Below are 57671 nucleotides of genomic sequence, written 5' to 3'. Positions count from 1 at the left end.
AAAAGCCGCTCGACCCGGACATGCTGACCGAACTGGTGGCGGCGCTAGCCGAGCCGGACCCCGTGTAAGCGACCTTCACACCCAGCACAGACACAGTACAGATAGCGCTCGACGCGGCGAACCGATAGCCGCGCCAGGACAGGAACTTTCGCGGTGAACCAGGCATGACACTCGATATCACACAGTTCTATCAAACGTTTTTCGACGAAGCGGATGAACTGCTCGCGCAGATGGAGCAGTTGCTGCTCAATCTCGACGTGGCCCACCCGGACCCCGAAGACCTCGCGGCGATCTTCCGCGCCGCGCACTCGATCAAGGGCGGCGCGGCGACCTTCGGCTTTACCGCGCTGACCGAGACGACGCACATTCTCGAGTCGCTGCTCGATCGCGCGCGCAACAACGAACTCGTGCTGCGCAAGGACATGATCGACACGTTCCTTGAAACCAAGGACGTGCTGTCGGGCCAGCTGACCGACTATCGCGCGAGCGCCGAACCCGACGCGGAAGTGGCGCGCGCGATCTGCGCGAAGCTCGAACAGCTGCATGCGGAAAGCCGCATGGGCGGCATGGCGCCGGCACCCGCTGCCGAAGCAGCGCCGGCCGCGAGCGCCGCGGAGGTGGAAGCCGCGGAGCTGGAGGCGGCATTCGCCGCGCACTCACAGCAGCCAGGCGGTACCCCGCCCGAGCACGTCGTCGAACAGGCGGTGCAGGTGGCGGGTGAATGGACGGGCGGCGAACCGGCACAGACCGGGCAAGCCGCGGGGAGCGCCGACGGCAACGCCGGCGGTCCTCATCTGAAAATTACGCTACGGGGCGTTGGGGAGAAAGACCAGGAACTGCTTGCCGAAGAGCTGGGCAACCTGGGCAATATCGTCGGGCAGGTCAAGAGCGGCAGCGATCTAACGCTGTGGCTTTCGACCGACGTAACTTCTGACGACATCATCGCCGTGTGCTGCTTCGTGATCGACGAAAGTCAGATCACGATCGGCCGCGGCACCGCGCCGGCGGATGACGAGCAGCAGGGCGAACCTGGAACGCCCGACGCTGCCGCCCAACCGCCGGCGCAAGCAGTACACGCCGCACCCGCCGCCGCAGCGGCGGGTGCGCATCCGGCCACGCCGGCGGCATCTGTGGCATCGTCGGCCCCGGTGGCCAACACCGCCGCACCCGCCAGTGTGGCCAATGCGGCGAGCACTGCGGACACTGCGCTGCCGGTCCCGCCGACAGCGCTCGCGCAACCGCCGGTAGCGAAGCCGCCCGCGGCCGAGCAGGACCGCAAGGCGGCCCGTCCGGCCGCCGCGGCGGCCGGCGCCGAAGGCAGCTCGATTCGCGTCGGCGTCGAGAAGGTCGATCAGTTGATCAACCTGGTCGGCGAACTGGTGATCACCCAGGCGATGCTCGCGGAGACCACCAGCACGTTCGATCCGGCGCTGCACGACCGGCTCTTCAACGGCATGGCGCAGCTCGAGCGCAACGCGCGCGATCTGCAGGAAGCGGTGATGTCGATCCGCATGATGCCGATGGATTACGTGTTCAGCCGCTTCCCGCGGCTGGTGCGCGATCTGGCGGCGAAGCTCGGCAAGGAAGTCGAACTCGTCACCTTCGGTCAGGCGACCGAACTCGACAAGAGCCTCATCGAGCGGATCATCGACCCGTTGACTCACCTCGTGCGCAATTCGCTCGACCACGGCATCGAAACCGTGGAAGCGCGCCGCGCGGCGGGCAAGGATTCGACCGGCCAACTGGTGCTGTCGGCGGCTCACCATGGCGGCAACATCGTCATCGAAGTGAGCGACGACGGCGCGGGCCTGCGCCGCGACAAGATTCTCGCGAAGGCGGCCAAGCAGGGCATGCAGGTCAGCGAAACGATGACCGACGAGGAAGTCTGGAACCTGATCTTCCTGCCGGGCTTCTCGACGGCCGAGCAGGTGACGGACGTGTCGGGCCGCGGCGTCGGCATGGATGTGGTGAAGCGCAACATCCAGTCGATGGGCGGTCACGTCGAGATCACGTCGCACGCGGGCAAGGGCAGCACCACGCGGATCGTGTTGCCGCTGACGCTAGCGATTCTCGACGGCATGTCGGTGAAGGTCGGCGCCGAGATCTTCATCCTGCCGCTGAACTTCGTGATGGAGTCGCTGCAGCCACGCGCCGAAGACATCTACACGGTTGCCAACGGCGAGCGCGTGGTAAGGGTACGCGGCGAATATCTGCCGCTCGTTGCGCTGCACGAGATATTCAACGTGCACGACGCGAAGCAGGAGCCCACGCAAGGCATCGTCACGATCATGCAGACCGAAGGCCGCCGCTTCGCGATGCTGATCGACGAACTGGTCGGTCAGCAGCAGGTGGTCGTGAAGAATCTGGAAACGAACTACCGCAAGGTGCACGGCATTTCCGCGGCGACCATTCTCGGCGACGGCAGCGTCGCGCTGATCGTGGACGTGGCGGCGCTGAACCGCGAGTCGCGCCATGCGCATGGGCACGGCGCGATGAGTCTGGCGTGACGGGCCTCGCGTGACAACACACATTCAACTCAATTCATCCCAACCGTTTGGGGGCTAACGTGGCAGAAGTCCAAACCATCAATTCGAGCGTCGTGAGTGGAGCGAACGGCCGCCGCGACGCACAGCAGGCGGACGCCGGCGGTCAGGAATTCCTCGTCTTCACGCTCGGCGCGGAAGAGTACGGAATCGACATCCTGAAGGTGCAGGAAATCCGCGGCTACGACAACGTCACGCGCATCGCCAACGCGCCCGAATTCATCAAGGGCGTGATCAACCTGCGCGGCATCATCGTGCCGATCGTCGACATGCGCATCAAGTTCCATCTGGGCCGCGTCGAATACGACCACCAGACCGTCGTGATCATCCTGAACGTCGCGCATCGCGTGGTCGGCATGGTGGTGGACGGCGTGTCCGACGTGCTGACGCTCGCGATGGATCAGATCATGCCGGCGCCGGAATTCGGCGCGACGCTGACGACCGAGTACCTGACGGGCCTCGGCACCGTCGACGGCCGCATGCTGATCCTGATGGACATCGAGAAGCTGATGACGAGCCAGGAAATGGCGCTCATCGAGACGGTCGGCATCTGAGCGCGGCACTGACGGACAACACCGAACAGGCAAAGGGAGCATCAGGATGCTGAGCAGGTGGTCGATCCGCACCTCGTTGACGATGGTGGGGATTCTTCTCGTTGCGCTGACCGTGGTGGTCGGCGCGCTCGGGCTCACCGCGCTGAATCGGGCGAGCGGCTCGCTCGATCGCGTCGCGCGTGGTGAACTCGTGGCGATTCACTCGCTCGACGATGCGTCGTCGTATCTGCTGCGCTCGCGTCTCGCGATCGACCGCTTCAACACGCTGAGCGCCGCCGGCAACGCGGACGAGGCGAAGAAGGTGCTTGACCGTGCGCAGGAACTGCTCGCCAAGGGCAACCAGAGCTGGCAGGCGTTTCTCGACGCGCCGAAACACGGCGTCGATCAGGGTCTGCTCGACGACGCGCTCGCCAAACACACGGCGCTGATGCACGACGGCGTTGAAGCCGAGTTCGCCGCGTTGAACGCGAACAATCTCGACGCGTATCACGCGGTCGCCGATACGAAGATCAGCCCGATGTTCGTCGCGTTCGACACGGCCGCGACCGCGGTCGTCAACGCGCTGCAAAAGAGCGTGCAGGATCAGCAGGCGAGCGCGCAGTCCGACGCATCGCTGATGATGACGTCGATCATCACCGTGATCGTGCTCGCGCTGCTGCTCGTGGTAGGTCTGCGCTTCGCGCTGCGCGGCCTCATCATGCAGCCGCTCGCCGACGCGACCGCGTGCTTCGAGCGGATCGCCTCGGGCGATCTGTCCGAAACGGTCGACGTGCACAGCAACAACGAAATCGGCCGCCTGTTCGGCGGCATCAAGCGGATGCAGGAAAGCCTCGCGACGATGGTGCGCGCGGTGCGCGGCAGCACCGAATCGATCGACACCGGCGCGCGCGAAATCTCGATGGGCAATACCGATCTGTCGCAGCGCACCGAGCAACAGGCCGCGTCGCTGCAGCAAACCGCGTCGAGCATGGATCAGCTGACCAGCACCGTGCGGCAGAACGCGGAGAACGCGCGCCAGGCGAGCCAGCTCGCGGTGAACGCATCGGACATCGCGACGCGCGGCGGCGACGTGGTGAGCCAGGTCGTCACGACGATGCAGGAGATCGCGACGAGTTCGAACAAGGTTGTCGACATCATCGGCGTGATCGAAAGTATCGCGTTCCAGACCAACATCCTCGCGCTGAATGCGGCGGTCGAAGCCGCGCGCGCGGGCGAACAGGGCCGCGGTTTTGCCGTGGTCGCGGGCGAGGTGCGCAGCCTCGCGCAACGCAGCGCCAGCGCGGCGAAGGAAATCAAGGAGCTGATCGGCGATTCGGCCGACAAGGTCCATAGCGGCTCGGAACTGGTCGGCCGCGCCGGTACGACGATGGACGAGATCGTGCAGGCGGTGCGTCGCGTAACGGACATCATGGGCGAGATCAGCGCGGCGTCCGAGGAACAGTCGGGCGGCATCGAGCAGGTCAATCGCGCGGTCGTGCAGATGGATTCGGTCACGCAGCAGAACGCTGCGCTGGTCGAAGAGGCGACGGCCGCGGCGGCTTCGCTCGAAGACCAGACGCGCCAGTTGCAGGCTGTGCTGAACGGCTGGAAGGTGGCCGGCGGCGCCGCGCGTCAGAGCGCGGCCACGGGTGCGGCGCCAGCGCGCGCGCAGACGGCCGCGCCGGTCAGCGCAAGAAAGAGCGCGCGGCAGGTCGCCAAAGCCGCGCCGCAACCGGCGAGCACGGTAAGCGCGGCTTCTGCCGCGCCGGCGGATAACGCGAAAGCGGCAGTGGCGGCAAACGCAGCTCAACCGACGCACGATGCAGCCGCACGCGTCGAACCCGCGCTGAAGCCGAAGCAGTCGGCGGCGCCGGCACGCCCGGCTGTCGCGAGCACGGCGACGGCCGGCTCGGACGCGGATTGGGAAACCTTTTAGGTGATGGTGTAACGACATGCGGTCAATCGGCATCACGCCCGTTCACGGGCGAAGCACTGGAGCACGCGGCGAACGCGTGCTGCCGGCTGGCCGCCTGTCGATGAAACGCGCGCGCGGGCGCGGCCCCGCGACGACAATTCCTTCCTGCCAGGCAGACCGGCCGGGCAGCAAGCGTGATGGCAGCTACCGCAGACAGGAATTTTCATGATGGCAACGCGCGCACAGCAACGCCCGGCACGGGCAGCACCTGAGCGGACCGAGACGGGCAGAACCTCGGAGACCGGACGCGATTTCGAATTCACGTCGGCGGACTTCGGCCGCATTCGCGATCTGATCCATCGCTCGGCCGGCATTTCGTTGTCGGACCACAAGCGCGACATGGCGTACAGCCGTCTCGCGCGCCGTTTGCGTGCGCGCGGTCTCGACACGTTCCGCCAGTACCTCGATCTGCTGGAAGCGGAAAACGACCCGGCCGAGTGGGAAGCGTTCACGAACGCGCTGACCACCAACCTGACCGCGTTTTTCCGCGAAGCCCATCACTTCCCGATCCTCTCCGAGTTCGTGAAGCGCCGCGCGCAGCCGGTGTCGGTGTGGTGCTCGGCGGCATCGACCGGCGAAGAGCCGTACTCGATCGCGATGACGCTGATCGAAGCGCTCGGCGAAAGCGGCGCGCGTCAGGCGTCGGTGCTCGCGACCGACATCGACACCCAGGTGCTCGCGAAAGCCGAGGCCGGCGTCTACCAGCTCGACCAGGTCAAGCAGCTGTCGCCCGAGCGGTTGAAGCGCTTCTTCCTGAAAGGCACCGGCGCGCATGCGGGAATGGTCAAGGTGCGGCCCGAAGTGCGCGCGCTCGTGCGGTTCGAACAGCTGAACCTGACCGATCGCGATTACCAGCTGCGCACGCAGTTCGACGCGATCTTCTGCCGCAACGTGATGATCTATTTCGACAAGCCGACCCAGGGGCAGGTGCTGTCGCGCTTCGAACCGCTGATGAAATCGGGCGGCCTGCTGTTCGCCGGTCACTCGGAGAACTTCACGTACGTGACGCAGGCGTTCCGGCTGCGCGGCCAGACCGTCTATGAACTGACGCGCGATGCGGGCTCGCGCGGCGGCGCGCAGGGCGTCACGCACGGCAGCGCCACACACGGTACCGCGAGCGGGGTGACAGCATGAGCAGCGGGCTGCCGATCGCGACCAACCTCTACTACGACAACCACTTCCAGCGCCCCGGTGTGAAGCTGTTGCCCAACGAGTTCTACACGACGAGCGAGGATATGGTGCTCGTCACGGTGCTCGGCTCGTGTGTGGCGGCCTGCATCCAGGACCGCACCGCGGGCATCGGCGGCATGAACCACTTCATGCTGCCCGACGACGGCGCCGACGTCGCGCAGGCCGCGTCCGATTCGATGCGTTACGGCGCGTACGCGATGGAAGTGCTGATCAACGAACTGATCAAGGCCGGCGGCCGGCGCGAGCGCTTCGAAGCGAAGGTGTTCGGCGGCGGCGCGGTGCTGGCCGGCATGACGACGATGAATATCGGCGATCGCAATTCGGCGTTCGTGCGCCGCTATCTGGCGACCGAGAAAATCCGCATCGTCGCCGAGGATTTGCAGGGCTCGCATCCGCGCAAGGTCGCGTTCATGCCGCGCACCGGCCAGGTGATGGTGAAGAAATTGCGCTTGCAGCAGGAAGCGGGCGTAGCCGAGCGCGAACAGGCGCTCGTGCGGCAAAGCGCCGAAGCGCGTGCCGAGCGGCTCGCGGCGGCGCGCAAGCGGGTCGAACTGTTCGCGACGCCGGCCGCCGCGCGGCCGAAAATCGAACTGTTCGGCGCGAGCCCGCGGCTGAATAACTCCAACAACGCCAGAACTACAGAGGAGGCGTGAGCGCTGTGCAAAAGATCAAGGTATTGTGTGTCGACGATTCGGCGCTGATCCGCAGCCTGATGACGGAAATCATCAATGGTCAGCCGGATATGACGGTCGTCGCGACCGCGCCGGACCCGCTCGTCGCGCGCGAGCTCATCAAGCAGCACAACCCGGACGTGCTGACGCTCGACGTCGAAATGCCGCGCATGGACGGGCTCGACTTCCTCGAAAAGCTGATGCGCCTGCGGCCGATGCCGGTCGTGATGGTGTCGTCGCTGACCGAGCGCGGTAACGAAATCACGCTGCGCGCGCTCGAGCTCGGCGCGGTCGATTTCGTGACCAAGCCGAAGGTCGGCATTCGCGACGGCATGCTCGACTATTCGGAAAAGCTCGCCGACAAGATTCGCGCGGCGGCTCGCGCGCGTGTACGCCAGGCCGCGCCGGCGCACCATGCCGCGACGCCGGCCGCGCAGGCGCCGATCGGTTCCGCGCCGCTCTTCAACAATCCGCTGCTGAGTACCGAGAAGCTGATCATCGTCGGCGCGTCGACGGGCGGCACCGAAGCGATTCGCGAGGTGCTGGTGCCGTTGCCGCCGGATGCGCCCGCGGTGCTGATCGCGCAGCATATGCCGCCCGGTTTTACGAAATCTTTCGCGCAACGCCTCAATGGTTTGTGCCGGATTACCGTTAAAGAAGCTGAGCACGGCGAGCGCGTGCTGCCGGGTCACGCGTATATCGCGCCCGGCCACGCGCATCTGTTGCTCGCGAGGAGCGGCGCGAACTATATTGCGCACCTGTCCGACGACCCGCCGGTGAACCGGCACCGTCCGTCGGTCGACGTGCTGTTTCGCTCGGCCGCGCAGCATGCGGGCAAGAACGCGGTGGGCGTGATTCTGACCGGCATGGGGCGCGACGGCGCGGCCGGGTTGCTGGAAATGAAGAAGGCCGGCGCGTACACGCTGGCGCAGGATGAAGCGAGCTGCATCGTATTCGGCATGCCGCGCGAGGCGATCGCGTTGGGCGCCGCCGACGAGATCACCGCGCTGCCGGAAATGAGCCGGCGCGTGATGGCACGCCTGTCGATGATGGGCGATCGCGTTCAGCGGGTATGATGCGGGCCGGGCAGACTGAAGCGGCGGCTGGCCGCGTATGGATCAAGCAAAGGGAAACAAATGGATAAGGGAATGAAGATTCTGGTGGTGGACGACTTTCCGACGATGCGCCGGATCGTTCGCAACCTGCTGAAGGAACTGGGCTACTCGAACGTCGACGAAGCCGAAGACGGCATGGCCGGTCTCGCGCGTCTGCGCGGCGGCAGCTACGACTTCGTGATCTCCGACTGGAACATGCCGAACCTCGACGGTCTGGCGATGCTGAAGGAAATCCGCGCCGACGCCAGCCTCACGCATCTGCCGGTGCTGATGGTGACGGCCGAGTCGAAGAAGGAAAATATCATTGCGGCGGCGCAGGCCGGCGCGAGCGGTTATGTCGTCAAGCCGTTTACGGCCGCGACGCTCGACGAGAAGCTCAACAAGATCCTCGAGAAGATGGCGAAAGCCGGGAGCTGACGTGACTGCGCCGACCCAAACGCCTGGCGCCGAGGCGGCCAGCGAGAGCATCGACCTGACGTCGGATCGCATCCTCGCCCGCATCGGACAACTGACGCGCACGCTGCGCGATTCGATGCGCGAACTCGGGATCGACAAGCACGTCGAGCGCGCGGCGGAAGCCGTGCCCGATGCGCGCGATCGTCTGAAGTACATCGCCAACATGACCGAGCAGGCCGCCGAGCGCGTACTGTCGGCGATCGACATCGCCAAGCCGGTGCAGGAGCAGTTGCAGAAGGACGCCGCCGAACTCGACGCGCGCTGGGAGCAGTGGTACGCGTCGCCGATCGAGCGCGAGGAAGTGCGCGCACTGATGAACGACACGCGTACGTTCCTGCGCGGCGTGCCGGAGGCGACCAGCGCGACCAACTCGCAACTGATGGAAATCATGCTCGCGCAGGACTTCCAGGATCTGACCGGCCAGGTGATCAAGAAAATCACCGACGTCGTCTATCTGATCGAGCAGCAACTGCTCGGCGTGCTGGTCGAGAACATCGCGCTCGAACGGCGCGAGCAGTTCGCGGCGAACGCGGCGGCGCTGAAAGCCGAAGTCGCACTCTCGTCGACCGGCAGCCCGGAGCACCTGCTCAACGGTCCGCAGATCAATCCGGAAGGCAAGACGGACGTGGTGCAGGACCAGTCGCAGGTCGACGATCTGCTCGCGAGTCTCGGCTTCTGATACGGTCCGGCGTTCGTGCCGGGCCGTTTTTCCTCATCGGCGGTCGCATCGGCAACGCTTCGGCAACTTGTCGCGGTGGTTTGTTCGTTGCCCGATTTCCCGCCTGATTTCCCGCCCGATCGACATCGTTCTCCCGATGTCGTCCTGTGGTCGTTCTGCTGTTGCCTTGTTTCCCGCCGTCGGCGCCGCTCGCGCGCCTGACGCTCAGCTAACACGCCCATTCCGGACAGTTTCACGGCGGTAAGCGACGGTAAGCCGTCCGCGCGAGCGCGCGCGCTGTCGGCTGACACGAACCACAGGCATACTACGAAGTCACAGCGGTACGGCGCCCGCCATTGCAGCGCCGTGCGGCCGCATGGCTCGGGATACCCCGAGGCGCGCGGCCGCGGCGGTGCCGTATCATCAGCCTACTGGCAGCCGGTTCGCGCGGCAGGCGAATCGCGTTGCGGCTCGGGAGGAGCATCGTCATGTGGAGTTGCGTACGTCGCGCCGGCAAGTTCGCGGCACTCGTTTTGCCTTGTTCGCTGTGGGCCCTCACAGCCGCGCAGCCCGCCCACGCGGCACTGGGCAGCGCGCCAATGACACCGCCCGCCGACTCCACGGTCACTTCCCGCGTGGTGCAGCCGGCGGCCGGCGCGGCGCAGAGCGTGATGCGTTCCGCATCCAGCGCGGGCTCGGCGGCGTCTTCCAGTTCGTCCCCTGCATCCTCTTACACCGTGCGCGAGACCGCGCTCGGCAACGGCACGGTGGTCCGTGAATATCTCGGCACCGACGGCGCCGTCTTCGGCATCGCGTGGCATGGCCCGCAGATGCCCGATCTGAGCGATCTGCTCGGCAGTTATTTCCCGCAATACGTGGCCGGCGTGAAGGCGGTGCGCGCCGCGCGCGGCAACACGCGCGGCCCGGTCAGCGTCGACCAGAGCGGCCTCGTGGTGCGCTCCGGCGGCCATATGGGCGCATTCAGCGGCGTCGCCTGGCTGCCGTCGGCACTGCCGGCCGGCGTCAGCGGTTCCGACATCCAGTAACGGCGAGGACGACGATGCGAACCATGCACACGAGCGCGACACTCAAAGGCTGGATGCAGGCTGTGTTTGCCGTACTGCTGACGGCGACGCTGGTCGCCTGCGGCGGTGGAGGCGGCGACAATTCCAGTTCCAATTCCAATTCCGGTTCGGGCAATAACGGGACGAACTCGGTGAACAGCGGCTCGCTGCCCGCTAGCCCGACCCAGCAGCCGATCGCCGCGAACGCCGCCAATACCGTGCCGATCACGGTCAACGCAGGCACCAGCAATGTCGTCAATATTCCGGGCGTCAGCGTGAGGATTTGCGCGCCCGGCTCGACCACCAACTGTCAGACGATCGACAACGTCCAGCTCGACACCGGCTCGTTCGGGCTGCGCCTCGTGAGTTCGGTGATCAATCCGGCGTTGCTCAGCGCGCTGACGCCGGTCACCGCGAACGGCACCACGCCGCTCGCCGAGTGCGCGAGCTTCGCCGACGGCTTCACCTGGGGCGCGGTGCGCAGCGCGACGGTGGTCATGGGCGGCGAAACGACGAAGAGTGCGATCCCGATTCAGGTGATCGGCGACACGAGCGCGGGCCCGACGCCCACCAGCGGCTGCGGTAGCGGCCCGGCGGAAAACACGGTCGCCGATCTCGGTGCGAACGGTATTCTCGGCGTCGGCACCGCGCTGACCGACTGCGGCGCGACCTGCGCGACGGCCAAGACGGCGGCGACCTTCAGCAACTACATCCAATGCGTGGGCTCCTCGTGCTCCCGCGCGACGGTGCAGATCGCGCAGCAGGTCGCCAACCCGGTCGCGAACTTCGTGACCGACAACAACGGCCTGATCGTGCAGATGCCGCCGATATCGAACTCCGGCGCGGCCTCGGCGAGCGGCACGTTGGTGTTCGGCATCGGCACGCAGTCGAACAACGGGCTCGCCGCGTCGCAAATGTTCACGACCGACGGCTTCGGCGACATGAACAACAGCACGTTCAACGGCACGACGGTACAGGCGTTCCTCGATTCGGGCTCGAACGGCTACTTCTTCGCCGATAGCACGCTGCCGGCGTGCGGCAGCAACGTCAACGGCTTCTACTGCCCGTCGACGTCGCAAACCCGCTCGGTCACGCTGGTCGGGCTGAACAAGACCACCGCGGCGGTGAACATCGGTATCGCCAACGCGCAGACGCTGTTCAGCAACACCAGCAACTTCGCGTTCAACGACCTTGCCGGCCAGATCGGCGGCAGCACCAGCTTCGACCTTGGCCTGCCGTTCTTCTACGGCCGCCACGTGTACTACGGCTTCGACAACGGCGTCGCTACCCCATTCGTCGGCTTCTAGCCGCCGACGCGTCAATCCGGTACAGCGGGGCTCGCGCAACACACGCGCGAGCCCCGCTGCCATCCGTCGAAATACCCCCGTTTCTCCGCCCTTATCCGTCGATCGGCGCTTGCGTCGAGCGGGAATAATCGCTGTCACTGGAAAGAGGCGCGGTGCCTCGGCCGACTGGAGAGCTTTGTGGCAGAGGACAGCGACCTCGATAAAACCGAAGCCGCCACTCCCCGGCGCCTGCAGAAGGCGCGCGAGGAAGGGCAGATCGTGCGTTCGCGGGAGCTGTCGACATTCGCGCTGCTCGCAGCGGGCTTCTATGGCACCTGGGCGATGTCCGGCCATATCGGCCTGCATTTGCAGGACATGCTGCGCGCGTCGCTGATGTTCAATCACGACAGCACCTTCGATACGAGCCATATGCTGATCGGCGCGGGCGCCGCCGCGCGCGAAGGCCTCTACGCGCTGTTGCCGATTCTCGGCATGCTCGCCCTCGCCGCGCTGCTCGCGCCGCTGGCGCTCGGCGGCTGGCAGGTGTCGTCGAAAGCGCTCGAACCCAAATTCGACCGGCTGAACCCGATCGCCGGGCTGGGCCGCATGTTTTCGATCAACGGGCCGATCCAGCTCGGCATGTCGCTGGCGAAGACGCTGGTGGTCGGGCTGATCGGCGGCCAGGCGGTGTGGAATCGCCACGAAGAGATCCTCGCGCTCGCGACCCAGCCGCTCCATCTCGCGCTCGCCAACTCCGTGCATCTGATCGGCGTGTGCTGCGGCATCACCGTGGGCGGCATGTTCTTGGTGGCCGGGCTCGACGTGCCGTACCAGATCTGGTCATTCCACAAGAAGCTGCGCATGACCAAGGAAGAAGTGAAGCGCGAGCATCGCGAGAGCGAAGGCGATCCGCATATCAAGGGCAAGATTCGCCAGCAGCAGCGCGCGATCGCGCGGCGCCGCATGATGGCGCAGGTGCCGAAGGCCGACGTGGTGGTCACGAACCCGACGCACTTCGCGGTCGCGCTGCAATACACGGACGGCGAGATGCGCGCGCCGAAGGTGATCGCGAAGGGCGTGAACCTCGTCGCCGCGCGGATTCGCGAACTCGCGGTCGAAAACAACGTGCCGCTGCTCGAAGCGCCGCCGCTCGCTCGCGCGCTTTATCACAACGTCGAATTGAATCGAGAGATTCCGGGCGCGCTGTACGGCGCGGTCGCCGAAGTGCTCGCGTGGGTCTATCAGCTGAAGCGCTTCAAGTCCGAAGGCGGCGCGGTGCCGATGGCGCCGACCCATCTCGACGTGCCGCCGGAACTCGACAAGGGCGCGGTATCGGATCAGGACGCCGCCGAGGAAGCCGAGGACGCGTTGAACCCTTCTAACGACGACACGCAAGGAGCCTCCGCATGAACGTTCGCGCCGGTTTCCTCGCCCGACGGCCCGAGGCACTGAGCGGCACCAATCTGCGCGCGCTCGCGGGGCCGCTGCTGATCTGCATGATCCTCGGCATGATGATCCTGCCGTTGCCGCCGTTCCTGCTGGATCTGCTGTTCACGTTCAACATCGCGCTGTCCGTGATGGTGCTGCTCGTCAGCATGTACACGATGAAGCCGCTCGATTTCGCGGCGTTCCCGAGCGTGCTGCTGTTCTCGACACTGCTGCGGTTGTCGCTGAACGTCGCGTCGACCCGGGTCGTGCTACTCGAAGGCCATACCGGCCCGGACGCCGCCGGCCAGGTGATCGAGTCGTTCGGCCACTTCCTCGTGGGCGGCAACTTCGCGGTCGGTATCGTCGTGTTCGTGATTCTGATGGTGATCAACTTCATGGTGATCACCAAGGGCGCGGGGCGGATCGCCGAAGTGTCCGCGCGCTTCACGTTGGACGCGATGCCCGGCAAGCAGATGGCGATCGACGCCGATCTGAACGCCGGCCTCATAAACGAAGAGCACGCCCGCAAGCGCCGCCTCGAAGTCGCGCAGGAAGCCGAGTTCTACGGCTCGATGGACGGCGCGAGCAAGTTCGTGCGCGGCGACGCGATCGCCGGTTTGCTGATCATGGTGATCAACATCATCGGCGGGCTGATCGTCGGGATGATCCAGCACGACATGAGTTTCGCGGCCGCGGGCAAGAACTACACGCTGCTGACGATCGGCGACGGCCTCGTCGCGCAGATTCCGTCGCTGGTGATTTCGACCGCGGCCGGTGTGATCGTGTCACGCGTCGCGACCGACGAAGACATCGGCACGCAGCTCACCGGGCAACTGTTCACGAATCCGCGCGTGCTGATCATCACGGGCTCGATCCTCGTGATGATGGGGCTGATCCCGAACATGCCGCACTTCGCGTTTCTGATTCTCGGCGGCGGGCTGATCCAGCTTGGCCGCACGATGAAGAAGCGCGCCGAAGCGAGCAAGAACGCGCCCGCGCTGGCCGATGTCGCGCCGGACACGATGACGCCGGTCGAAAACGCCGAAGCCAGCTGGGACGACGTGACGATGATCGACACGCTCGGCCTCGAAGTCGGCTACCGGCTGATTCCGCTCGTCGACAAGAACTCGGACGGCGAGCTGCTGAAGCGGATCAAGAGCATCCGCAAGAAGTTCGCGCAGGAAATCGGCTTCCTGCCGCCGGTCATCCATATCCGCGACAACCTCGAATTGCGGCCGAACGGCTACAGCATCGCGCTGAAGGGCGTCGAGGTCGGGTCGGGCGAGGCGTATCCGGGCCAGTGGCTCGCGATCAATCCGGGCCAGGTGTCGGCCGCGCTCCCCGGCACGCCGACCACCGATCCGGCGTTCGGTCTGCCGGCGATCTGGATCGATACGAATCTGCGCGAGCAGGCGCAGGTGTACGGCTATACGGTCGTCGATTCGAGCACGGTGGTCGCGACGCACCTGAATCACCTGGTCGTCACGCATGCGTCGGAACTGCTGGGACGCCGCGAGGTGCAGGCGCTGATCGAGCGGATGCAGAAGGACACGCCGTCGCTCGTCGACGATCTGGTGCCGAAGGTGCTGCCGCTCAACACGCTGCAAAAGGTGCTGCAGAACCTGCTGGAGGAAGGCGTGCCGATCCGCGACATGCGCACGATCCTCGAGTCGCTTGCCGAGCACGCGGCGAAGATCTCCGACCCGCACGAACTGACCGCCGCGGTGCGCCTCGCGCTCGGCCGCGCGATCACGCAGCAGTGGTTCCCCGGCGCCGGCGACATGCAGGTGATGGGGCTCGACGCGAACCTCGAGCGGGTGCTGTCGCAGGCGCTGTCGACCGGGCCGAATCCGGGCCTCGAACCGGGTCTCGCGAACACGCTGCTCGCCGAAACCCAGAAGGCGATGATGCGTCAGCAGAACATCGGCCTCGCGCCGGTGCTGCTGGTCCAGCACGCATTGCGGCCGATGATCGCGCGCTTCCTGCGCCGCAGCCTGCCGCAGCTGAAGGTGCTGTCGTACGCGGAAGTACCCGATACGCGCAATGTCAGGGTCGTCAACGTGATCGGCGCGAACGGCTGACGGGTTTGAGTGCGCATGCGCGTGGATGCGTGCGTATGCGTGGTATGCGCGCTTATGCGTATTGGCGCTTGCAGCAAGGCCGGCCTTGCCAGAGGCCGGCTGCCCCGCGACGCCTCGCGGCTGAAGGACCGGCGCTCCATCGGCGGCCCGGTTTTCGCTTTTGCCGACAGCTTCGCCGCACGCCATTGATGGTCCCGCTCACCCGTCGAGGCCAGGGAAAACACCCGCCACGACCGGCTCAGCCGATATGTCGACGATGTGTCCATCGTGCGAATAGCCTGCCTTTAACGGTCTTTATCAATCGATCGTCACTCGACGCCTTTCGGAATAATTGCTTTCAATGGGAAGCGGTATATCGCCGGTCCGTCAGTCCGTCTACCTCATCGGGGATTCGCCTTGAACATTCGTAAATTTGTCGGTGCCAACAGTCGCGACGCGCTGCGTCTCGTTCGCGAAGCACTGGGCCCCGATGCGGTCGTGTTGTCGAACCGGACGATGGGCGACGGCAGCGTCGAAATCGTCGCGCTCGCCGATAGCGACCTCGCCGCGATCACGCCGAAAGCACGTAGCGGCGCGCGCGCCGCGCTGGCGGCACCGGGCGCCGGCGCCGCTCCGTTCGGCACGCCGCGCGCGTTGCCGGGGGCCATGGCGAATCCGTACGCGAATGGCATGCCGGACGTGTTTTCGTCGGTGTTCGGCGCGAGCCCGGAAGCGGGCGCGGAAGCGCTGCCGTTCAGCGCTCCGATGAGCGCTCCAATGAATATGCCGATGGGCGCGCCGATGAATGCTGGAGCGAACGCTGTCGTCAACGCGTCCGCTGGTGCGATCGCCGGCCCGTCCGTCGGCGCGCCGATGAACGCCGCCGCGAGCGAAACCGCGAATCCGGCCGGCTACCCGGCGCCGTTTTCCGCGACGAACCCGGCGTTTTCTCCGTCGACCGCGCCGTCGATCACCGTGCCGGGCAATCCGCTCGACGCAAGCACCGCCACTGCATCCGCCGCAAGCCAGCCGTCGGCGAGCATGTTCAACACCTTTAACGCACCCGCGGCACCCGCCGCACCGACGGGCTCCAGCGCCCGCGCGGCGGCCAACCGTCTGTCGGAAGACATCCGCGCGGATCTGCTGAAGGCCGCCGGCGTGCCGGTCGCGCCAGTTGCCGCCAACGACATCCCCGCGCCGCGCACGATGGCCGAATCGAATCCGTGGCTGATCGATCACGCGCGCCGCATCGCCGCTGAGCAGCAGCAACAGGGCGAATACAGCGCGCGCCCCGCCGGGATGACGCCCGCCGTCGCGAGCGCCAAGGGCCTCGGCATCGCGGTCGACGCGAGCGAGCCCGCGATGCGCTCGACGCTGGTGCCGCCGATCATCGACACGCCCGACTGGGCGCGCGAAGCCGCCGAAGTCGCCGCGCGCCGCACCGTGCAGAGGCTCGCTCCCGAGCAGGCCGACGACGGCCGCACACCGGCCGCCGTCGCCGAAGCGATCAAGGCTCGCATGGAGCAGGTCGTCAAGGACACCGTGATGAACGAGCTGTCGTCGATGCGCGGGATGATGGAAGAACACTTCACGGGGCTGCTGTGGGGCGAGCGCCAGCGCCGCAACCCGGCGCGCGCCGCGCTCACCAAGCATCTGTTCGCCGCGGGTTTTTCCGCGCAGCTCGTGCAGATGATGGTCGACAACCTGCCCGCGGACGTCGAGACGATGGATGGCGGCATGGACTGGGTTCGCACGGTGCTCGAATCGAACCTGCCGGTGATGGAAAACGAAGACGCGCTGATGGAGCGCGGCGGCGTGTTCGCGCTGATGGGCCCGACCGGCGTCGGCAAGACCACGACCACCGCGAAGCTTGCGGCGCGCTGCGTGATGCGCTTCGGTGCGAGCAAGGTCGCGCTGCTGACGACCGACAGCTACCGGATCGGCGGTCACGAACAACTGCGCATCTTCGGCAAGATTCTCGGCGTGTCGGTGCACGCGGTGAAGGACAGCGCCGATCTGCAACTCGCGCTCTCCGAACTACGCAACAAACACATCGTGCTGATCGACACGATCGGCATGAGCCAGCGCGACCGCCTCGTGTCCGAGCAGATCGCGATGCTGTGCCGCGCCGGCCAGCCGGTGCAACGTTTGCTGCTGCTCAACGCGACCGGCCACGGCGATACGCTCAACGAAGTCGTGCAGGCCTACCAGCGCGCGCCGGATCAACAGCCGCTCGCGGGCTGCATCCTGACCAAGCTCGACGAAGCGACCAACCTGGGCGGCGTGCTCGATGCGGTGATCCGCTACAAGCTGCCGATTCACTACGTGTCGACCGGTCAGAAGGTGCCGGAAAACCTGTACGTCGCGACGAAGAAATTCCTGATCAAGAGTACGTTCTGCATACCGCGCGACCATTCGCCGTTCGTGCCGCAGGACGATGACATGCCTGCGCTGCTGTCCTCGCTGTCCGCACGTTCGACGGCCGAGCTGCACGAGGTTCGCTTTGGATAAGCTCGTCTCGGATCAGGCGGAGGGACTGCGGCGGATGCTTGCGCGCGGCGGCGCGCGCGTGATCGCAGTGACGGGCGCATCGTTGGGCACGGGCAGCACGACGGTCGTCGTCAATCTTGCCGCGGCGCTCGCGCAGCAGGGCAAGGACGTGCTGGTCGTCGACGAATGCGTCGGCGAGAAGTCGGTGAGCGCGATGCTCGGCGGCTTGCGCGGCGCGGGCAATTTCGCGGCGGTGATGCGCGGCGAGATGCCGGTCGATTTCGCGGCGGCGCGGCACGCGCTCGGCTTTTCGGTGCTGGCGGCGTCGCGCAACAACCGCGAAGGCCACACGGCCGCCGAGTTCGGCGTGCTGCTCGGCGGTTCAGCCGACATCGTACTGATCGACGCGCAACTGGACGCGCAAGGACACCTGTCGGAGTTCGCCAAGCAGGCGCACGACGTGATGGTCGTCACGCGCGTGTCGGCGCAGGCGATTACCGACGCGTATGCGTGCATTAAACGTTTGCACTACGCGCATGCGATCGCGCAGTTCCGCGTGCTGATGAGTCACGTGCACAGCCCGAACGATGCGCATGCCGCATTCGCGAATCTGGCCGGCGTGGCCGGCCGTTATCTGACGGTGGCGCTCGAGGACGCCGGCTGCATCGCGGCCGATATGCGCATCGCGCGAGCGGAGGAGTTGTCGCGCTGTGTCGTCGACGCGTTCCCGTCGACGCCGGCTGCGCGCGACCTGCGCCATCTCGCCGCCGAATTGCAGTACTGGCCGATCCGGCCAGCGATGTCGCCGCAAACGCCCTGGCGGGCGAGCGCGGCAGTTACAGCGGCGCACCACGCCGACCAACCGTCCGCGCAGCACGCTTAACAGGCGCACGGGGACAAGGGGAGCACGATGTATAACGCTCAGGGAAAGATTTCTCAGGCTGAAGTTCTGACGAAGTACGCACCGCTCGTGCGTCGACTCGGCTTGCAGCTTGTCGCGAAAATGCCGGCGAGCGTCGATCTCGACGATCTGATCCAGGCCGGCATGATCGGCTTGCTGGATGCGGCCGGCCGCTACAAGGAAGACCAGGGCGCGCAGTTCGAGACCTATGCCAGCCAGCGCATTCGCGGCGCGATGCTCGACGAGCTGCGCAGCAACGACTGGTTGCCGCGCAGCTTGCGCCGCACGTCGCGCGAAGTGGAAACGGCCGTGCACAAGGTCGAACAGAACCTCGGCCGCTCGGCGAGCGAGGCTGAGATCGCCGAACATCTACAGATGCCGCTCGATGAATATCAGTCGATGCTGCAGGACCTGCACGGCAGCCAGCTGATCTATTACGAAGACTTCGACCGTTCCGCCGACGACGAGCCGTTTCTGGACCGCTACTGCGTGGACCATTCGGACCCGCTCTCCGCGCTGCTCGACGACAGCCTGCGCTCGGCGCTGGTCGAAGCGATCGATCGTTTGCCGGAACGCGAAAAGCTGCTGATGTCGCTGTACTACGAGCGCGGCATGAACCTGCGCGAAATCGGTGCGGTGATGGAAGTCAGCGAATCGCGTGTATGTCAGCTGCACAGCCAGGCAGTGGCGCGGCTGCGCGCTCGGCTGAAGGAAATGGCCTGGGCGAATGCCGAAGCCAACTGACGTGTTGCCTGCGGCGAGCCTGCCGCGTTTTCTCCGATAGTTTCACCCGCCGCTGTCGACGCGCGCTTTTCAAGCCGCGCCTTCAACCCGTCTTCTCACCGCGCGAGCGTTGCCGGCAGACTCGCCGCGCAACCTGCGCACCTGCCGCGCAGCGCCTGTCACACGCGAGCCATCTCGTGTTCGGCGGCCAACGCGAGAAATGCCGAACGCGACAAACCGCGCGCCTGCGCGTACGTGTCGATTTCCTGCACGAGCACTTCGGGCAGCGAGATGTTGATACGGATCGCGCGGCGCAACGCCGGAATGTTGCGCGTCGTGACGAAGCCCCACATAAAACCCGCGAACTCCGGATTGCGCTGATGCTCGCTGAGTGTTGCCGCATCGGGAAGCGGCAGACCTTCGTCGAGCAGCGCTTCGAGATGCGATTCGATGGCTTGCCGCGCGTTTGTATAGGCTTCCTCGATCGTATCGCCCGCGGAGTAGCAGCCCGGGATGTCCGGTACGACCACGCCGAATGCGTGCTTGCTGTCTCCAGGTTCGATAGCGATCGGAAAGATCAGATGCTTCATTTGAGCCCCGCCTGTTTCAATATGCTGTTCAGGGTGCCGGGCGGCAGATCCTTTTTTGGATGCGGAATGGTGACGAGACCTTGTTTTCCCGCGTGCCGAAAATGATGGTGGCTGCCCGCTACGCGGACGAGTCACCAACCGTCGGTCTGGATCAGTTTGATGACCTCGGCGCTGTTCATACATCATTCCTCCCAGCGTACACACGATTACACAACCTATCTAGTAGACAAAATTCCGCCTGTTAGCGCGCGGCAACATCGAAGCTGGAGCGCCGGCGAAAACTCAGGCAGGGTTGTTATTTCAACGTGACACGGCGCGGCGCGCCAGCTAGCCGGATGGCTAACGCTGCTGCTGCGTAGTAGCGGAAGAAGGAAGGAGAGAACAGGGAACGCGGGGAGAGAAGAAAAAATGGCGAAGGCCGTTCCGTTCGGCGCGGAAACGGCCCACGTCCGTCATCGATGACGGACGTTGTCATGGCGTGTCTTGCGGCGGGGGAGCGGAGCCGGCCTGGTGCCGCCGCCCCGGTTAATCGGAAATCAGAGTCCGAGGTGAGCGGGAATGCGACCGTCGGGGCCATACAGGCTGGCCTTGCGCGGCACGTTGACCTGCAGTGCCGCCAGCGCGCGCTGGTTGTAGTCCATCCGCACGCGGATCAGTTCGCCGTTGTTGGTGTTGACGCGCCGCGCGCGGTCGGCGGCCTTTTGCAGCAGTTTCCACTGCGTTGCGATGCGCGTGTCGCCGCTTGCCGCGAGTTCCATGCCGGACCAGCCGGCCGGGAAGCCCAGATCGGCCAGCTGCGCGTCGCGCGCGGCTTCGAGCCTCGCGAGTACGCCGATCAGCTCGGTTTTCTTTTCGACGATGGCGGGCAGCTGCTCGAGCGGCGATACCGCGGTCAGTGCTTTGGTTTCGAGCGTGAGGACCGAGGCGAACGCCTCGACGGTCGAATATTCTTCGATCAGGGTAGCAACCAGGGCGTCTTTCATGTCAGCAACTCGCTACGCGCGCTGGCTCGCGGAGAACGTGCGAGCCGGGTTGGTCGAATGCCGCCCGGCACGTCACCGCACTTCGAAGTGCCGTTCAGTTGCCGGTCGACGAATTTTTGTTCTGCAACAGGTCGCGCGCCGTCTGCAGCACGCCGTCGGCGATCTTGCCCGAGTCGATCTGCAGCGTGCCGTCCTTGATGGCTTGCTTGATCGACTCGACATGCGCCATATCGATATCGGCCGAGCCGGATGCCGCGAGGCTGCGCAGGTGCTGCGACAGACCCGACAGGTTCACGCTCGCGTCGCCCGAATTGCTGCCCGCGGCCGGCGCGGGCGTGTTCGCGCCCTGCGCGGCGTCGGTTGCCGGCGCGGCGTCGCTCTGCTGCGAACGGGACAAGCCGTCTTTCAATGCCGACAGGCTCGAGGAGGTGGTGGAATCGACTTTCACGATTGGCTTCCTGAACGATTTGATCCTGATAACGGCAACCGCTGATCAAAACTTTAGCGCAATCGCTCCACTTCACACCCGGTTTCGCCGAGCCATCCGACCCCTTCAATGCTGCCTGTGCGGCATCCGCCGCGAGCGCCGCCGGTGGCGCCTCTGCTGCCGTCCGGACAACCGCCTCGCGCGCTTCCTTCATCGCCGCGAATTCGCTCACATCTGGATCTCGACCGTGGCGCCGTCCTTGACGATGCCGGAGATGATCTGGCCGTTCGCGGTCTTCACCCGCACCTGCTGACCCGGCGACGCGTTGTTCATCGCGCTGCCTTCGGACGAAATCGAGAAGCCGTCGCCGGCCGCCACGACCCGCACGGTCTGGCCGATCGTCACCGCCGACGCGCTTTTCAGCATGTCGCGCCGCAGTGGCATGCCGCCCGCAATCCGCACCAGCGATACCGAGCCGACCGCCTGTGACGGATCGGTGACGACGGCCTGCGGCAGACCGGTCAGGTCGCCGTCGCGCGCGACGAGATCGGCGGCGCTCAGCACGTCGCCGGGCGCCATCGCGCGCGACGCGAGATAGTAGGTCGCATGCACGCTGACGCGCGCCTGCAGGTAGATCGTCCATGGCCGTTCGCCGGCACAGCGCACGCCGACCGTCATGCGGCCCCACAGGCGCGAGCCGGTCGGCATGAACGGTTCGAGCGATGCGCACGCGGCGAGGCCGCGCGGAAACGCGGGCGCGACGCTGATCTCGACCTTGCCGGGCAGGCCGACCGCCTGCTGCTGCAAAAACGCGAGCGCGGTCGCGTGGATCGCTTCCGGATCCTGCTGGCCGGGCAACGGCGCGGGCGTGGCCGCCGCCGTTTGAGGTTGAGGCTGAGTCGCTCTCGTTGCGCTTGCGAGCGCCGGCTGGCGTATGGACGCCTGGGCTCTCGCGATTGTCGTGGCCGAGGTGCTGGCTGGCTGCGCGCTGGCGATCGGTTTGCCGTTCGCGCCGAATTCAGGCGGCTCACCGCGCGATGCGAGGCTGTCGAAGCCGCCTTGCGGCGCGTTCGCATCGACTGGTCGCGTGGCCATGCCGGCGGCAGCGCTTGCACCGTTCGCCGCTGGTGTGACGACGACAGGAGTAACAGTGCGTGCACCGGCTTCGACATTAACGCGTGCGACGCCCGACGCCCCGGTGCTGGCCGGCGCGGGAATCGTCACGACGCCATTGGCGTCCGGTTTCAGGTTCGTGCGGATCATCGCCGGGGCGGTGGGGGCATCACCCGCCCCCGGAACGACGATCGCGCCTTCCGCGTTCGCGGCACGCGCGAACGGGTCGTTGTCACGTTGGGTAGGCCCGCGGCCGAGCGACTGCGCGGTCGCGACATTGAGCGACGCGGCCGAGGCCGAGCGTTGCGCCGGCGTCTGGATCTTTTGCACGAGGTCGTTCAGCGCGGCGGGATTCTTTTCACCCGGCCCGGGGATCACGATCGGGCCGCCGCCGGTGTCCTGCGCGTGGGTCGTCGCCGGCAGCAGCACGATGCCGCCCGCGACCCACAGTGCGACGTTGACGATCAGGCGCGTGAGAAAACGCGTGATCAACCGTGTGGCAACGCGCGCCAAGAAGCGGCTCACGCGACGAATACCGAGGCGCGCAAAGTCCGCACCCACGCCCACGCGACATTCCGCCGAGCGATCTGCGCGCTGCGGCAAGGCGGAAGTGGGCTGGTCCATCGCGTGTCTCCATCGAATGCATCGGTACGCCTTGCATTCTAGAGAGCACCCTTTTCGCGCAAGCGTTGAATAGAAGCCCCCTTTCCCGGTTATTCGTCCGATTGCGGCTTGCGCCCGGCCCATAAGATGCACCTCATGCAAAAAGGCCTTTCCGCCGGCCGCGCCGATCGTTCGACGCACGCATGGAAAGGTTTCGGGAACGCTCTCGGGAGATTTCTATGCTGGACAAACTCGATGCCGAATTCGCGTTCGGCCGGCAGGCGATGGATGTGCGCGCGTACCGGCAGGAACTGCTGTCGTCGAATATCGCGAACGCCGACACCCCTGGGTACAAGGCACGCGATGTCGACTTCGCGTCGTCGCTCGCCGGCGCGCTGAAGAAAGCCGGCGGCGGCAGCGCCGGCCACGGCGCGTCGAACAGCTCGACGCTCGCGATGACGCAGCCGGCCGGCGTGACGAGCGGCATGTCGATGTCGGCGACCGAACCCGGCCACATGAGCGGCAAGACCACGCTGACGGCGACGGGCGGCAGCCCCGACGACTACGGCAGCCTGCAATACCGGATTCCGCAGCAGCCCGCGCTCGACGGCAACACGGTCGATATCGACACCGAGCGCGTGCAGTTCGCCGACAACACGCTGCACTTCGAATCGGGCATGACGGTCGTGTCGAACCAGATCAAGACGATGCTGTCGGCGATCACGTCGGGCAGCTAACGGCGCAGCCGACAGCGGACACAGGCAGGTACAAGACACACCAACACATCTATAAACCGGGCACGTAAAGCACACGTAAAGCGCACGCAGTACACGGCGCGGCGCGATGACCCGGACGGAGAAGCAGCTCGCGCAACGCAACCCGCGCGACCCACACTCAAAGACGCAAGCAACACGCAAACAACGCACACGCAGCAGCGGACAACAACAGAAGCGCTACGGGATTAACGTAAAGCCGGTGCGAACCGGCAGGAGAGGTCAGGAAACATGCCATCCCTGATGAATATTTTTGGAGTCGCGGGCTCCGCGATGTCGGCGCAGTCGCAGCGGCTGAACGTGACGGCGTCGAACCTCGCCAACGCGGACAGCACGACCGGCCCGGACGGCCAGCCGTACAAGGCCAAGCAGGTCGTGTTCGCGGTCGATCCGCTCGGCGGCGCGCGCACGGCCTCCGGCCAGCAGGTCGGCGGCGTGCAGGTCACCGGCGTGATCGACGATCCGTCGCCGATGAAGACCGCGTACGAACCCGGCAACCCGGCCGCCAACGCCGACGGCTACGTGACGCTGCCCAACGTCGACCCGGTGCAGGAAATGGTCAACATGATCTCGGCTTCGCGCTCGTATCAGGCCAACGTCGAAACGCTGAACACCGCTAAAGCCCTGATGCTGAAAACGCTCACGATCGGAACCTGAGGAGAACCGTCTTGACCACCAACACCACGATCGGCAGCAACGGCACGGGCGTGTCGCAAACGCTGCTCGACACGATGAACGGCACGAACAGCGCATCGGGCGCGACCGGGTCGACGGGCAGCACCGCGGGCACTTCACCCGCCGCTTTGCAGCAGACGTTTCTGCAACTGCTGGTCACGCAGCTGCAGAACCAGGATCCGACCAATCCGATGGACAGCTCGCAGATGACCTCGCAGCTCGCGCAGATCAGCACGGTGCAGGGCATCGGCCAGCTCAACGCGTCGCTCAGCTCGTTGTCGGCGCAGCTGACGGCCGGCCAGACGTCGCAGTCGGCGCTGCTGATCGGTTCGACCGTGCTCGCGCCGGGCGACTCGATCGCGGTGGCGAGCGGCAAGGCGGGCGCGTTCGGCGTCACGCTGGCCAACGACGTCAGCGACCTGCAGGTGGTCGTCAAGAACTCGGCCGGCACGATCGTCAACACGATCGATCTCGGCAAGCAGTCGGCAGGCACGATTCCGGTGGGCTGGACGCCGACCGACACGTCGGGCAACACGCTGCCCGACGGCACTTACACGATTACCGCGACCGGCACGATCAACGGCCAGCCGGCGACCGCCACCACGCTCACCGGCCAGACCGTCGAGAGCGTCGTCACGCAGCCGGACGGTAGCGCCGGGCTCGTGCTGTCGAACGGTTCGACCGTTGGCCTGACGAGCGTCGCCGCCATCCTCTAAGCCAGATCAGTCCGATCAATTCAATAACGATTTTGCAGATACGGAGCACCTCATGGGTTACCAACAAGGTTTGAGCGGTCTGGCGGCGTCGTCGAGCGATCTCGACGTGATCGGCAACAACATTGCCAACGCCAACACCGTCGGCTTCAAGAGCGGCACCGCCGAATTCGCCGACCTGTACGCGAATTCCGTCGCGACGGCGGTGAGCCAGCAGATCGGCATCGGCACGCAGATGTCCGAAGTGCAGCAGCAGTTCTCGCAAGGCACGCTGACGACGACCAACCAGGCGTTGAACATCGCGATCAACGGCAACGGCTTCTTCCAGATGTCGAACAATGGCACGTTGACCTATTCGCGTAACGGCGTGTTCCAGCTCGACAAGAACGGCTTCATCACGAACGCGCAGGGTCTGGATCTGATGGGCTACGCCGCCGACAGCTCGGGCGTCATCAACACCGCGCAGACCGTACCGCTGAAGGTGCCGACCGCGAACATCGCACCGACGCCGTCCACCACGATCACCGCCGGCCTGAACCTGGGCGCGCAGGACGACCTGATGCTCGGCGCACCGACCGTGACGGCGAGCGCGGGTAACACCGGCACGCTGAGCACGACCGGCGCATCGATCACGAACGGCGCCGCCGGTACCAATACCGACAACTACACGATCAACTTCACGAGCGCGACGACCTACACGGTCACCGACAACACGCTCGGCACGACGTCGGCATCGCAGACTTTCACCGCCGGCAGCCCGATCACGCTCGGCAACGGCGAAAGCATCACGTTCAGTGGCGCGCCGGCCAACGGCGACTCGTACACCGTGACGCCGAACGCAACCGCGTTCAACCAGAACAGCTCGAAGACCTATAACTACTCGACCAGCACGACGGTCTACGATTCGCTCGGCGGCTCGTCGACGGTCAACATGTATTTCGCCAAGACGTCGGCCGGCACGTGGAACGTCTATGCGGGCACGTCGACCGGTACCGCGTCGCTGATCGGCCAGATGAACTTCGACTCGTCGGGCAATCTGGTCAGCACGAGCCAGGCCGATCTGCCGCTGGCGAGCCCGCCGACCTTCACGGCCACCACGACGGTCGGCCAGTTCGCACTGTCGATCCCGACCAGCGACGGTTCGTCGACGCCGCAGAACCTGACGCTCGACCTGTCCGACACCACGCAGTACGGCGGCAAGGACGGCGTGAACAGCCTGTCGACCGACGGCTTCGCCGCTGGCGAGTTGACCAGCTTCACGGTCGGCGCCGACGGCACGCTGACCGGCAACTACTCGAACGGCCAGACCGCCGCGCTTGGTCAGGTCGTGCTCGCGAACTTCTCGAATGAGAACGGCCTCGTCGATCTGGGCAACAACGAATACGGGCAGACCTCGGCATCGGGCGTCGCGCAGATCTCCGCGCCGGGCTCGACCAACCACGGCGTGCTGCAAGGCGGCGCGGTCGAAAACTCGAACGTCGATCTGACGAGCGAGCTGGTCAACCTGATCACCGCGCAGCGCAACTATCAGGCGAACGCGCAGACGATCAAGACCCAGCAGACCGTCGACCAGACGCTGATCAACCTGTAAGCAAACGGGGCCTCCTCATGGATCGGCTGATCTACACCGCGATGTCGGGCAGTGCCCAGGCGCTCGAACAGCAGGCGATCGTCGCGAACAATCTCGCGAACGCATCGACCACCGGCTTTCGCGCGCAGCTCGAGACGTTCCGCGCCGTGCCGCTCGGCTTCGGCGACGGCAGTTCGATCAACGACGACACCACCCGCACCTTCGTGCTGTCGTCGGTGCCCGGCGCGGATTACACGCCGGGGCCGATCCAGCAGACCGGCAACCCGCTCGACGTCGCCGTCGAGGGCCCGGGCTGGCTGACGGTGCAGACCGCCGACGGCAACGAGGCGTACACGCGCGCCGGCAATCTGCACATCGACGAAAACGGCCAGCTCGTCAACGCCACCAACCAGGTGGTGCTCGGCAACGGCGGGCCGGTGTCGGTGCCGCCGGGCGCGGAGATCACGATCGGCAAGGACGGCACGGTGTCCGCGTTGACGCCGGGCGATCCGCCGACCGCGGTCGTCACCGTCGATCAGCTGAAGCTCGTGAACCCCGATCCGCAGACGTTGACGCGCGGCGATGACGGTCTCTTTCGTACCACCGACGGCAACCCCGCCGACGCCGATCCGACCGTCACGGTCGTGCCGGCGTCGCTCGAAGGCAGCAACGTCAATCCGGTCAGCGCGATGGTCTCGATGATCACCAACGCGCGCCAGTTCCAGATGCAGACGCAGATGCTGGAAAACGCCGACAAGAACGATCAGTCCGCCAATCAGATACTCAGCTTCAGCTAATGGATGGCCATGGGGCGTGCCTCGCCGGCGCGCCTCGCCTCTCGGAGAACAATAGTGAATCGCTCGCTCTACATCGCCGCTACCGGCATGAATGCGCAACAGTCGCAGATGGACGTGATTTCGAACAACCTCGCGAACGTCAGCACCAACGGCTTCAAGGGCTCGCGCGCGGTGTTCGAGGATCTGCTGTACCAGACCATCCGTCAGCCGGGCGCGAACTCGACGCAGCAAACCGAACTGCCGTCCGGCATCCAGCTCGGCACCGGCGTGCAACAGGTCGCCAACGAACGCCTGTACACGCAGGGCAACCTGCAGCAGACCGGTAACTCGAAGGACGTCGCGATCAACGGCGCCGGCTTCTTCCAGGTGCAGATGCCCGACGGCACGACCGCCTACACGCGTGACGGTTCGTTCCAGACCAACGCGCAGGGCCAGCTCGTCACCTCGAGCGGCTATCAGGTGATTCCGGCGATCACGATCCCGACCAATGCGACCTCGTTGACGATCGGCAGCGACGGCGTCGTGTCGATCACCACCTCCGGTTCGACCAACAGCCAGCAGATCGGCTCGATGCAGCTCGCGACGTTCATCAACCCGGCCGGCCTCGATGCGAAGGGCGAAAACCTGTTCTCGGAAACGTCGTCGTCGGGCGCGCCGAACGTCGCGCAACCGGGGCTGAACGGTGCCGGCTCGCTCAATCAGGGCTATGTGGAAGCGTCGAACGTGAACGTCGTGCAGGAACTGGTCAACATGATCCAGACCCAACGCGCGTACGAAATCAACAGCAAGGCCGTGACGACTTCCGACCAGATGCTGCAGACCTTGAGCCAGATGCAGGTTTGAGGACCGGAATGAAAGGCGGTAATTGATGATGTCGCACTCCACTCGCAAGCCGGTTCACTCGCGCACCGGCGAACTGCTCGTGCAGCTCGCGCTCGTCGCGGCGCTCGGCGGTTGCGCGCTCGTGCCCAAGCAGCCGATCACGCAGCAGCCGATGACCGCGATGCCGCCGATGCCGCCGCAGGCGCAGGCGCCGGGTTCGATCTTCAATCCGGGCTATGCGGGCCGGCCGCTGTTCGAAGATCAGCGCCCGCGCAACGTCGGCGACATCATCACGATCGTGATTGCCGAAAACATCAACGCGACGAAATCGTCGGGCGCGAATGCGGGCCGCAACGGCACCACCAACTTCGACGTGCCGACCGCGGGCTTTCTCGGCGGCCTGTTCGCGAAGACCAATCTGAATGCGAGCGGCGCCAACGTGTTTAACGGCAGCGGCGGCGCGAACGCGTCGAACACCTTCAACGGCACGATCACCGTAACGGTGACGGGGGTGGAGGCGAACGGCAACCTGGTGGTGAGCGGCCAGAAGCAGATGCTGATCAATCAGGGCAATGAGTTCGTGCGCTTTTCCGGTGTCGTCAATCCGAACACGATTTCGAATTTGAACGCTGTCTATTCGACCCAGGTGGCGGACGCGAAAATCGAGTACTCCGCGAAGGGCTACATCGACGAGGCCCAGACGATGGGCTGGTTGCAGCGGTTCTTCCTCAACGTGGCGCCGTGGTGATCATGGGTAACGTTTTCAACACGCTCAACACGCTGACTCGGGCCCGCCGCTCGCTGGTGGCCTTCGCCTCATCGGTCGCGCTCGCCTGCGTCGCGCTGGCACCCGCCGCGCCCGCGCACGCCGAGCGCCTGAAGGACCTCGCGCAGATCCAGGGCGTGCGCGACAACCCCCTGATCGGCTACGGCCTCGTGGTCGGCCTCGACGGCACCGGCGACCAGACCACGCAGACGCCGTTCACCACGCAGACGCTCGCCAACATGCTGGCGAACCTCGGCATCTCGATTAACAACCAGGCGGCGGGCTTGAGCAACCAGCAGTCGTCGCTGTCGAACATCCAGCTGAAGAACGTCGCCGCGGTGATGGTGACGGCGGTGCTGCCGCCGTTCGCGCGTCCGGGCGAACAGATCGACATCACCGTATCGTCGCTCGGTAACGCCAAGAGCCTGCGCGGCGGCACGCTGCTGCTGACGCCGCTGAAGGGCGCCGACGGCCAGGTGTACGCACTCGGGCAGGGCAACGTCGCGGTCGGCGGCGCGGGCGCGAGCGCCAACGGCAGCCGCGTGCAGGTCAACCAGCTGGCGGCAGGTCGCATCACGGCCGGCGCGATCGTCGAGCGCACGGTGCCGACCACGGTGTCGCAGGCGGGCACGATGCAGCTCGACCTGAACGATATGGATTACGACACCGCGCAGCGCGTCGTCGCGGCGATCGACAACGCGTTCGGCAGCGGCACCGCGAGCGCGCTCGACGGCCGCACGATTCAATTGCGCGCGCCGGCCGATCCGGCCCAGCAGGTGCAGTTCATGGCGCAGTTGCAGAACCTCGACGTACGGCCCGGGCAGGCGGCAGCGAAGGTGATCCTGAATGCGCGCACCGGCTCGATCGTGATGAACCAGATGGTCACGCTGCAGAGTTGCGCGGTCGCGCACGGCAATCTGTCGGTGGTGATCAACACGCAGCCGGTGGTGAGCCAGCCGGGCGCGTTCTCGAACGGCCGCACCGTGGTCGCGCAGCAGTCGCAGATCCAGATGAAGCAGGACAACGGTTCGCTGAAGCTGGTGAGCGCCGGCGCGAATCTCGCGGATGTCGTGAAGGCGCTCAACGCCCTCGGTGCGACGCCCGCGGATCTGATGTCGATCCTGCAGGCCATGAAAGCGGCGGGCGCGTTGCGCGCCGACCTGGAAATCATCTAAGGAACACACCAGATGAATTCGAACCCGACCAATACCGCCAATCTGTCGAACGATCTGACCGATCGCTTCGCGCTCGACGTGCAAGGCTTCGGCGCTTTGAGCGCGCAGGCGAAGGCCTCGCCGCAAGCCGGCATGAAGATGGCCGCGCAGCAGTTCGACGCGGTGTTCACGCAGATGATGCTGAAGAGCATGCGCGATGCGACGCCGCACGACGGCCCGTTCGATTCGCACGACAGCGAGACCTTCACGTCGATGATGGATCAGCAGTTGTCGCAGCAGTTGTCGAAGAAGGGCATCGGCGTCGCCGACGCGATGCTCAAGCAGTTGATGCGCAATCAGGGCATGCAGGTGGGCGGCGGCAGCGAAGGCGCCGGCGGTCTTGCCGGCATGGCCAACGCATTCGGCGGCGGCGGTGGCGGCGACGAAGGACAAAGCGCGGCGCTCAACGCACTGGCGCGCGCCTACGGCAATGCGCAGGCGAACGGCCAGCTCGCGCTCGGCCGGCCGTATTCGGCCAACAGCGCGTTCACGCCGCCGCTGCGCGGCGACGGCAGCTCGCCGAAGATCGATGCCTTCGTCGACAAGCTGGCCGGGCCGGCTCAGGCCGCGAGCGCCGCGACCGGCATTCCGGCGCGCTTCATCATCGGCCAGGCCGCGCTCGAATCGGGCTGGGGCAAGAGCGAGATCAAGAAAGCCGACGGCTCGACCAGTCACAACGTGTTCGGTATCAAGGCGGGCAACGACTGGACCGGCAAGACGGTGTCGACGGTCACGACCGAATACGTGAACGGCAAGCCGCATCGCACGGTCGAGAAATTCCGCTCGTACGACTCGTATCAGGAAGCGATGGCCGACTACACGAGCATGCTGAAGAGCAATCCGCGCTACGCGCAGGTGATTCATTCGTCGCGCGACGTGAATGGCTTTGCCAACGGCATGCAGCGCGCCGGCTATGCGACCGATCCGCATTACGCGAAAAAGCTGCTGTCGATCATGCAGAAAATGGGCTGATCGCGCGGCGACGGGCGCGTAAAAATAACCGGTCGAATAATGGTGTGGGGCAAAACCGGCAATAAAATGCCGGTGCGGCCATTGAAGTTAAGATGCTGGGTTCCGTTTTAACGTTTGCGGCGAATGTGACGCAAATATTTAACAAAAAACCCTAAATTTTGGACAAATGCTGCCGCTAACGAGTTAGACCGATACCGGAAAAAATACCCGTTATTTCTCCGGTCGAATGCGCGTGCCACGGCTTCGCGAAAGACTGTGCAAGTCCCGGCGAAGCCAGGCACGCGCCCGCAAGAACATGCATACCGGCAAGCTCATGGATATGAACCAGTCGAACGGCCACACCGAGACACTCGGCCAGTCGCACGTCCCGGACAACGAAAGCGCTCCCGATTTTGGCCGCCGCAACACGCTGGAAATCGGCGTGCAGTTGCGCAATCTCGTCAATCGCGGTGACTTTCTCACCGTCGAATATGCGGGCGGACAGCTCGTCACGCGTCTGCTCGACGTCGACGTGCGCGAGCGCACCTTTACGTTCGATTGGGGCGCGCTGTCCGAACAGAACAAAGGTTTGCTGGCGGCGCCGCGCTGTCAGTTTCACGCGTCGCCGGAAGGTGTGCGCGTCGATTTTTCGACGAGTACGCCGCGCGAGACTCGCTACGAAGGATTGCCCGCGTTCGAGGCCAACTTCCCCGAGGTGCTGTTCTACGTACAGCGCCGCGAATACTTCCGCGTCGCGACGCCGATTCTCGATCCGTATGTCTGCACCGGCCGATTCGCCGAAGGCGATTCGTTCCGCTTCGAAGTGCACGACCTGTCGCTGGGCGGCCTCGGCATGCATACGAACGACGAGCGCGTCGCGGAACTGCCGATGGGCACGCGTCTGATGGACTGCCAGCTCGCGCTCGGCGCGTTCGGGCGTCTGTCGCTCGATCTGCAGCTCGTGTCGCATCGTTCGCTCGCTTTGCCGAACGGCACGCAGCGCTATCAGCTCGGTTTCCGTTTCCTCGCGCTGCCGGGCAACGCGGAAAACACGCTGCAGCGGGTGATCACCCAGCTCGAAATGAAGCGTCGTCAGCTCGCCTCGAAATAAAGCGCCGCTAGCCGCAAACGTAGTGGGACGGCCCTCAATTTTTCGTACCGCGGGCCGTTAAAGAGGATGTTCCAGTAACGCGCGGCGGCATCTCCGCGGCGCCGCCCTTCAGGATGACGCATGTCCAGCAATCTCTTGACTATCGGCCTTAGCGGACTCAACGCCGCGCAATGGGGCTTGACGACGACTGGCGAAAACATCAGTAACGCGTCGACACCAGGCTATTCGATCGAAACTCCGGTGTATTCGGAGACGGGCGGCACCTATACCGGCTCCGGCTTTCTGCCGATGGGCGTCTCCACGGATACCGTGCAGCGCCAGTACAGCCAGTATCTGTCGACCCAACTGAATACCGCGCAGTCGTCGAGCAGTTCGCTGTCCACGTACGGTTCGCTGATCGCCGAATTGAACAACCTCGTCGGCAGCCCGACCGGCGGTATCGCGACGGCGATCAACGGCTTTTTCACCGGCTTGCAAGGCGTGGCCAATACCGCGTCGAGCGTCCCGGCGCGGCAGACCGCGATGAGCGACGCGCAGTTGCTCGCGAACCAGATCAACGCGGCAGGCCAGCAATACGACTCGATGCGCGCGAGCGTCAACACGCAGATGAGCGACGCGGTCACGCAGATCAACAGCTACACCGCGCAAATCGCGTCGCTGAACGACCAGATCACCCAGGCGAGCAGCCAGGGCCAGCCGCCCAACCAGCTGCTCGACGAGCGCGACGAGGCGGTGGCGAACCTGTCGACGATGATCGGCGCGTCGGTCGTGCAGAACAACGGCAGCTACAGCGTGTTCATGTCGAACGGCCAGCCGCTCGTGCTGGGCGGCAACAGCTTCAACCTCGGCACCGCGACGTCGACGACCGATCCGAGCGAACTGTCGGTGCAATATCTCGGCCAGGCCGGTGCGAACGCCGGCCAGACCCCGCAGACGCTGTCCGACTCGGACGTCTCCGGCGGCACGCTCGGCGGCCTGCTGCAATTCCGCTCGCAAACGCTCGATCCGGCCGAAGCGCAACTCGGCGCGATCGCGACGAGCTTCGCCGCGCAGGTCAACGCGCAGAACGCGCTTGGCGTCACGCCGAACGGCAGCGCCGGCGGCGCGCTGTTCACCGTCGGCTCGCCGACCGTCTACGCGAATTCGCAGAACACCGGTAACGCGACGCTCGGCGTGTCGTTTGCCGATCCGACCCAGCCGACCACCGGCGACTACACGCTGTCGTACGACGGCAGCGTGTACACGCTGACCGACAACCAGACCGGCAGCATCGTCGGTTCGGCGTCGAATCTGAGCCAGCCGATCGGCGGCCTGCAGTTCTCGACCACCGGCACGATGAACGCCGGCGATTCGTTCTCGGTCGAGCCGACTCGCGGCGCGCTGGACAACTTCGGGCTGACCACGCAGTCGGGCTCGGCGATCGCGGCCGCGGCACCGGTGCTCGCATCGGCCTCGTCGTCGAACACCGGCAGCGCGACGATCACGCAAGGCACGGTCTCGGCCGGCTACGTTGCGCCGACTTTCGCGTCGACGATTACCTATACCGCCGGCACCGGCCTCACCGGCTTCCCGGTGAATTCGGTGGTGACGGTCTCGGGCACGCCGCCGACCTCGTACACGATCAACGCGGCGACCGACGCAGTGCCGTACTCGGCCGGCTCGGGCGCGACGCTGACGATCACGAGCCCGGCCGATCCGACGCAGCCGACCGACGGCTCCAACATGAACAACGTAACGGTGACCATCAGCGGCGCGCCGAACGATGGCGACACGTTCTCGATCGGACCGAACACCGGCGCGGCCAACGACGGCCGTAACGCGCAGTTGCTGTCGAACCTGACCAACGCGACGGTGCTGTCGGGCGGCACCACGACGCTGACCGGCGCGTTCGCGAACTACGTGAACGGTATCGGCAACCAGACCGTGTCGGTCCAGACAGCGGCCTCCGGGCAAGCCGCGCTGGTCTCGCAGATCACGAGCGCGCAGCAGTCGGTGTCGGGCGTCAACATCAATGAGGAAGCAGCGAATCTGCTTCAGTATCAACAGCTCTATCAGGCTAACAGCAAGGTGATTCAGACCGCGCAGAGCCTGTTCCAGACATTGATTGGCATCTTCCAGTAAGGCGTCGAACCATGCGAATTTCCAGCGAGCAGTACTTCAGCATGAACGTCGCGACAATGAGCAACCAGCAGGCTCAGTTGTCGCAGATCTATCAGGAAATCTCGAGCGGCTCGAGCCTGAGCACGCCCGCCGACAATCCGCTCGGCGCGGCTCAGGCCGTGCAGCTGAGCGCGACGGCGTCCGCGTTGTCGCAATACACGACGAACCAGAATTCGGCGCTGTCGACGCTCGGCGTCGAGGACTCGACGCTCGGCAACGTGATCCAGACTCTGCAGAGTATCAACGCGCTTGCCGTGAGCATCGGCAGCGGCACGCTGAACGACACCAACCGCGAGGCCGACGCCAAGGAGCTCGAGGGCTACCGCGATCAGTTGATGACCTACGCGAACGCGACCGACGGCAACGGCAATGCGATCTTCGCGGGGTTCCAGAACACCAGCCAGCCGTTCACGCTCGATGCGAGCGGCAACGTCAGCTATTCGGGCGACACCGGCTCGCGCACCGTGCAGGTTGCCGATAACACGTCGGTCGCGACCGGTGACAACGGCCTTGCGGTGTTCATGAGCCTCGGCTCGACCAATGCGGCCCCGATCGCCGCCGGCAACTCGGCCAACACCGGCACGGCCGTGATCGGCGCGCCGACGGTCAACGATCCGACCGACCCGACGAATGCGGACTCGTATTCGATCCAGTTCAGCGGAAGCGGCTCGTCGACGACCTATACGATCACCGATACGACGACGGGTGTCGCCGGTACGCCGCAGCCGTACACCGACGGCTCGAACATCACGCTGGGCGGTCAGACCGTCTCGATCAGCGGCACGCCGGCCGCTGGCGACACGTTCACGGTGCAGCCGGCCAACCAGGCGGGCACCAATGTGTTCGCGAACATCAACGCGATGATCGCCGCGCTGCAGCAGCCGGTCCAGAACAACCCGACCGCCGCCGCGACGCTGCAGAACGCGATGAACACCGGGATGTCGCAGATCGCCAACACGCTGAACAACGTGACGACGATCCAGGCATCGGTGGGCGGCCGCGAATCCGAAGTGAAGGCGCTGCAGACGGTCACGTCGGCCAACGCGACGCAAACGACGAGCAACCTGCAAGACCTGACCTCGACGGACATGATCTCGGAGATCAGCAAGTACACGCTGACGCAAGCTGCACTGCAGGCTTCGCAGCAGGCGTTCGTGCAGATCCAGAACATGTCGCTGTTCCAGTACATCAACAACTGATGCGGCGCTCGATCGCCGCCTGACTCCGCCGCTTGCGGCGGAAAGTACAAAACCGGCGCAAGCCGGTTTTTTTTCGCCTATTTGAAGCCCGCCGCGACCCGCGCCATTTCGTCGATGCCGGTATCGAACAGCCGCGCGAAGAACGGAATCATGTTCGGCAGCATCAGTTGCACGAGCAGCAGGCCGACCAGCATCGTCAGCGGGAAGCCGATCTGGAACACGCCGATCTGCGGCGCCGCGCGATTCAGAATGCCGAGCGCCAGGTTCGCGATCAGCAGCGCGACGACCACCGGCAGCGCCAGCAGCAGCCCCGCCGAGAAAATCGAGCCGCCCCAGTTGGCGAGCGTCTGCCAGCCGTGCGGCGCGAGCAGGTTCGCCGATATCGGCACCGACTGGAACGTCGTCACGAGCGCGGCGATCATCTGCAGATGACCGTCGACGGCGAGAAACACGAGCGACGCGATCATCGTCATGTAGCGCGAGATCACCTCACCCGAGCCGTTCGACTGCGCATCGAAGAAGGTCGCGAAGCCGAGGCCCATGCCGAGGCCGATGAATTCACCGGTTGCGGCGATTGCCTGGAAGACGATCTGCATCGTGGTGCCGAGGCCGATACCGATCAGGAACTGGTTGACCAGAATCCACACGCCATCGGCGGAGAACACGGTGACCTGCGGCAGTGCGCCGATGGTCGGCGCGACGACGATCGTCGTGAATGCGGTAATGCCGATTTTCACGCGCACCGGCACCGATGCATTGCTGAAAATCGGCGCGGTGGCGATCAGCGCGGCGATGCGCGCGAACGGCCACAGGAACGCGGTCAGCCAGACGTTCAGTTGCGCGTAGGTGACCGAAAACATGGCGGGAAGAGGGAAGCGGTGCCGGTGCGCTCAGTTCACGAGCGTCGGAATCGAACTCAACGTATGGCGCAGGTAGTCGAGCATCGTCGTCAGCATCCACGGGCCGGCGATCACCATCGTCGCGGCGATCGCGAGCAGCTTCGGAATGAACGACAGCGTGGTTTCGTTGATCTGCGTGGCCGCCTGGAACAGGCTCACCAGCAGGCCGACCACCAGCGCAACGAGCAGCAGCGGCGCGGCGAGGCTCAGACCGATGTACATGGCCTCGTGGGCCAGCGTCATGACTGCTTCGGGTGTCATCGTGAGTGCCTGAAGAACGAATAAGCGAACAGAAAAACGCGGCCGGTCAGACGAAGCTCTGCGCGAGCGAGCCGAGCAGCAGCTGCCAGCCGTCCACCAGCACGAACAGCATCAGCTTGAACGGCAACGAGATCGTTGCGGGCGACACCATCATCATGCCCATCGACATCAGCACGCTCGCGACCACCATGTCGATGATCAGGAACGGGATGAAGATCGTGAAGCCGATCGTAAAGCCGGTCTTCAATTCGCTGGTGACGAACGCGGGGACCAGCAGCGACAGCGGCACGTCTTCGGGACCTTGCATCGGCGGCGCGTGCGAGATGCGCGCGAACAGCGCGAGATCGCTTTCGCGGGTCTGACGCAGCATGAAGGTCTTGAACGGCGCGACCCCGCGCTGCAGCGCCTGATCCATCGGCAGCGTGCCTTCGGAGAACGGCTTGTAGCCGTCGTTATACGCCTTGTCGAGCACCGGCGACATCACGAACAGCGTGAGAAACAGCGCGAGACCGACCAGTACCTGGTTCGGCGGCGTGGTGGTCGTGCCGAGCGCCTGGCGCAGCAGCGACAGCACGATGACGATGCGCGTGAAGCTCGTCATCATCAGTATCATCGCGGGCAGGAACGACAGCATCGTGAGCAGCAGCATCGTCTGCACGCTCAGCGAATAGGTCGTGCCGCCGTTCGGGCCGGGGCTCGACGTGAAGGCCGGCAGGCCGGAGGCTTGCGCGAACGATGTGCTCGGCAGCGCGAACAGCAGCGCCGGCAGGGCTAACGGGAGCACCGGCGCGAGGCGACGCAGCAGCGTGACGAGCCGCGCGAAGATGGCGTTGCCGCGGCTTTCGCTGTTGATCGCGCGTTCGGCGGGCAATGCACGCCCGAGCCTGGAATCCGAACAATCCGACTGCATGAAACTGACCTGCATTACCGCTCCCCGCCGCCGCGCGCGTTAAAACGCTTGCCCACTTCGCCCTTCATCGCGTCGCGAAAGCGTTGACCGAAAGTGCCCGAAAGCGGCGCCTGCGAACCGGCGGCAGCTTCGGCCGTGGCGGAACCCGCCGGCATCGTGTGAAGCAGACGCACGTTGCCGGGCGCCGCGCCGAGCACGAGCCACGTATCGCCGATCTCGACTACCGCGACGCGTTCCTTGCCGCCGAGCGATGCGCCGCCGACCGTCCTCACGAGCCCGCCGCGTTGACCCGGTTGCAGGCCGAAGCGGCGTGCGAGCCATGCGCAGCCGAACACGAGACCGATCACGACCGCGAGCCCGACAACGGTTTGCAGCACCGCGCCGAAGCCGAGCGCCGGCACCGCGCTGCCCGCGCCAACCGCCGAGGCGATCTTCGCGGCGTTGTTGACCGCGTTGATGTCGGCGGCGTGCGCGGCGACCGGCGCGTAGAGCGCGGCCGTGGCGCTTACCGTCAGCGCGGCCCGCAGCGCAACGCGCAGGACATCGCGCGACGCTACCAGCGCGTCGCGAACGGCGAGGCGTTTCATCGATTGAGTTTCCGGATGCGCTCGGACGGCGTGATGATGTCGGTCAGGCGAATGCCGAACTTGTCGTTCACGACCACCACTTCGCCCTGCGCGATCAGGCAGCCGTTGACGAGCACGTCCATCGGCTCGCCGGCGAGGCCGTCGAGTTCCACGACCGAGCCCTGCGCGAGCTGCAGCAGGTTGCGGATCGCGATCTTGGTGCGGCCGAGTTCGACCGTCATCTGGACCGGAATGTCCAGAATCATGTCGATGTCGTTGCGCGTCGAGCTCGGCTCGACCTTCGACAGCGGCTGGAACACGGCGCCAGCGGCCGGGTTCACTTCGGGGTTGTTGTTCTGCTCGGCGAGCGCGCTCGCCCAGTCGGCCATCGCGTCGTCTTCCTCGGTGCTGAGCGCGCCGGCGGCCATTTGCTCGGCGGCGGCCAGTTCACCTTCGGGAGTTGCGTTCAGGTCACTCATATCCACTTTCCTTCATCGTGTCGGCTGCGCTGATCATTTTCTGGACCCGCAACGCGTACTGACCATTGAAAATTCCGTAGCCGCATTCCATCACCGGCACGCCATCGACTTTCGCCGTGATGTGCTCGGGGATGTTGATCGGCAGAACATCGCCCTTGCGCATGTTCAGGATCTGTTCGAACGTGACCGGCACCTCCGCGAGGTCGGCGCTCAGTTCCACTTCGGCTGCCTGCACCTGCTGCGACAGCACGCGTACCCAGCGGCGGTCGACGTCCATTGCCTCGCCCTGAATCGGCGAGGACAGCACATCGCGAATCGGCTCGATCATCGAATACGGCATGCAGATATGCAGCGTGCCGCCGGTCGAGCCGAACTCGATCGAAAACTGCGTGACGATGACGATTTCGTTCGGCGTCGCGACGTTGGCGAACTGCGTGTGCATTTCCGAGCGCACGTATTCGAACGCGAGCGGACGCACGCTCTTCCATGACGTCGTGTAGTGCTCGAACACCAGATTGAGCAGCTTCGTGATGATGCGCTGCTCGGTCTGCGTGAAATCGCGGCCTTCGACGCGCGTATGGAACCGGCCGTCGCCGCCGAACAGGTTGTCGACCACGAAGAACACGAGGTTCGGATCGAACACGAACAGCGACGTGCCGCGCAACGGCTTCACGTGGACCAGGTTCAGGTTGGTCGGGATCGGCAGGTTGCGGGTGAATTCGCTGTACTTCTGCACCTTCACCGGACCGACGGAGATTTCCGCCGAACGCCGCATGAAGTTGAAAATGCCGACGCGCAACAGACGCGCGAAGCGATCGTTGATGATTTCGAGGCCCGGCATCCGGCCACGGACGATCCGTTCCTGCGTCGCGATGTTGTACGGGCGTACGCCGGTACGGTCGTTCTGCTCGGATTCAGAGTCGGATTCGCCGGTGACGCCCTTCAGAAGGGCATCGACCTCCTCCTGGGACATGAACTCTTCGTGGCCCATTCCTTATTCCTTGTGCGTCCCGTGGCGGTTGATGATGGCAGCGTTGAACAACGTCACGTCACTGCACGACGAACTCGGTGAACAGCACGTCCTGCACGTGGACCGGCGGAGCACCCTTGTCGGTGGGCTGCTCGATCAGCGTCTGCAGTTCGGTGGCGAGTGCGCGCTTGCCGTCGAGCGGCGCGAGATCGTCAGGATGATGATTCGACAGCGCGAGCAGGATGCGGCTGCGCACTTCCGGCATGTGATCGGTCAGTTCCTGCTGGACTTTCGGGTCGGTGAGCTTCAGCGTCAGGCCGATGCGCAGGAAATGCTGCTGGCCGTCATCCGATTGCAGGTTGACGGTCATCGATTCGAGCGGGAAGAACAGCGGCGCCGCGGGCGGAGGCGGCGCGGCCTCGGCGGTGGCGGCTGGCGCGCGCTTGGACATGAAGAACCACACGCCCGCACCGGCCGCGGCCGCGGCGATCACCGCGATGAGGGCGATCAGGATGATGCGCTTCAAGGGGCCCGGCGAGGCGGGCGCGGCTTGCTGAGGTGCGGTCGTGGTTGCCATGGGGTGTGCTGTGCTGCCTGAGTATGGGTTAGGGTGATTGTTGTTGATTTGGCTGCGCCGCGATGGGTCGAAAAGAAGGGGTATTGCGGGTTATCTCTTGTGTTTGAGCCCTGCGGGCGGCTTGTTGGTTTTTTGTTTTTTTGTTGTTCTGGATTGTTTTTCTGTTGTTCTGGTTTTTTGGCCTTTCCTTGATTTGCTTTTGGTCTATTAGCTCTGCCCCTGTGCGGGGCGGCACCTACTTTCTTTGCGTGCTGTGTACAGACTGGAGACATGATTGACACCCGTACGGGGACATCGTTGACACATGATGGTCAGGGTGCGGGCTGGTTCAGGTCAAGTCTGGCGACACGATGATGGGCAAACCAGAACTCGATCACGCCGTCTTCGTCGTCCGTAGGCCGGGCGGCCACGCGTAGTCCTTTGAGTGCAATCGACAGGCGCAGCGCGCGGCCCCTGAAACGCACCAGGCCATTCGAATTGACCTGCAGGACCTCGTCCGTGGCGCTGTATTGCGGCTCGGACAGCGTTGAGGGCATGCTCCGGGGGCTGGGCCGGTAACGGGAGAGCGGCGTGGCCATGGCCAGCGCTTCGTGGGGCCGCTCGTTGTTGTACACGTGACGCCATCGTTCCAGTTGCTGCTGCACGTGGGCGTGCGTGGTAAATGCATGCCTCTGCAACACCTCGGCCTTCAGCGAGCGATGAAACCGCTCGTCCTTGCCATTGGTCTGCGGGTGGTAGGGCCGGCTGTAGCTCACGTGGATACCCAGCCGGATCAGCCACACGGCCAGTTCGGTGAGTTGTCCCGGTGCGCTGGGCGAGCCCCAGGGCGCGCCGTTGTCGGTATTGATACGCGAAGGCAGCCCGTAGCAGCGGAACGCCCGCTCCAGTTCGCCCTGCACGACCTGCGTGGTGGTTCGCGCGCAGGCCGCCAGCACGACGTTAAAGCGCGAGTGATCGTCGAGCACCGTTAGCGCACTGCAACGGCCTGCCTCCAGGGTGGGGAAGTCGCCCTTGAAGTCCATCTGCCACAACGAGTTCGGGTACTCGTGTTCGAAGCGCTGCCAGTGCTGGCGCTGCGCGCGCTCCTGTTCGTCCAGCAGGCCGTGACGGCGCAGGATCTCGGTGATGGTGGCTGGCGCGGGCACCTGCGCGTGACCCAGATCGCGCAGGCGCCGCTGGATCTTGCGCCCGCCCCAGCCGTGCTCGCGGCGCAGCTCGAGCACGAGTGCGACGATCGCATCCGGTGAGCGCGTGGGGCTCTCATGCGGGCGGCGCGAGCGGTCGGACAGGCCCTCGGGGCCATGCGCCGCGTGGCGTTGCAGCCATTTGTAGCCGGTCTGGCGGCTGATGTTGAAACGCCGGCATAGCTCACTGAAGCTCAGGGTCTGTTCGCTGGCCAGACTAACAAATTCCTCTCGGAGGCTCATGGTGTCTTTTACGTTCCAGGGCATGAATGATTCCGGGCGTTCGATTGCCCGAAAGTGTCAACCATGTCCCCGCACACCTGTCAGCGATGTCTCCAGTCTGTACACGTGCTGCAAAGAAAGTAGGCAAAGAAAGCAGCTTTAACCGCTAATTCTTAAGTGGGTCCCCTGGCTTGGAGGGGGCAGTGGTGCATCTGGAATCTGTGTTCCCGCACACTCCGCGCTAGCGACAAAGCCGTCATCCGCACCCACTCCGCACTACGTGCGTCGCGGATGGGTCTGCCTGGGAAACCAGTGGGGGAACGGAACGCGTAGGGGAGCCATCGGCTGCGCCTCGGCGACACGCTTAAACAACCGATGGTTTTTGAATGGGGTTACGGCGCGCGCAGCGCCGCCGGAAGAATGACGGCTTTGTCACGAGTGCGGAATGTGCGGGAACACAGATTCCAGATGTACCACTACCGGTGGTGAACCGAGGTGCCCACTTATGAGCTAGCGGGTTAAAGCTGCTTTCTTTGCCTACTTTCTTTGCAGCCGCAAAGAAAGTAGGTGCCGCCCCGCACAGGGGCAGAGCTAATAGACCAAAAGCAAATCAAGGAAAGGCCAATAAACCAGAACAACAAAAAATCAAGCAAACGTATCCACAAGCCCAACCGAGCGCCGCGAGGCCACATTCACCGTCTGCACCGAATCATCCGCCCCATCAGCGACTGCATCACCCGTCCGGCCAGTGCCAGACCCGCCACGCGAGTGGCCCTCACCGGCCTGCTGCTGGCCGCTCTGCTTCCCAAACCCATCACTCACACTGGTACTTCCCAACCCAATTCCATTCGACTCCATCGCCTCCCGCAACTTCGGCAATGCCGCCTCCACCGCCTCCCGCACCGACTGATGCTGCGACACAAACAACGCATGCGCATGGTTATCCGCGACCTGCAACACGACCTGCAGCGGTCCGAGGTCCTTCGGATTCAATGTCAGTTCGGCGCTCTGCGAATGCGCGTTCGACAGGAACACCACCTTCTGGCTCAGCGCGTCTTCCCAATCGCTCGTGCCGACCTGCGGTGCCAGCGTATTCGTAGCCGCGGCCGCGGCGCTTGCATTGCCGGTGCTCTGCGCCGCCGCTGTCACGCTCGCGGCATTGGCGGCTGCCTGGCTGGCCGCCAGCGCGCTGTTCGTCGCGTCGGCCGCGCTCTGCGCGGTCGCGACGTTGTCCGCCTGTCCGTTCGTCGCCGCGGCGGCGGTCAGTAGGTCGGCCGCTGATTTTGCATTGGCCGGATCGGTCAGCGTGGTCGTCGTGGCCGTGGTTGGGGCCGCGTGCGTGGCGGCCGCGCTCTTGCCGTCGGCGAACAGGCCGTTCGCGGGCGTCTTGCCGTCCGCCGTGCTGTTCATCCCGCTCTTCCCGGTAGCGAGACTGGCCGCCGTCGTCGCGGCCTTGATGGCCGCGCCACCCGCCAGCGCGTTCGCCGGCACCGCGCCCTGGCCGTTCGACAGGGCCGACAGCGCGCTTTGGATCGCGTTCTGCAACGTCTTTGGATCGATCGCGCCTTTCTTGCCCGTTATTTTGTCGAGCATGCTCGTGGCCGTGCCGACCAGCCCGTCCACCGCATCGGCCGCGGATGTCGCCGCGTCGGTCGTGCTGGTGTTCGTGTCGGCGTTGTTGGTGACCGCTTGTGCCTGAGCCTGGGCTTGCGCCTGCGCGGCGGCTGCCGCCGAGGCGAGCGCGCCCGCGTCGGTCTGCGCCTTCGTGTCGTGGTGGTGCGAGTGCCCGCTGGCCGACTTGCTGCCGGTCTGCTGCGCGTGCGTTGACGACGATGTCGTCGTCGTGTTCGCCGCGCTGCTGCTGTTCTGCGCGTTGCTTGCCTGGTGCTGCGCGGGTGCCGGCGTCGGCGTTGGCGTGGACGCGGCCGGCGGCGGTGCGTCATGCACGCTCGACGACGCGCCTTGCGACGCGTTCGACGAATTCGCCTGCTGCTGGCTTGCGTTCTGAGCGGCCGCGTTGTTCTGCTGATCGATGGTTTGCTGCAACGTCTGCGAGAACGGGCTCGCGTCGGCCGCGGCGCTCACGGCAGCGGCCGTCGCCGTGTTGCCGCTCGAACCGAGCAGCGAGCCGATCTGTGAAAGAAGCGACATAGGGAATCCTGTCAATCAGTCAAACAAGGTGTGCGGTGAAGCGAAGCGTTGAAGCGGCGACGAAGCACCGCGCGCATCACACGCCCTCGGTGCGCATGCGCAGAATCCGCGCCGCGTATTCATCGGAGTCGCGCTGATCGCGCCGCGCGGCAATCTTGGCCTCGGCTGCCTCGCCGCGCTGCTGCAGCACTTCGTACGAGCCGAGCTTCTGCTTCTGGCGCCGCCAGTCGGGCTTGGCGGCTTCGACGCGCGCGTCGGCCTGCGCCAGCAGATTGCGCTGCTGTTCGATCGCGGCGTCGAGCGTGTCGATAAAAGCCTGGAAGTTGCGCATGTTGCCGGCGGGCATGCCCAACTGCGCGCTTTCGGTGAAGCGCGCGTGGTATTCGTTGCGATACTGCACCAGCGCGTCGAGCTGCGCGGCCACGTCGTTGCGCTCACGCTGCGCGCGGCCGAGGCGTTGCGCGGCGGCGTCCACGTCGTCCTGCGCGAGACCGATCAGCGTCTTGATCGGGAAGTGTTTCGCCATCGTCAGCCTCCTCGGGCCAGTTCACGCCAATAACGGGCTTGCGAGCGTGCCATTGCGCCCGCGCTGCAACGAAGGGGGCGCCCTCAGGCCGTCGCGGACAAGCGCCGGCCGGCGCCGCAATGGGAATGAAAGGCTCGTTCCCGGAACAATCTGTCACGCGGAGTCAGCCGCCAGAAAGGCTGTGCCCCGCGTCATGCTGAGCGAATACATGGAGTATCCGCTTCGTTTCCATGCTTTGCCGGCCCTTCTGGCGACCGGTGCAATCCACGTACCCGCGCGAACGGGCACTAGCCAAACAGCGCGTTCAACATCTGCAGGCTCGGTTCGAAGTTCGCGCACTCGCGAAACCCCTGCTGCAGAAACTGTTCCATGCGCGGGTACAGCGCGATCGCGCGATCGAGCACCGCGTCGCGTCCGCTCGAATACGCGCCGACGTTGATCAGATCGCGGTTGCGCTGGTAGCGCGACAGCATCTGCTTGAACATACGCGTTTTATTCAAATGGTTATCGTCGATAAGCGCGGTCATTGCCCGGCTAATCGACGCTTCGATATCGATCGCCGGGTAGTGGCCGGCCTCGGCGAGCGTACGCGACAGCACGATATGGCCGTCCAGAATCGCGCGCGCCGAGTCGGCGATCGGGTCCTGCTGGTCGTCGCCCTCGGTGAGCACCGTGTAGAACGCGGTGATCGAACCGCCGCCCGCCGGACCGTTGCCGGTGCGCTCGACGAGCGCCGGCAGCTTCGCGAACACCGACGGCGGATAGCCCTTGGTCGCGGGCGGCTCGCCGACGGCCAGCGCGATTTCGCGCTGCGCCATCGCGTAGCGGGTCAGCGAATCCATCAGCAACAGCACGTGCTTGCCCTGATCGCGGAAATATTCGGCGAGCGATGTCGAATACGCGGCGGCCTGCATCCGCAACAGCGGCGATACGTCGGCGGGCGCCGCGATCACGACCGAGCGCGCGAGACCTTCCTCGCCGAGAATCTGCTCGATGAATTCCTTCACTTCGCGGCCGCGTTCGCCGATCAGACCGATCACGATCACCTCGGCGCTCGTATAGCGCGCCATCGTGCCGAGCAGCACCGATTTACCGACGCCGGAGCCGGCGAACAGGCCCATCCGCTGACCGCGGCCGACCGTCAGCAGCGCGTTGATCGCGCGCACGCCGACGTCGAGCACCTTGTGGATCGGTTCGCGATTGAGCGGATTGATGACCGGCGCGGACAACGGCGCGTCATTCTGCGTGCCGAGCGGACCGAGCCCGTCGAGCGGCCGGCCCGACGCGTCGAGCACGCGGCCGAGCAGTTCCCAGCCGACCGGCAGACGCTTCGCGCCCGCCATCGGATCGGCGATCGGCGCGCTTTCGAGCGGAAACACGCGTGCGCCGGGCAGCAGGCCGATCACCTCGGTGGTCGGCATCAGAAAGAGTTTGTCGCCGGAGAAGCCGACCACTTCGGCTTCGGCCATCGGTAGCGAACTGCCGGGCGGCAGCTCGATCATCACTTCGGCGCCGACCGACAGACGCAGGCCGACGGCTTCCAGCACCAGACCGGCTGCACGCGTCAGTCGTCCGCATGCGCGCAACGGCTTGGCGATTGCACTGCGCGCGCGCACCGCGTCAAGCTGGCCGCGCCAGGCCTGCATATACGGATTGGCGTCGAGAGCGGGATCGTACGGCGGCAGACGGGGAGCGGGGGGCGTGATGAGCGGATGTTCGATGGCGGCGTCGAGCGGCGGGGGCGCGCCGATATCGCCGAAGCCATGCGCGTCGGCGGGCGGGCTCGCCTGATCGGCGTCCGCTTCGGCCAGCGCGGTTCCGAACGATGCGAGCGCAAGCTCGCGTTCGAGCGGCGTCAGATCGCTGGAATGGATTTCCTCGACGGTTACCATGTGCTCACCTTGCCGAGCGCGGCGGCGACACGCTGCCAGCGCGTGTCGATGCCGGCGTCGACTTCACCGGTGGCGGCCTGCGCGCGGCAGCCGCCGCGCTCCACCGCTGCATCGGTGCGCACGGTCCAGCCGCGCGTTTGCAATTCTTCGAGCAGATACGCCTCGACGACCGGCAGATCGGCTGGACTGACGATCAAGGTCGGCGCGCCGAGCAGCGCGGGTTCGGTCGCGAGCACCTCGCGCGCCGCGGCGATCAGCGCGGTCGGGTCGTGCTGTACGTGCTGACGCACGACCTGCTGCGCGATATCGAGCGCAAGCGTGACCAGCGGTTCAGCCATCGCGAACTGCGCCCCATCGAGCGCGGTCTTGAAAGTTTGCGCGAGCGCGACGAGCCGCATCGCTTCCTCGCGCGCCTCGGCGCGGCCCTGCTCGAAGCCCTGTGCATGCCCCTGCGCGTAGCCGGCCTGATAGCCGAGCGCCTGGCCCGCCACATGGCCGGCCTGGATCCCCTGGCCGCGCGCGGCTTCGCGCAGGCCTTCGAGTTCCGCTTCGAACGCGCGCTGGTCGAATTCGGGTTCGGGCGGCGGCGGTTCGGGCGGCCTCGGGTCGAACGACGCCATCTCCCAGCGCTGGTAGGCCGAGAGGCTTTCCTTCGCTGGCGAGTTCGTGTCAGACATATGCGTCTTCCGCCTTGCCGCCGATCACGATCTGGCCGCTCTCGGCCAGGTTGCGCACGATCTGCAGGATGCGGCGCTGCTGCGTTTCGACTTCGGACACGCGCACCGGACCGCGCGCGTCGAGGTCTTCGGCGAGCAGTTCGGCCGCGCGCTGCGACATGTTCGACAGGAACTTCTGGCGCAGCGCGGGCGGCGCGCCCTTCAGCGAGATGATCAGCGCTTCCGACTCGACTTCCTTCAGCAGCAGCTGGATCGCGCGGTCTTCCAGGTCGAGCAGGTTCTCGAACACGAACATCTGGTCGACGATCTTCTGCGCGAGTTCCGCGTCGTACTGGCGGACGTTTTCGAGTACGCCTTCCTCGTGGTTGCTCGACATGAAGTTGAGGATTTCGGCCGCGGTGCGAATCCCGCCCATCGGGCTGCGCTTCAGGTTGTCGCTGCCGGACAGCAGGCCCGTGAGCACGTCGTCGAGTTCGCGCAGCGCGGCCGGCTGGATGCCGTCGAGCGTCGCGATCCGCAGCAGCACGTCGTTACGCAGACGCTCGGTGAAGCACGCGGAGATTTCCGAGGCCTGGTCGCGGTCCAGGTGCACGAGGATCGTCGCGATGATCTGCGGATGCTCGTTCTTGATGAGTTCGGCGACGGCCGCCGAATCCATCCACTTGAGCCCTTCGATACCGCTGGTGTCGCTGCCTTGCAGAATCCGGTCGATGATCACGCCGGCCTTGTCGTCGCCGAGCGCCTTGGTCAGCACCGAGCGGATGTACTCGTTCGAATCGAGCGACATGCCGGTGTGCTGTTCGGCTTCCTTGACGAACTCCTGCAGCACTTCGTCGACCTGTTCGCGGGTCACGTTCTTCAGCGCGGCCATCGCGACGCCGATCTTCTGGACCTCGCGCGGGCCCAGGAACTTGAACACCTGCGCCGCTTCTTCCTCGCCGATCGACATCAGCAGCAGCGCGCTTTTCACTACGCCTTCAGCGCTCATCGGACACCCAGCTCTTTACGACGGTTGCGACGATCTTCGGATCCTGGCGCGCGATGCTGCGCGCGAATTCGAGATTCTTCTCGTACTTGTGCTTCGCGTTTTCGAGCGCGAGCGTTTCGGGATCCGCCTCGATCTCGACGATCGCACCGTCGCGCTCTTCGGCCGGAATGCCGTCGAGCAGAATCGGCTCGTCGGCACCCACGAGCGCGGCGACCGGCTCGGGCGGCGGCGGGAACGCGCGGCGCAGCGCCGGGCGCACCATCACGAAGTACAGGAACAGGGCCACCGCGCCGATGCCGAGGTAGGTCGCGATCTGCTTGTACAGCGCGATCATGTCCGGCGTGCGCCACCACGGCAGGTTCGCGTACGGATCGATTTCGGCGGTGAACGCGCTGTTGACCACGTTGACCGAGTCGCCGCGCTGCGCGTCGAAGCCCATCGCGTCCTTCACGAGCTGCGTGATCTGCGCGAGCTTGTCGGCGCTGACCGGCTGCATCGTTACGTTGCCCTTCGCGTCGGCCACCTTCATATAGTTGACGACCACCGCGACCGACAGCCGGCGGATGCCGCCCATCGGCTGGTCGACGTGACGCACGGTCTTGTCGAGTTCGTAGTTGGTGGTCGAGTCCTTGCGGTCGCTGACCGGCGTCGTGCTCACGCCGCTCGCGCCGTTGCCGGCGACGATCGGCGCGGACGCCGGCTGCGGCGGCTGGTTCGACAGCGCGCCCGGTACGCCCGAGGCGCCGCTCTGCGTCATTTCGGTGTCGCTGCTGGACTGCTGGCTGCGGATCGCCGCCTTCTGTGGGGTGCCGTTCGGGCCGTAGTTTTCCGAGGTCTGCTCGCTGTGCGAGAAATCGATGTCGGCGCTGACCTGCGAGTGTGCGTTGCCGGCGCCGAACAGCGGCGCGAGGATCGCGTCGATGCGCTGCTGCGTGTTGCGCTCGATCTGCTGGCGGTACTTCAGCTGCGACGCGTCGAGGCCGCTGCCGGTGCTCGGCTGGGTCAGCAGGTTGCCGTCCTGGTCGAGCACAGTCACGCCCTTGACCGGCATTTCCGGTACTGCCGAAGCAATCATGTGCGTGATCGCGACGACCTGGCCTTCATCGAGCACGCGGCCCGGATATAGCTGCACGAGCACGGACGCCGACGGCGGTTCCTTGTCGCGCACGAATACGGTGGGCTTCGGGATCGCCAGATGCACGCGCGCCGACTTCACCGACGAGATCGATTCGATCGTGCGTTCGAGTTCGCCTTCGAGCGCGCGCTGATAGTTGATCTGCTCGTCGAACTGGCTGATGCCGAATTTCTGGTTGTCCATCAACTCGAAGCCGACCGAACCGCTTTTCGGCAGCCCCTGCGAGGCCAGACGCAAACGCGTTTCGTGCACCTGCTCGGCCGGCACGAGAATCGCGCTGCCGCTGTCGGACAGCTTGTACGGGATGTTGGCCTGTTGCAGCGCGGTGATGATCGAGCCGCCGTCGCGATCGGACAGGTTGCTGTACAGCACCTTGTAGTTCGGCGCGCGCGACCACAGGAACAGGCCCGCGACGACCGCGATCAGCAATGCGACTGCAAATATCAGCGGCGCGCGCGGGTTGCCGCGCATCTGCGCGAGTCCGGACAGACGCTGACCGAAGTTGCCGCCGACGCCTCCGAGGCCGCCTAAGCCGCCAAGGTCGGCGCCGCCGGCCTGGCCGGCAGCGGGCTGTCCGGCGGCGGGCTGCGCGCCGGCGAGCCCCATGCGGGCGTCGGGGTTGATCAACGAGTTGGCTGACGAATCCATGCGTCGGGTTTCTCCGGGGGATGCCTTGGCGTTCTGCCGTGATGCGACGCCGGGGCTCGGCGGGCGGACGGACAGACACTTTCACCCTTGAAATTATCCGCAGCGCGGCGCCTGGCGATTGCTTGAATAGAGCGGGGTTTCCCCCCTAGTTTCAGGACTTTCCCTGAGGGGGCGCTGCTATGCTTTCATCCACGCCGGGAGGTCCGATGACAGGCCGGCCGTTCATTCAACGGAGAAAACATGACGATGCCCGTGAACGCGCTTTCGTCGGCGTTGCAGCAGATGCAGGCCATGGCGGCGCAGGCGGCCGGCGATGCGAGCCCGCTGGAGCAGCAATCCGGCGCGGCCACCCCGACGAGTTTCGCGGCGGCGATGAAAGCCTCGCTCGACAAGATCAGCGACGACCAGCAGAAAGCGGTCGGTGAATCGCAGGCGTTCGAACTCGGGTCGCCGAACGTGTCGCTGAACGACGTGATGGTCGACATGCAGAAGGCCAACGTCGGCTTCCAGTTCGGTCTGCAAGTACGCAACAAGCTTGTCGCCGCCTACAACGAAATCGCGCAGATGTCGATCTGAACGGAGCCGCCAGGCCCCGCGCGAAGACCCAGCAAGCGAGGCCGGCGCGAGCGCCGGCCGGTTCGCCATTGCGTGCCCGCCGTGCGTCCCCGCCGTACATCCCGTTTACGCGCCGGAATCCTCCTTACATTGGTCTAAACATTGCGCTAAAGCTTTGTCGCGACCTATCCGATAACCAGGATACGGGTCTGTCGACGCGGAGACGCGCGGCACGGCCAATGCCACGACTTAACCGCAGTCAGTCAGTTTCACAGGAGGAGCGCCGATGTTTTCCCCGGGACACGCTGGAGCCAGCGCCTACGCGCGCGTCGGTGTCGACACGGCCGTGACGGGCGCGAGTCCGCACCGTCTCATCGTGTTGTTGTACCAGGGCGCGAGGCAGGCGATCGCCCAGGCTCGCATGCATTTCCAGCAAGGCAATGTGGCCGAGCGCGGCATGGCGATCAGCAAGGCGATCCGGATCGTCGAAAGCGGTTTGCAGTCGTCGCTGAACCTGGAGGTCGGCGGCGAAATCGCCGGGCGGCTGAACGCGCTGTACAGCTACATGACGCGCCGGATGCTCGAAGCCAACATTCTGCAAAGCGAAGCAATGCTGGTCGAAGTCGACGGACTGCTCGCCACGCTCGAAGAGGCATGGGTCGGGATTGCCCCGGAGGTCGCGCGGATGGCTCAGCCAGCCGCGGAAAGCCAGAGATGACATCGAACGCAGAATATTTTGCCCGCTACGAGGCGATCGCAGCGGTGTCCTGTCGCATGCTGACGGCGGCGCGCCGCGCGCTGTGGAACGATCTGATCGCGTTGCAGGACGAGTACCGGCATCTGGTCGAAGCGCTGAAGGAAGCCGACGACGGCGTCAAACTCGACGAGGCGGAGCGGCTGCGCAAGTACGCGCTGATCCGCCAGATTCTCGCCGACGACGCCGCGATCCGCGACCTCGCGAATCCGCGCATGGCGAATCTGTCGGCGCTGTTCGCCGGCCGGCCGACGCGCGTGCTGAAGGAGCTGTACGGAGCGCGCTGAACGCGAGCCCTGGCGTGCCGCCCGGGAGCGTATCAGCCGCCGCCGCGCCGCGCGCCGTCACCTGTCACAGCGACCAGAGCAATTAGTGCGTTGAGCGCAGAGCCGCCAACGCGACCAAGGAACCGGCATGAACGGAATCGATTCGGCCCTCGCTTCGGTGCTTTCGAGCCGGATCGACAGTCTGCTCAGCATTGCGCCGGGCAGCGCGACCACGGCGCAGACCGGGGCGGCCGGCGTCGGGACCGCGCCGGCTCCCGCAACACCCAACACCACACCGGCGCCCCCGCCCGCGTCCGCGCAGACCGCGTTGTCGGCGGTCGCGCTGACGCTCGACGCGATCGCGCGCTCGGGCGGCGAAGCGACGCCGGCCGTGCTCGGCCAGGCGCCGATCTGGGCCGCCGCGCCGGCACTCGATGTCGCCGTGGCCGGCGCGCCGCAGCCCGATGCGGCTGCCAATGCCAATAGCGCCGCAAATTCCACCACTAATACGACCGCCAACGCCGGCGCTGCCGCGAATGCGACCGCGACGACCGCTGCCGCCAGCGTGGCCGCCGCCGAGCTGCCGGTCGCCGCGCTCGCGGCCGCGCTCGAACAGACGGTCAGCGACAGCGGCCTGTTCTACGAGTCGCATCTCGCGGCATGGCTTGTCGGTCAGCGCCCGCTGGACACGCTCTCGGACGAGGCGCAGAACCGCCTGATCGCGGGCGCGCAAGTGCCGCCCGACTGGGTCGACCCGGACGACGGCGCGAACGCGCAGGGCAGCGGCGCGTGGTCCGGCTCGGCGGGCAGCGCGTCCGACGGGATGCCCGGCGCGATGCCCCGCGGCATGCAAGGCGGCGCCGCGAATGGCCCGCAAGGCGGCGCGCCAAACGCCGCGGCCGACGGCAACCCGACGCACTCGATGGCATCGATCCTGACCGCGCAAGCCGCGCGTCTGGTCGCCGGCGAAGTGTTGGCGAATTCTTTATCCGATCTGAGCGGGCAGCCCACGCACGCGGGGCTGCACAGTGGCGCGTCGCCGACGGCCGATACCGGCTCGTCGCAGAATGCGCAATCGATGGCGGCGGCGGTCCATCCGGCGACGGTGCCGCTGGTGCGGCAGCAGCTCGACCTGCTCGCGACGGGCCAGTTTCGCTGGACCGGCGAAGCGTGGCCGGGCGCGCGGCTCGACTGGACCATCGAGCAGGACGGCGACGAATGGGATCGCAGCGGCGGCGGTCTGGCGAGCGAGGACGGTCAGCCGTGGCGCACGCGCTTGACGCTGTCGCTGCCGACGCTCGGCACCGTCGACGCCGAACTGACGCTGACCGGCATGCAACTGATCGTGCGCGTGCAGGCGAACCCCGACGGCGCGGCGCGGCTCGCGAGCCAGGGCGACAGCTTCCGTCAGCGCCTCGCGGCGGCGGGTATCGAGTTGCAGGGGCTGACGATTCGCGAGATCGGCGGCGGCGCGCCGGGTACCGGCGCGGCTGGCGCGACGGGCACGCAGGCGGCGTCCGCGTATGCGCGCTCGGCTGCCGCGGCAGCGGCCGGATCGGGGGCTGCGGCTGCGGGCCGCTCCGCCGGCCGTGGCACGGCGAACGCGCGCGGCGCGGCGGCGCGGCCGCGCGAAGATTTCGACTGGGACATCTGATGAGCCGCAGGAATCGGCGCAGCGCGGCCGCGCTCGTCTACGACAGCCAGGGTGGCGACGCGGCACCGCGCGTGGTCGCGAAAGGGTACGGGCTGCTCGCCGAGATGATCGTGCAGCGCGCGAAGGAAGCCGGGCTGTATGTGCACGAGGCGCCCGAAATGGTGTCGCTGCTGATGCAGGTCGATCTCGACGCGAGAATTCCGCCGCAGCTTTATCAGGCGGTGGCGGAGTTGCTGGCGTGGCTGCATCGGCTGGAGAGCGGGGCCGATGTTGAGACCGCGCACGAGGGAAGCAGCGCTGCGCAGGATGTGGTCGATGTAGAAGCCGTCGATGTCAGAACGGGCGGTGCGTAATACCGAGGGAGGTATTGCGTTAGTCATGCCTGCACGCGCCGGCGCGCCTTTGCCCCGGGCGTCGGCTGAATCAGCCTCAGCCAGCAGCCAGGCGCGCGCGTAACTCCGCATTTTCACTTTCCAGCTCGGCCAGGCGTTCCTGCAGCGGGCGAACTGCCTCGTTCACCTGCTGCTCGGAAAAGCGCCGTGTGATGTGCTGTGAGCAATTCCAGTCGAAGTTCTCGAGATGCAGCCGAAAGATCCGCTCCGGATTGGCTTTGTAGGTCGGCTCGGAGACCAGCTCCGTCAACGCCGGGTCGGCGTCGAGCGCCAGCATTTCCGCATGCGCATAAATCTTGAGCCGGCCGCGGCGGGGATAGTCCATCAGGAATAGACAAACCCGATCGTTGGCCGCGAGATTGCCGGCACTGATGTATTGCAGGTTGCCGCGATAGTCGGCAAAAGCCAGCGTGCGGTCGTCGATCAGTTTAAGAAAGCCGGTCGGGCCGCCCCGATGCTGCACGTAAGGCCAACCGGTTTCCGAAACCGTCGCGAGATAGAAACTGTCACGCCGAGCGATGAAGGCCGCTTCGCTGCGGGTGAATCGATCGAATTCGCGATGTCCGTTGAAGTCCTGCCATAGATCTTCGACACCCATGCTGGCCTGCATGGCTCGCACACTGGGTGTCACGGCGATATCCAGAAAACCGTACGACATGGCACGCCTCCGCTAATGGGGAGAACGGGCCGGCGCTTCGAGCGCGCCGACCCGGCTCGCGTTACGCGGCGTCGGCCGCGCGCACGACAGGGAAGTCGATTTCCGTCTTCGCGACTTCGTTCAGGTAGTTCGTGAAACTGTTTTCCGCGACGAGGCTGACAATTTCCACGATCTGCGCGTCCGTGAAGCCTGCGTCGCGGACCGCCTTGAGATCGGCATCGCTAACGTGGCCGCGCTCTTTCGCCACCCTTGCGGCGAACTGGACGGCGGCGTTCGCCTTGGGATCCCCCGAAGCGCCTTTGCGGTTCAACGCGATTTCTTCCGCGTCGATCTTCGCGAGATTCAGGCCCAGATAAGTGTGCGCCGACAGGCAATAGTCGCAACCGTTGACCTGCGCGACGGCCAGCGCGATCCGCTCGCGGGTCTTCGCGTCGAAGGTCCCGGAGAGCGCGCCATGAAATCCCGTATAGGCGGTAAGCGCGACAGGGCTATTGCCGATCAGGCGAAACAGGTTGGGGACGACGCCCAACTGCTTGTGGACGGCATCGAGCGTGGCCTTGGAGCCTTCCGGGGCGGCATCGACGGCAGGAATCGAAAGACGGGACATCGTGACATCTCCTGGATTACGCAGACTGGAATAGTCCGGATGACTGAAATGATGCGCTCTTTCGAATGCTGGGATAATCCGGCAATATCGGAAATCAATTCACCGGAAACCGGGAGAATAAGTGGATCGTTTCGAAGCCATGTCGATGCTGGTGACGGTGAGCGACGCGGGAAGCCTGACAGCCGCAAGCCGTGCTTTAAAGGTGCCGCTGACGACGCTGAGCCGAAAAATCTCGGACCTCGAAGCGCTGCTGGGCACGAAGCTGCTGATGCGAACGACGCGCAAGCTCACGCTGACGGACGCCGGCGTGACCTACGTCGAGGCGGCGCGCCGCATCCTCGAACAGGTCGAAGACGCGGAAAGGGAAGTGACCGGCGAGTTGACCGCGCCGAAAGGGGACCTGGTTATCACCGCGCCGATCCTGTTCGGCCGGCTACATGTGCTACCCGTGATCGCCGACTTTCTGGCGCTGTTCCCGGAAATCAACGTTCGCCTCGTGATGACCGATCGCAATATCGATCTGCTCGATGCTCACATCGATATGGCCGTGCGGATCGGCAAATTGCCCGACAGTTCGATGGTGGCGACCCAGGTCGGTCTGCTGCGCACGGTGGTTTGCGCGAGCCCTTCGCTCGTGGCCAGGTATGGCGTGCCGCAAATGCCCGACGATCTGCTGACACTCCCGTGCGTCACGTTCGACACGCCGTTGCCCTCTCCCGGCTGGCGTTTCAAGGCACCCGGATCGACGACGACGTTCGAGCTTCCGGTGGTGCCGCGTTTATCGGTGACGACGGCGGAGGCCGCGGCGCAGGCGGCGATCCGCGGTGTCGGCGCTACACGGTTGCTTCACTACCAGGTCTTCGATGCGCTGGAGGCCGGCGCGCTGCGTATCGTGCTCGCCGAGTTCGAGCCGGAGATGGCGCCGGTGCATCTCGTCCATGCGTCGCGCGGGCAGATGCCGCTGAAGATGCGCCGATTTCTGGATTTCGCCGCGCCGCGCTTGCGCGAGATGCTGGTGAAGGTTGGGGCTTGTGCCGGTCGGCCGTAGAGATAAGCCCCGCCCAGCACAGCGCAGTCAAAACTTCATCATTAATTTCAACAGCGCATTGACCCGTTTTCCATACGGCGGCGCGATCAATCCGCGCGCATTCAGCCGCGCCTGCCGCAACACCGGCTTCATCTTCGAAAACGTCACGAATCCCTCGTATCCGTGATACGCGCCCATCCCGCTCGCGCCGACGCCGCCGAACGGCAAACTCTCGCACGCGAGATGCATCAGCGTTTCGTTGATCGCCATGCCGCCGGCGATCGTCTCGTGCGTAACACGCTCGATCGTCCGGGTATCGTCGGCGTACAGGTACAACGCGAGCGGCCGCGGCCTCGCGTTGATCCACGCGATCGCGTCGTCGAGCGTGTCGTACGGCACCAGCGGCAGCAGCGGCCCGAAAATCTCCTCCTGCATTAGCGCGCATTCGTCCGGCGCGCCGGTCACGGCGATCAGCGGAAAACGCCGGCTCTCAGCGTCCGGCTGCGCATCGGTCAGCGCGTGTAGTTGCGCGCCGGCGGCCCGCGCTTCGTCGGCGAGGCGTTCGAGCCGCTCGAAGTGACGCGCCGAAATGATCGACGTGTAATCCGGATTCCGTGCGAACTCGGGATACATCTTCGCCATCCGCGAACGCGCCCGCTCGATGAATGCCTGCTCCTTGCCGCGCGGTACCAGCACGTAGTCGGGCGCGATACAGGTCTGTCCGGCGTTGAGCGTCTTGCCGGCGATCAGGTTGTCGACCGCGTTGTCGAAGCGCGCATGCGCACCGATCAGCGCCGGCGATTTGCCGCCGAGTTCGAGCGTGACTGGCGTCAGATGTTCGGCTGCCGCGCGCATCACCTCGTGACCGACTTTCGTCGAGCCGGTGAACAGCAGATGGTCGAACGGCTGCGCGCTGAACGCGGCGGCGAGCGCGGCGTCGCCGTTGACGACCGCGATGTGATTGCGCGCAAAGGTCTGGCCGATCAGCAGCTCGAATAGCGCGGACGTGCGCGGCGTCAGCTCGGACATCTTGATGATCGCGCGGTTGCCGGCCGTCAGCGCGCTGACGAGCGGGCCAACCGCCAGCAGCACCGGATAATTCCACGGCACGATGATGCCGACCACCCCGAGCGGCTGCGGCACGACTTTCGCGCGCGCGGGCAGCAGCCATTTATTGGTGCGGCGGCGCTGCGGTTTCATCCAGCGTTTGCCGTGGCGCAGCGCGGCGTCGATCTCTTCCTTCACGAGCAGGAATTCGGCGAGCAGCACTTCCTGTTTCGCGCGGTTGCCGAAGTCGGCGTGCATCGCCGCGGCGAGCGCGTCGCGATTGTCGAGCATCAGCTTGCGCAGCGCTCGCAGGTGTGTCGCGCGCGTGTCCCACGACGGATACGGCGCGCGCAGATACGCATGACGTTGGTCGCGCAGCAGCGATTCGAGCGCGGCGATCCCCGGCAGATCGTGCTTCATCTGAGTCCACTCCCTGATCGATGACGGTGCGCGTGGCGCGCGATGGGTTGTTGGTTTGTTATTGGGTTGTGGTGGTGATGCGTTGGTGTCGTGTTGGGTTTGCGGAGTGAGACTTGTCGCTTGCCTTTGGGGGCGTATGACAGACCGGTTGTGCTAGATGTCTGCGCGTAGCGCTTGGGCCGACAGCTCAGGCTGCAAAATCAGGCCTCGAATTCGCCTGCAGATTCAGCCGAAGATTCACGCCGGAAGATTCACACGACCGATTCGCGCAGCAAATTCACCCCGGAAACGCCCGCTCGACAATCGCCGCATGATCGAACGTCGCGGGCAGCGTGCCGTACACCCGCCCACTCTCGCCACAGCCATCGCCAAGACGCGTCGCGATGAACGCATCGGCGACATCAGTCGGCGCGTATTGCGCGAGCAGCGTCGCCTGCGCGATCAGCACGATCTGCTGCGCGATGCGCCGCGCCGATGCTTCGCGTTGTTCCGCCGGTCCGCTCAACGTCGCCGCAAGTCTCGCGAGCGCCGCGGCGAGTGCCGGATGCGCGTGCGCCACTTCCTGCCACGCGGCGAACAGCGCCTGCGCGGCTTGCGGTTCGCGTTCCATCGCGCGCAACACGTCGAGGCACATCACATTGCCGG

Annotated in this window: 56 protein-coding genes and 1 pseudogene (2 of these 57 only partly in view); 34 read left to right on the top strand and 23 right to left on the bottom strand. The window is 65.5% G+C overall.

Annotated elements, in window-relative coordinates:
• From L0U82_RS17855 to L0U82_RS17780, 16 genes are all read left to right on the top strand, one after another.
• On the top strand, positions 1 to 68 hold the end of the coding sequence (locus L0U82_RS17855) for a response regulator (RefSeq protein ID WP_233832702.1). 310 nt of this gene lie to the left of the window's left edge; only the last 68 of its 378 coding nucleotides appear in the window; its start codon lies off the left edge, out of view; the stop codon is at positions 66 to 68.
• A gap of 96 nt (positions 69 to 164) precedes the next feature.
• Positions 165 to 2507 carry a chemotaxis protein CheA gene (gene cheA, locus L0U82_RS17850; RefSeq protein ID WP_233832700.1) on the top strand — a complete coding sequence of 781 codons (2343 nt, stop codon included), beginning with the start codon at positions 165 to 167 and terminating at the stop codon, positions 2505 to 2507.
• Between the two features lie 59 nt (positions 2508 to 2566).
• Complete coding sequence (locus L0U82_RS17845) at positions 2567 to 3097, top strand: chemotaxis protein CheW (RefSeq protein WP_233832698.1); 531 nt, start codon at positions 2567 to 2569, stop codon at positions 3095 to 3097.
• Positions 3098 to 3143: 46 nt separating this feature from the next.
• Complete coding sequence (locus L0U82_RS17840; protein ID WP_233832696.1) at positions 3144 to 5012, top strand: methyl-accepting chemotaxis protein; 1869 nt, start codon at positions 3144 to 3146, stop codon at positions 5010 to 5012.
• A gap of 204 nt (positions 5013 to 5216) precedes the next feature.
• Positions 5217 to 6185 (top strand): CheR family methyltransferase, encoded by a 969-nt coding sequence (locus L0U82_RS17835; RefSeq protein ID WP_233832694.1) that lies wholly within the window; start codon positions 5217 to 5219, stop codon positions 6183 to 6185.
• Complete coding sequence (gene cheD / locus L0U82_RS17830) at positions 6182 to 6895, top strand: chemoreceptor glutamine deamidase CheD (RefSeq protein ID WP_233832692.1); 714 nt, start codon at positions 6182 to 6184, stop codon at positions 6893 to 6895. Before L0U82_RS17835 ends, cheD begins: the two co-directional genes overlap by 4 nt.
• A 5-nt stretch (positions 6896 to 6900) precedes the next feature.
• Entirely contained in the window at positions 6901 to 7989 is a 1089-nt protein-coding gene (locus tag L0U82_RS17825) for a protein-glutamate methylesterase/protein-glutamine glutaminase (protein ID WP_233833338.1), read from the top strand.
• Between the two features lie 60 nt (positions 7990 to 8049).
• Positions 8050 to 8445, top strand: a complete 396-nt coding sequence (gene cheY, locus L0U82_RS17820) for a chemotaxis response regulator CheY (protein WP_233832690.1) — start codon at positions 8050 to 8052, stop codon at positions 8443 to 8445.
• A gap of 1 nt (position 8446) precedes the next feature.
• Entirely contained in the window at positions 8447 to 9163 is a 717-nt protein-coding gene (gene cheZ, locus L0U82_RS17815) for a protein phosphatase CheZ (protein WP_233832687.1), read from the top strand.
• Between the two features lie 467 nt (positions 9164 to 9630).
• On the top strand, positions 9631 to 10188 hold the full coding sequence (locus L0U82_RS17810) for a DUF2844 domain-containing protein (protein WP_233832685.1): 558 nt from the start codon (positions 9631 to 9633) through the stop codon (positions 10186 to 10188).
• A gap of 14 nt (positions 10189 to 10202) precedes the next feature.
• Complete coding sequence (locus L0U82_RS17805) at positions 10203 to 11513, top strand: DUF3443 domain-containing protein (protein WP_233832683.1); 1311 nt, start codon at positions 10203 to 10205, stop codon at positions 11511 to 11513.
• 177 nt (positions 11514 to 11690) lie between these two features.
• Positions 11691 to 12902, top strand: a complete 1212-nt coding sequence (gene flhB / locus L0U82_RS17800; protein ID WP_233832681.1) for a flagellar biosynthesis protein FlhB — start codon at positions 11691 to 11693, stop codon at positions 12900 to 12902.
• Positions 12899 to 15001, top strand: coding sequence for a flagellar biosynthesis protein FlhA (gene flhA, locus L0U82_RS17795; protein WP_233832679.1), 2103 nt, complete (start codon positions 12899 to 12901; stop codon positions 14999 to 15001). The genes flhB and flhA overlap by 4 nt, the downstream gene beginning before the upstream one ends.
• A 396-nt stretch (positions 15002 to 15397) precedes the next feature.
• The gene (gene flhF, locus L0U82_RS17790; protein WP_233832677.1) at positions 15398 to 17491 is read left to right on the top strand and encodes a flagellar biosynthesis protein FlhF; all 2094 of its coding nucleotides are present in this window, start codon (positions 15398 to 15400) and stop codon (positions 17489 to 17491) included.
• Complete coding sequence (locus tag L0U82_RS17785; protein WP_233832675.1) at positions 17484 to 18353, top strand: nucleotide-binding protein; 870 nt, start codon at positions 17484 to 17486, stop codon at positions 18351 to 18353. The genes flhF and L0U82_RS17785 overlap by 8 nt, the downstream gene beginning before the upstream one ends.
• A gap of 27 nt (positions 18354 to 18380) precedes the next feature.
• A complete protein-coding gene (locus L0U82_RS17780) occupies positions 18381 to 19115 on the top strand; it encodes an RNA polymerase sigma factor FliA (protein WP_233832673.1) in 735 nt (244 codons plus the stop codon).
• Positions 19116 to 19273: 158 nt separating this feature from the next.
• Here L0U82_RS17780 and L0U82_RS17775 read toward each other — a convergent pair whose 3' ends face one another.
• The 5 genes and pseudogenes from L0U82_RS17775 to flgA form a co-directional block, all read right to left on the bottom strand.
• A complete protein-coding gene (locus L0U82_RS17775; RefSeq protein ID WP_233832671.1) occupies positions 19274 to 19684 on the bottom strand; it encodes a type II toxin-antitoxin system HicB family antitoxin in 411 nt (136 codons plus the stop codon).
• Positions 19681 to 19863: pseudogene (locus L0U82_RS17770) on the bottom strand (type II toxin-antitoxin system HicA family toxin). The gene L0U82_RS17775 and the pseudogene L0U82_RS17770 overlap by 4 nt, the downstream one beginning before the upstream one ends.
• A 357-nt stretch (positions 19864 to 20220) precedes the next feature.
• Positions 20221 to 20667, bottom strand: a complete 447-nt coding sequence (locus tag L0U82_RS17765; protein ID WP_233832669.1) for a flagella synthesis protein FlgN — start codon at positions 20665 to 20667, stop codon at positions 20221 to 20223.
• 94 nt (positions 20668 to 20761) lie between these two features.
• On the bottom strand, positions 20762 to 21115 hold the full coding sequence (gene flgM, locus L0U82_RS17760) for a flagellar biosynthesis anti-sigma factor FlgM (RefSeq protein ID WP_233832667.1): 354 nt from the start codon (positions 21113 to 21115) through the stop codon (positions 20762 to 20764).
• Positions 21116 to 21322: 207 nt separating this feature from the next.
• Positions 21323 to 22831, bottom strand: a complete 1509-nt coding sequence (flgA, locus tag L0U82_RS17755; protein WP_233832665.1) for a flagellar basal body P-ring formation chaperone FlgA — start codon at positions 22829 to 22831, stop codon at positions 21323 to 21325.
• A gap of 218 nt (positions 22832 to 23049) precedes the next feature.
• On the opposite strand from flgA, the gene flgB reads away from it, so the two are divergent.
• The 12 genes from flgB (at position 23050) to flgL (ending at position 35561) form a co-directional block, all read left to right on the top strand.
• Positions 23050 to 23547, top strand: a complete 498-nt coding sequence (gene flgB / locus L0U82_RS17750; RefSeq protein ID WP_233832663.1) for a flagellar basal body rod protein FlgB — start codon at positions 23050 to 23052, stop codon at positions 23545 to 23547.
• Positions 23548 to 23814: 267 nt separating this feature from the next.
• Entirely contained in the window at positions 23815 to 24240 is a 426-nt protein-coding gene (gene flgC / locus L0U82_RS17745; protein ID WP_233832662.1) for a flagellar basal body rod protein FlgC, read from the top strand.
• A gap of 11 nt (positions 24241 to 24251) precedes the next feature.
• Positions 24252 to 24974 (top strand): flagellar hook assembly protein FlgD, encoded by a 723-nt coding sequence (locus L0U82_RS17740; protein WP_233832660.1) that lies wholly within the window; start codon positions 24252 to 24254, stop codon positions 24972 to 24974.
• A 52-nt stretch (positions 24975 to 25026) separates the two neighbouring features.
• Complete coding sequence (locus L0U82_RS17735; RefSeq protein WP_233832658.1) at positions 25027 to 26562, top strand: flagellar hook protein FlgE; 1536 nt, start codon at positions 25027 to 25029, stop codon at positions 26560 to 26562.
• Between the two features lie 17 nt (positions 26563 to 26579).
• The gene (flgF, locus tag L0U82_RS17730) at positions 26580 to 27338 is read left to right on the top strand and encodes a flagellar basal-body rod protein FlgF (protein ID WP_233832656.1); all 759 of its coding nucleotides are present in this window, start codon (positions 26580 to 26582) and stop codon (positions 27336 to 27338) included.
• Between the two features lie 54 nt (positions 27339 to 27392).
• A complete protein-coding gene (gene flgG, locus L0U82_RS17725) occupies positions 27393 to 28181 on the top strand; it encodes a flagellar basal-body rod protein FlgG (protein ID WP_233832654.1) in 789 nt (262 codons plus the stop codon).
• 28 nt (positions 28182 to 28209) lie between these two features.
• Positions 28210 to 28908 (top strand): flagellar basal body L-ring protein FlgH, encoded by a 699-nt coding sequence (gene flgH, locus L0U82_RS17720; RefSeq protein ID WP_233833336.1) that lies wholly within the window; start codon positions 28210 to 28212, stop codon positions 28906 to 28908.
• A gap of 2 nt (positions 28909 to 28910) precedes the next feature.
• Positions 28911 to 30101 (top strand): flagellar basal body P-ring protein FlgI, encoded by a 1191-nt coding sequence (locus tag L0U82_RS17715; protein ID WP_233832652.1) that lies wholly within the window; start codon positions 28911 to 28913, stop codon positions 30099 to 30101.
• Between the two features lie 12 nt (positions 30102 to 30113).
• Positions 30114 to 31112 carry a flagellar assembly peptidoglycan hydrolase FlgJ gene (gene flgJ / locus L0U82_RS17710; RefSeq protein WP_233832650.1) on the top strand — a complete coding sequence of 333 codons (999 nt, stop codon included), beginning with the start codon at positions 30114 to 30116 and terminating at the stop codon, positions 31110 to 31112.
• A gap of 319 nt (positions 31113 to 31431) precedes the next feature.
• Positions 31432 to 32202 (top strand): flagellar brake protein, encoded by a 771-nt coding sequence (locus L0U82_RS17705; protein ID WP_442793642.1) that lies wholly within the window; start codon positions 31432 to 31434, stop codon positions 32200 to 32202.
• Positions 32203 to 32322: 120 nt separating this feature from the next.
• Positions 32323 to 34323: a flagellar hook-associated protein FlgK gene (gene flgK / locus L0U82_RS17700; RefSeq protein WP_233832646.1), complete on the top strand. Its 2001-nt coding sequence runs from the start codon at positions 32323 to 32325 to the stop codon at positions 34321 to 34323.
• An 11-nt stretch (positions 34324 to 34334) separates the two neighbouring features.
• Positions 34335 to 35561 carry a flagellar hook-associated protein FlgL gene (gene flgL, locus L0U82_RS17695; RefSeq protein ID WP_233832644.1) on the top strand — a complete coding sequence of 409 codons (1227 nt, stop codon included), beginning with the start codon at positions 34335 to 34337 and terminating at the stop codon, positions 35559 to 35561.
• Between the two features lie 77 nt (positions 35562 to 35638).
• Here flgL and fliR read toward each other — a convergent pair whose 3' ends face one another.
• From fliR to fliF, 14 genes are all read right to left on the bottom strand, one after another.
• Positions 35639 to 36421 (bottom strand): flagellar biosynthetic protein FliR, encoded by a 783-nt coding sequence (gene fliR, locus L0U82_RS17690; protein WP_233832642.1) that lies wholly within the window; start codon positions 36419 to 36421, stop codon positions 35639 to 35641.
• 30 nt (positions 36422 to 36451) lie between these two features.
• Positions 36452 to 36721: a flagellar biosynthesis protein FliQ gene (fliQ, locus tag L0U82_RS17685; RefSeq protein ID WP_233832640.1), complete on the bottom strand. Its 270-nt coding sequence runs from the start codon at positions 36719 to 36721 to the stop codon at positions 36452 to 36454.
• Between the two features lie 46 nt (positions 36722 to 36767).
• Positions 36768 to 37646 carry a flagellar type III secretion system pore protein FliP gene (fliP, locus tag L0U82_RS17680; protein WP_233832638.1) on the bottom strand — a complete coding sequence of 293 codons (879 nt, stop codon included), beginning with the start codon at positions 37644 to 37646 and terminating at the stop codon, positions 36768 to 36770.
• Positions 37646 to 38218: a flagellar biosynthetic protein FliO gene (fliO, locus tag L0U82_RS17675; protein ID WP_233832636.1), complete on the bottom strand. Its 573-nt coding sequence runs from the start codon at positions 38216 to 38218 to the stop codon at positions 37646 to 37648. The genes fliP and fliO overlap by 1 nt, the downstream gene beginning before the upstream one ends.
• Complete coding sequence (gene fliN / locus L0U82_RS17670) at positions 38215 to 38676, bottom strand: flagellar motor switch protein FliN (RefSeq protein ID WP_233832634.1); 462 nt, start codon at positions 38674 to 38676, stop codon at positions 38215 to 38217. The genes fliO and fliN overlap by 4 nt, the downstream gene beginning before the upstream one ends.
• Entirely contained in the window at positions 38669 to 39667 is a 999-nt protein-coding gene (fliM, locus tag L0U82_RS17665; protein ID WP_233832632.1) for a flagellar motor switch protein FliM, read from the bottom strand. The genes fliN and fliM overlap by 8 nt, the downstream gene beginning before the upstream one ends.
• 58 nt (positions 39668 to 39725) lie before the next feature.
• Positions 39726 to 40223: a flagellar basal body-associated protein FliL gene (gene fliL / locus L0U82_RS17660; protein ID WP_233832630.1), complete on the bottom strand. Its 498-nt coding sequence runs from the start codon at positions 40221 to 40223 to the stop codon at positions 39726 to 39728.
• A gap of 311 nt (positions 40224 to 40534) precedes the next feature.
• Positions 40535 to 41674, bottom strand: coding sequence for an IS481 family transposase (locus L0U82_RS17655; RefSeq protein ID WP_233832628.1), 1140 nt, complete (start codon positions 41672 to 41674; stop codon positions 40535 to 40537).
• Positions 41675 to 42274: 600 nt separating this feature from the next.
• Entirely contained in the window at positions 42275 to 43780 is a 1506-nt protein-coding gene (locus tag L0U82_RS17650) for a flagellar hook-length control protein FliK (protein WP_233832626.1), read from the bottom strand.
• A 76-nt stretch (positions 43781 to 43856) separates the two neighbouring features.
• Positions 43857 to 44306, bottom strand: coding sequence for a flagellar export protein FliJ (gene fliJ, locus L0U82_RS17645; RefSeq protein WP_233832624.1), 450 nt, complete (start codon positions 44304 to 44306; stop codon positions 43857 to 43859).
• Between the two features lie 287 nt (positions 44307 to 44593).
• Positions 44594 to 46198: a flagellar protein export ATPase FliI gene (gene fliI / locus L0U82_RS17640; RefSeq protein ID WP_233832622.1), complete on the bottom strand. Its 1605-nt coding sequence runs from the start codon at positions 46196 to 46198 to the stop codon at positions 44594 to 44596.
• The gene (gene fliH, locus L0U82_RS17635) at positions 46192 to 46875 is read right to left on the bottom strand and encodes a flagellar assembly protein FliH (RefSeq protein ID WP_233832620.1); all 684 of its coding nucleotides are present in this window, start codon (positions 46873 to 46875) and stop codon (positions 46192 to 46194) included. The genes fliI and fliH overlap by 7 nt, the downstream gene beginning before the upstream one ends.
• Positions 46868 to 47863, bottom strand: a complete 996-nt coding sequence (gene fliG / locus L0U82_RS17630; protein ID WP_233832618.1) for a flagellar motor switch protein FliG — start codon at positions 47861 to 47863, stop codon at positions 46868 to 46870. Before fliG ends, fliH begins: the two co-directional genes overlap by 8 nt.
• The gene (gene fliF / locus L0U82_RS17625) at positions 47853 to 49646 is read right to left on the bottom strand and encodes a flagellar basal-body MS-ring/collar protein FliF (RefSeq protein WP_233832616.1); all 1794 of its coding nucleotides are present in this window, start codon (positions 49644 to 49646) and stop codon (positions 47853 to 47855) included. Before fliF ends, fliG begins: the two co-directional genes overlap by 11 nt.
• A gap of 240 nt (positions 49647 to 49886) precedes the next feature.
• On the opposite strand from fliF, the gene fliE reads away from it, so the two are divergent.
• The 5 genes from fliE (at position 49887) to L0U82_RS17600 (ending at position 53228) form a co-directional block, all read left to right on the top strand.
• Positions 49887 to 50222: a flagellar hook-basal body complex protein FliE gene (fliE, locus tag L0U82_RS17620; RefSeq protein ID WP_233832614.1), complete on the top strand. Its 336-nt coding sequence runs from the start codon at positions 49887 to 49889 to the stop codon at positions 50220 to 50222.
• 265 nt (positions 50223 to 50487) lie between these two features.
• Positions 50488 to 50919, top strand: a complete 432-nt coding sequence (gene fliS, locus L0U82_RS17615) for a flagellar export chaperone FliS (RefSeq protein ID WP_233832612.1) — start codon at positions 50488 to 50490, stop codon at positions 50917 to 50919.
• A complete protein-coding gene (locus L0U82_RS17610) occupies positions 50916 to 51242 on the top strand; it encodes a flagellar protein FliT (RefSeq protein ID WP_233832610.1) in 327 nt (108 codons plus the stop codon). Before fliS ends, L0U82_RS17610 begins: the two co-directional genes overlap by 4 nt.
• Before the next feature lie 127 nt (positions 51243 to 51369).
• Positions 51370 to 52875, top strand: a complete 1506-nt coding sequence (gene fliK / locus L0U82_RS17605) for a flagellar hook-length control protein FliK (RefSeq protein WP_233832608.1) — start codon at positions 51370 to 51372, stop codon at positions 52873 to 52875.
• A complete protein-coding gene (locus tag L0U82_RS17600) occupies positions 52875 to 53228 on the top strand; it encodes an EscU/YscU/HrcU family type III secretion system export apparatus switch protein (protein ID WP_233832606.1) in 354 nt (117 codons plus the stop codon). The genes fliK and L0U82_RS17600 overlap by 1 nt, the downstream gene beginning before the upstream one ends.
• Before the next feature lie 76 nt (positions 53229 to 53304).
• On the opposite strand, the gene L0U82_RS17595 is transcribed toward L0U82_RS17600, so the two are convergent.
• Together L0U82_RS17595 and L0U82_RS17590 are read right to left on the bottom strand one after the other, a co-directional pair.
• A complete protein-coding gene (locus L0U82_RS17595; RefSeq protein ID WP_233832604.1) occupies positions 53305 to 53925 on the bottom strand; it encodes a pyridoxamine 5'-phosphate oxidase family protein in 621 nt (206 codons plus the stop codon).
• 61 nt (positions 53926 to 53986) lie between these two features.
• The gene (locus L0U82_RS17590) at positions 53987 to 54532 is read right to left on the bottom strand and encodes a carboxymuconolactone decarboxylase family protein (RefSeq protein ID WP_233832602.1); all 546 of its coding nucleotides are present in this window, start codon (positions 54530 to 54532) and stop codon (positions 53987 to 53989) included.
• Positions 54533 to 54653: 121 nt separating this feature from the next.
• On the opposite strand from L0U82_RS17590, the gene L0U82_RS17585 reads away from it, so the two are divergent.
• Complete coding sequence (locus L0U82_RS17585; protein ID WP_233832600.1) at positions 54654 to 55580, top strand: LysR family transcriptional regulator; 927 nt, start codon at positions 54654 to 54656, stop codon at positions 55578 to 55580.
• 27 nt (positions 55581 to 55607) lie between these two features.
• On the opposite strand, the gene L0U82_RS17580 is transcribed toward L0U82_RS17585, so the two are convergent.
• Positions 55608 to 57026, bottom strand: coding sequence for a coniferyl aldehyde dehydrogenase (locus tag L0U82_RS17580; RefSeq protein ID WP_233832598.1), 1419 nt, complete (start codon positions 57024 to 57026; stop codon positions 55608 to 55610).
• A 277-nt stretch (positions 57027 to 57303) separates the two neighbouring features.
• Positions 57304 to 57671, bottom strand: the final stretch of a protein-coding gene (locus L0U82_RS17575; protein WP_233832596.1) for an isovaleryl-CoA dehydrogenase. Its footprint extends 1315 nt past the window's final position; the window shows 368 of its 1683 coding nt (coding positions 1316–1683); its start codon lies beyond the right edge, outside the window; the stop codon is at positions 57304 to 57306.

The sequence above is a fragment of the Paraburkholderia sp. ZP32-5 genome, from assembly GCF_021390495.1.
Taxonomy (GTDB): Bacteria; Pseudomonadota; Gammaproteobacteria; order Burkholderiales; family Burkholderiaceae; genus Paraburkholderia.
The sequence above is the reverse complement of the archived record's forward strand: the minus strand, read 5'-3'. Positions and strand labels throughout refer to the sequence as shown.

Coding starts and splice junctions, on each gene's coding strand:
- L0U82_RS17705 (WP_442793642.1), top strand. CDS start 31,432: ATGAACCAGTCGAACGGCCACACCGAGACACTCGGCCAGTCGCACGTC.
- fliL (WP_233832630.1), bottom strand. CDS start 40,223: ATGGCAACCACGACCGCACCTCAGCAAGCCGCGCCCGCCTCGCCGGGC.
- L0U82_RS17590 (WP_233832602.1), bottom strand. CDS start 54,532: ATGTCCCGTCTTTCGATTCCTGCCGTCGATGCCGCCCCGGAAGGCTCC.
- fliJ (WP_233832624.1), bottom strand. CDS start 44,306: ATGGCGAAACACTTCCCGATCAAGACGCTGATCGGTCTCGCGCAGGAC.
- fliR (WP_233832642.1), bottom strand. CDS start 36,421: ATGTTTTCGGTCACCTACGCGCAACTGAACGTCTGGCTGACCGCGTTC.
- L0U82_RS17765 (WP_233832669.1), bottom strand. CDS start 20,667: ATGAAAGACGCCCTGGTTGCTACCCTGATCGAAGAATATTCGACCGTC.
- L0U82_RS17595 (WP_233832604.1), bottom strand. CDS start 53,925: ATGTCGTACGGTTTTCTGGATATCGCCGTGACACCCAGTGTGCGAGCC.
- flgF (WP_233832656.1), top strand. CDS start 26,580: ATGGATCGGCTGATCTACACCGCGATGTCGGGCAGTGCCCAGGCGCTC.
- flgA (WP_233832665.1), bottom strand. CDS start 22,831: ATGGACCAGCCCACTTCCGCCTTGCCGCAGCGCGCAGATCGCTCGGCG.
- fliS (WP_233832612.1), top strand. CDS start 50,488: ATGTTTTCCCCGGGACACGCTGGAGCCAGCGCCTACGCGCGCGTCGGT.
- flgJ (WP_233832650.1), top strand. CDS start 30,114: ATGAATTCGAACCCGACCAATACCGCCAATCTGTCGAACGATCTGACC.
- fliN (WP_233832634.1), bottom strand. CDS start 38,676: ATGAGTGACCTGAACGCAACTCCCGAAGGTGAACTGGCCGCCGCCGAG.
- L0U82_RS17810 (WP_233832685.1), top strand. CDS start 9,631: ATGTGGAGTTGCGTACGTCGCGCCGGCAAGTTCGCGGCACTCGTTTTG.
- flhA (WP_233832679.1), top strand. CDS start 12,899: ATGAACGTTCGCGCCGGTTTCCTCGCCCGACGGCCCGAGGCACTGAGC.
- L0U82_RS17735 (WP_233832658.1), top strand. CDS start 25,027: ATGGGTTACCAACAAGGTTTGAGCGGTCTGGCGGCGTCGTCGAGCGAT.
- cheA (WP_233832700.1), top strand. CDS start 165: ATGACACTCGATATCACACAGTTCTATCAAACGTTTTTCGACGAAGCG.
- L0U82_RS17835 (WP_233832694.1), top strand. CDS start 5,217: ATGATGGCAACGCGCGCACAGCAACGCCCGGCACGGGCAGCACCTGAG.
- L0U82_RS17775 (WP_233832671.1), bottom strand. CDS start 19,684: ATGAAGCATCTGATCTTTCCGATCGCTATCGAACCTGGAGACAGCAAG.
- fliK (WP_233832608.1), top strand. CDS start 51,370: ATGAACGGAATCGATTCGGCCCTCGCTTCGGTGCTTTCGAGCCGGATC.
- L0U82_RS17610 (WP_233832610.1), top strand. CDS start 50,916: ATGACATCGAACGCAGAATATTTTGCCCGCTACGAGGCGATCGCAGCG.
- fliH (WP_233832620.1), bottom strand. CDS start 46,875: ATGTCTGACACGAACTCGCCAGCGAAGGAAAGCCTCTCGGCCTACCAG.
- fliP (WP_233832638.1), bottom strand. CDS start 37,646: ATGCAGGTCAGTTTCATGCAGTCGGATTGTTCGGATTCCAGGCTCGGG.
- L0U82_RS17600 (WP_233832606.1), top strand. CDS start 52,875: ATGAGCCGCAGGAATCGGCGCAGCGCGGCCGCGCTCGTCTACGACAGC.
- cheY (WP_233832690.1), top strand. CDS start 8,050: ATGGATAAGGGAATGAAGATTCTGGTGGTGGACGACTTTCCGACGATG.
- L0U82_RS17805 (WP_233832683.1), top strand. CDS start 10,203: ATGCGAACCATGCACACGAGCGCGACACTCAAAGGCTGGATGCAGGCT.
- flgH (WP_233833336.1), top strand. CDS start 28,210: ATGTCGCACTCCACTCGCAAGCCGGTTCACTCGCGCACCGGCGAACTG.
- flgL (WP_233832644.1), top strand. CDS start 34,335: ATGCGAATTTCCAGCGAGCAGTACTTCAGCATGAACGTCGCGACAATG.
- flgK (WP_233832646.1), top strand. CDS start 32,323: ATGTCCAGCAATCTCTTGACTATCGGCCTTAGCGGACTCAACGCCGCG.
- flgC (WP_233832662.1), top strand. CDS start 23,815: ATGCCATCCCTGATGAATATTTTTGGAGTCGCGGGCTCCGCGATGTCG.
- fliG (WP_233832618.1), bottom strand. CDS start 47,863: ATGAGCGCTGAAGGCGTAGTGAAAAGCGCGCTGCTGCTGATGTCGATC.
- fliI (WP_233832622.1), bottom strand. CDS start 46,198: ATGGTAACCGTCGAGGAAATCCATTCCAGCGATCTGACGCCGCTCGAA.
- L0U82_RS17780 (WP_233832673.1), top strand. CDS start 18,381: ATGTATAACGCTCAGGGAAAGATTTCTCAGGCTGAAGTTCTGACGAAG.
- L0U82_RS17655 (WP_233832628.1), bottom strand. CDS start 41,674: ATGCCCTGGAACGTAAAAGACACCATGAGCCTCCGAGAGGAATTTGTT.
- flgB (WP_233832663.1), top strand. CDS start 23,050: ATGCTGGACAAACTCGATGCCGAATTCGCGTTCGGCCGGCAGGCGATG.
- L0U82_RS17650 (WP_233832626.1), bottom strand. CDS start 43,780: ATGTCGCTTCTTTCACAGATCGGCTCGCTGCTCGGTTCGAGCGGCAAC.
- fliO (WP_233832636.1), bottom strand. CDS start 38,218: ATGAAACGCCTCGCCGTTCGCGACGCGCTGGTAGCGTCGCGCGATGTC.
- L0U82_RS17715 (WP_233832652.1), top strand. CDS start 28,911: ATGGGTAACGTTTTCAACACGCTCAACACGCTGACTCGGGCCCGCCGC.
- cheD (WP_233832692.1), top strand. CDS start 6,182: ATGAGCAGCGGGCTGCCGATCGCGACCAACCTCTACTACGACAACCAC.
- L0U82_RS17840 (WP_233832696.1), top strand. CDS start 3,144: ATGCTGAGCAGGTGGTCGATCCGCACCTCGTTGACGATGGTGGGGATT.
- fliF (WP_233832616.1), bottom strand. CDS start 49,646: ATGGATTCGTCAGCCAACTCGTTGATCAACCCCGACGCCCGCATGGGG.
- fliE (WP_233832614.1), top strand. CDS start 49,887: ATGACGATGCCCGTGAACGCGCTTTCGTCGGCGTTGCAGCAGATGCAG.
- fliQ (WP_233832640.1), bottom strand. CDS start 36,721: ATGACACCCGAAGCAGTCATGACGCTGGCCCACGAGGCCATGTACATC.
- L0U82_RS17580 (WP_233832598.1), bottom strand. CDS start 57,026: ATGAAGCACGATCTGCCGGGGATCGCCGCGCTCGAATCGCTGCTGCGC.
- fliM (WP_233832632.1), bottom strand. CDS start 39,667: ATGGGCCACGAAGAGTTCATGTCCCAGGAGGAGGTCGATGCCCTTCTG.